This window comes from Pararhodobacter zhoushanensis, assembly GCF_003990445.1.
Taxonomy (GTDB): domain Bacteria; phylum Pseudomonadota; class Alphaproteobacteria; order Rhodobacterales; family Rhodobacteraceae; genus Pararhodobacter; species Pararhodobacter zhoushanensis.
Genome location: NZ_REEZ01000009.1, coordinates 113,767 through 165,860, shown reverse-complemented (window position 1 = coordinate 165,860; position 52,094 = coordinate 113,767). Strand labels below are relative to the sequence as shown.

Below are 52,094 nucleotides of genomic sequence, written 5' to 3'. Positions count from 1 at the left end.
CATTGCCCCCATCAGTTCGCGAGCATGAATCACGCAGCCAAGCAGTCCGCAAGACGATTAATGGGTCCTGAGCCTAGGCACGTTTTTCAATTCTTGGTCGAGATGACCGTGTAATTGACAGACACATCCTCGTATGAGTGACTGACTTGGGGATTAAAAGGTCAGGTAGCGTAAGAATGTCGTTTGATACGGTTGGGGAAGAGGCGCGTGACCAGCTTGTTCTGGAGCTGTCCGTCGCTCAGAAAGTAAACTTTGCATCGTCCCAGAACGGTGTCTCGGTTCTGAAAAAAGTCGTGCTGCATAACCTTTCAGATGCGTCGCTGGAGAATATCACTCTCGACCTGACATGCAGTCCAAGCCTGATCCGCCCGAAGAACTGGACGGTGGATCGACTGGCGCCGGGGCAACGACAAGAGCTGCGCGACCTGGAAACGCCCCTGGACACGGTGATCCTCGGCGGTCTCAACGAGGCCGAGTGGGGAGAGCTGCAGTTCGTCGTCAAGCAAGGCGAGACAGAGCTGCTGAATGAGAAGCGCCCGATCGAGATGCTGGCCCGAGACGAATGGGGTGGTGTCGGCGACATGGCGCATCTGCTTGCGGCCTTTGTCTCTCCCAATGACACGGTTGTCGCTGGCGTCCTAAAGGAGGCCAGCCGGCTACTGGAGGGTGCCGGGCAGAGCGGTGCCATGGATGGATATCAGTCCCGCGACCCGTCGCGTGCGTGGATGCTGGCCGGGGCTATCTGGTCGGCCGCGACCGGCATGGGGCTTACCTATGCGGTGCCTCCGGCAAGTTTCGAGTTGAACGGCCAGAAGGTGCGCGACCCCGGTCGCATTAAGTCCGAAGGACTTGCCACCTGTCTGGACAGCGCTCTTCTGCTGGCCGCCTGCTTCGAGGCCGCCGGCCTCAACCCCGTCGTGCTCCTCTCCGACGGGCATGCCTGGACCGGGGTCTGGCTAACGCAGCGGGATTTCGGGACCATCAGCGAGCCCGACGTGATGACGGTCCGCAAGGCCATCGATGCGCGCGAGTTCGTGGTCATGGAGACCACCTTGCTGACGAAGAAACCCAGCGTCGGGTTCGAGCAGGCGGTTGATACGGCGCGCGAGCTGACATCCGAGCGCAATGAGCACAGCTTTGTCATGGCAGTCGACATCCGGCGTGCCCGGGCGGCCCGGATTCGCCCGCTTGCCAGTCACCGTTCCGAGCTGGAGGCCGGGGCGGAAGACGTCGCTGCAAGTCCGGCAGCCCTGCCGCGCCCGCTGGATCTGGGCCTGCTGCCGGGCGAACTGATCGAGGATGAAGCCTCGACGCCGGGGGACCGGATCTCTCGCTGGCAACGCAAGCTTCTGGACCTGTCGCTGCGCAACCGGCTGCTGAACTTCAAGGACAGCAAGCAGACGCTCCCCTTCCTGTGCCCGGATGTCTCGGCACTGGAGGATCAGCTGGCAGATGGGAAGAAGTTCCGCGCGCTGGCTTTGAAGGACGAGGATCCTGTCGGCACGCGCGACCTTCTGGTGAAGGAGGAACCCAAGTTACTTGAGGAGGTCGCGAAGGATGCCTTCGCGAAGGGCCAGATCGCGGTCCCGCTGACCCGTAAGGAAAGCGAGCGTCGGCTGCTCGAACTGCACCGCCGCGCCAAGAGTGACATGCAGGAAGGCGGCACGAACACCCTGTTCCTGGCAGCTGGTTTCCTGCGTTGGAAAAAGTCCGAAGGGGACACGCGCAGCTACCGCGCGCCGCTGCTGCTGGTGCCGGTGAAAATATCGCGTAAGTCTGCGCAGTCGGAGTTCGTGATCGAGCATCACGAGGACGACGTGCGTTTTAACACGACGCTGCTGGAGTTTCTCAAGCGCGATTTTGACTTGAAAGTGCCCGAGTTGGAGGGCGATCTTCCCCGGGACGATAGCGGTTTCGACTTGCCGCGCATCTTCGAGATCATGCGCCGCAAGGTGCGCGATGTTGCTGGTTTCGAGGTGGTCGAGGAGCTGGCGCTATCGACCTTCTCCTTCGCCAAGTTCCTGATGTGGAAGGACCTGGTGGAGCGGACCGACAGCTTACGCGAGAGCGCGCTGGTGAAGCATCTGGTGGACAACCCGACCGAGCCCTTCCTGGCCGAAGGGACGCCGGGTCTACCGGTCGCGGTCGATGTTGACCGCAGGCTGGCGCCGCGCGACCTGTTCACGCCGCTGCCCGCTGACTCCTCCCAGCTCGCGGCCGTTCTGGCTGCGCAGGAGGGGCACGACTTTGTCCTTATCGGGCCGCCCGGCACGGGCAAGAGCCAGACCATCGCCAATATCATCTCGCAATGCCTCGCCATGCAGAAGACCGTCCTTTTCGTAGCCGAGAAGTCGGCGGCGCTGGACGTGGTGCAGCGGCGGCTTGCGTCGCACGGGCTGGGCGATGCCGTGCTGGAACTGCATTCCAACAAGGCTGACCGGAAAACGGTACTGTCTCAGCTGGGCCGCAGCTGGGCGCGAGCGGCCAGCGCGTCGGACACCGATTGGATCACGGTGACAGATGACCTGACGGTCACCCGCGAACAGCTGAACACTTATGTCACGGCGTTGCACAAGAAGGGCACGCAAGGCTTCAGCGTCTTCCAGGCGATCGGCAAGGCTGCCGGTCAGGAACAGCCGTTCCGCCTGGGCTTCGCCAACAAGGACGCGCATGATGCGGAAAGCTACCTGCATCTGCGGAAGCTGGCCGAAGCGCTTGGCCGGTGCCAGGAGATCATCGCGGGCCGAAAGCCGCTGCCGCTGGTGCAGGCGGAGGAGTGGTCCTTTGGCTGGCAGGCGGAACTTCTGGAACGAGGCGCGAAGCTGGGCACGGCCACCCGTGAACTGGCTGAGGCCGCCAAGGCGCTCGCGCGCCATGCCGGGCTGACCTGGGCGGGCACGGGCGAGGCTTCCGAGGTCGCGCCGCTGCTGCTCCTGTTGTCGATCCCCGAGAGTGGCGAGGATGTAAGCTGGTCGCTGACGCCGGATGTCGTCGAGATGCAGGCGCAGGCAGCGATGCTGACGGACAAACTTGCCGCCTATACCGCTGCAGCCGCTCGAACCTCTGCCAGCTATCCGATGGCGCGGCTGGAAAGCATTCCGCTGGATCAACTCGATGCCAACTGGCGACTTGCACAGACGAAGATGTGGCCGTTCTCGATCTTTGCCAAATCCTCGATGCGCAAGCTCTTGCAGACTTATGCAGAGGGCGGAAAGGCCGATCCCCGATCCGATATAGCCGCGCTGGCGGACGCCAAGCGCACCCGAGCCGAGGTTGAGGCAACTCCGCTCACCGGGTGTCCGGTGGTCAAGGGGGTGGAAACGGATCCAGCTCGCCTCGCTGACTGGATGGACCAGGCGCGGGCGATGAGGACGGTACTCGCCGAGATCGCGCCCATGGTCGCCGATCCCGCCCGTTGGGATCTGACCTGCCAGAGTCTTGCCCAACGGAACGGCGGTGACCTGCGGAACGCGATCACGCTCTTCCAGCGCAAGCACGAAAGCTGGCAGGAGCTTGCCGGGGCCTTCGCGCAGACGGCGCATACCTCGCCCGAGGGGATGGCCCTGTCGGAGTTGCTCGCATCTCTGCAGGCCATCCAGGACAACAAGGAGCACCTTCAGGATTGGACCCGGTGGGTCGAAGTCCGTACACAAGCCAGCGGCGCAGGGCTTGAGGCCCTCGTGCTCGCAGTCGAAGAAGGCCAGATCGAGGGCGATGTCGATGCAGCCTTCGCCTCGGCCTATGCGGCCTGGTGGCTGCCGCAGGCCATGGATGCGCAGCCTGAATTGCGGGGGTTCTCCCACTGGTCGCACGAGGACGCAATCAAGCGCTTCCGGGAGTTGGATGATCGTGCAACGGGCATGGCGGCGGGGCAGGTCTTGTCCCGCATCCAGCATGGCTTGCCAGCCCAGGATGCCGTCGCGCGCCGCTCTGAACTTGGCACGCTGCGGCATCAGCTTGGGCTGCAGCGGCCCAGCATGCCGATCCGCTCGCTGATCTCGGAAATGCCTGACGCCTTCACCAAGCTGGCCCCCTGCGTGCTGATGTCCCCGCTTTCGGTGGCGCAGTACCTCCCTGCGGGGCAAGCGGCCTTCGACGTGGTGATTTTTGATGAGGCCTCCCAGATCACCACCTGGGACGCGATTGGTGCGATCGCGCGGGGCAAGCAGGCGATCATCGTCGGCGACCCGAAGCAGATGCCCCCCTCCAACAGGTTCGGGCGCAGTGAAGCTGATGAGGACGATCTGCCGGACGCCGAGCGCGATCTGGCGTCCATCCTGGACGAGGTCGCCGCGGCAGGCATTCCGACGCAGCGCCTCGACTGGCATTATCGCAGCCGCGACGAGGCGCTCATCGCTTTCTCCAACTGGCATTACTACGGCGGCCGTCTGGTGACTTTCCCGTCTCCGGCAACGGCCTCCGAAGCGGTGAGCCTGCACCAGGTCGATGGCGTCTATGCGCGGGGCCAAGGCCGGACCAACGAGGCCGAAGCCCGCGCGATCGCGCGCATGACGGTTCGCCGCCTGAATGAATGGCTTACCTTGCCAGAGGAAGATCGGCAGACATTGGGTGTCATCACCTTCAATGCCGAGCAGCAGGGGCTCATCCTCGACCTGCTGGACGAGGAGCGGCGGAAGAACCCGGATCTGGAATGGTTTTTCGAGGATGCACGGGAAGAGCCGGTCATCGTAAAGAACCTTGAGAACATCCAGGGGGACGAGCGGGACGTGATGCTGTTCTCGATCACGTTCGGGCCTGACCCCGCTGGTAAGCTCTCGATGGTCTTTGGTGACTTAAACCGCGAAGGCGGCGAAAAGCGCCTGAACGTGGCCGTGACACGCGCGCGCGCGGAAATGCACATCTTTGCCTCGGTCCGGGCCGATCAGATCGACCTGACACGCACCAAGGCCGTGGGCGTGAGGCACCTGAAGGGCTTTCTCGATTTTGCAGCGCGTGGTCCTGTGGCGCTTCCAGCGCAGGACGATGGGTCTCTTGGGCCGGTCGAGAATTTCTTCGAGGCCGCGATCAAGGCGGCCATCGAGGCGAAGGGTTGGGAGCTGCGTCCACAGATCGGCGTCTCGGGCTTCCGCATCGACCTGGGTGTCGTGCATCCGGACCATGCGGGGGTCTATCTTGCCGGGCTCGAGTGTGACGGGGCGACCTATCACGGTTCTGCCACGGCTCGGGACCGGGACAAGGTGCGGCAAGCGGTGCTGGAAAACCTTGGCTGGACGATCTTCCGGATCTGGTCGACCGACTGGTTCCGCAATCCTGCGGCCGTGGTCGAACGCATCCACACCGCGCTGACGGAGCACCTCGAGGCGGATCGCGCCAAGCGGGCCGAAGAAGACGCGGCGCGCGAATCCGTCCTCGCGGAAGATGCCGATGAGATCGAGGTCTCACATGAGGCCGAGGAAGCAGAGGCTGCTGAGGTCGAACTGCCGATCGTGGAGGTGGGCGTTGAAGGAGACATCGCACCGTCAGAGCCTGTCCGGCAGGAGGCACAGTTTGCCCGTGCAGCGCCGTCAGCTGCCAGGCCGGAGGTGGGCAGAGCTGGTTCGAGCGAAACCAGCCCCGATCCCGAAAGGTTTTACGATGCGGACTACATTCCCGTCCTTGAGCGCCTGATCGCGGGCGTGGTCGAGCGCGAAGGGCCCATGCCGGTTGCCTTGCTGGGCAAGCGGGTCTCTGGGATGCATGGGTGGCAAAGGACGGGAAGGCGGATCTCCGAGCAGGTGTCCAGGGCGCTTGGTCGGGTTGAGCTGCATCCCGAGAATGGTGTCGATTTCCTTTGGGCGGTGGGCACGAAAGCCGACAGGGTCGGTTTCCGGTCGGGACTGGATCGCTCCATCCGGGATATTTCCCGCACGGAGATCGCGGAGCTTTATGATCGCCATGCGGCTGAGCTGAGCAAGAGCGAGGACCCCGTTCTCGATCTGGCGCGCCACGCCTGTATTGCCAGATTGTCGGCCGACGCGCGTTCTTACCTGTCGGAGTGCTTGGGATGGCGATCTACTGCCCGTGAGTGAAGAGGAGCGATCGGGCAGGGGCATCACTGCCCGTCGCATCAGGCACGTCATTGCGTTCGGACCCTACCACGAAATCAATAGGGCTTTTTTCGGCGCATACTCGTCGTTACTCATAAGTTCATGGAAATGCGTCACAACCAATTAATGTCCCGGTGCCTGTCAATCGATCTTGAAGTCGATCCTTCCAAGGCAAAAATCTTTGGTCTGGCGGCGGTGCGCAGGGATGAACGGCCGGCGCTGAAGACGATGGGAGGAATTTCCGAAGGATTTCTTGATCGGCTCGAAGCGCAGATCGGCGACGTGGCGTATCCGATTGGTCACAATTTCCTCAAGCACGATCTGGAGCATCTTATCGCGAGGCGACCCGGTCTCAGCAGGATTATTCAGGCACCCATCGACACGCTGTGGCTGAATCCACTGGCCTTCCCGCGAAACCCGTACCACCACCTCGTGAAGCACTATCATGACGGACGTCTGGCCACAGGGCATGTGAATGATCCCGAGCTGGACGCACGCCTCGTGTTCGAGGTGCTCGCCAATCAGCTGGATGCCTTTGCTAAACTGGTGGAAGAGGAACCCGACGCGGTGACTGCCTACCACTATCTGACGACGCGGATGGAACGCGCCGGTGGTTTCGACGCCGTGTTTTCCTATCTGCGCGGTCGGAACTGCCCTAGCTATGAAGAGGCGGGTGCCGCGATCACGCGGTTGCTCGAAGGCCGTGCCTGCGGATTGCGTGTCGAACAAACACTGCGACGCCTGAGCAGCCCTCAGAACGGCTGGCCGATGGCCTATGCCCTTTCATGGATTACTGTGGCAGGCGGCGATTCCGTCATGCCACCCTGGGTTCGGGCGCAGTTTCGTGAGGCATCGCTGATTGTCAGGCATGTACGCGACACCTCCTGCAAGGATCCGCGCTGCACCTGGTGCGCTGAGCAGAACGACCCGGTGCGCGCCTTGGAAAGGTGGTTCGGGTTTCCCGGCTTCCGCCCAAAGCCAGTGGATCCCGAGGGACGCCCGCTGCAGGAGCGCATCGTCGACGAAGCCATGTCTGGCAACAGCCTGCTGGGGATCTTGCCGACAGGGACGGGCAAGTCGCTCTGCTATCAGGTGCCGGCGCTGTCACGCTTTGACAAGATCGGCGCGCTGACAGTGGTGATTTCTCCCCTGGTCGCTTTGATGGCGGATCAGGTTCAGGGGATGGAGCGAGCCGGTATCTCCTGCTCCGTCACGATAAACGGCATGATGTCCATGCCGGAACGTCAGGATGCGCTCGACAAGGTTCGAATGGGCGACGCCGGGATCCTCATCATCTCTCCCGAGCAACTTCGCAGTACCTCGATTCGCAGCGTCCTGGCACAGCGCGAGGTGGGTCTCTGGGCGATTGACGAGGCACACTGCGTGTCGAAATGGGGGCATGATTTCCGGCCCGACTATCGCTACCTCGGTCGCTTCATCAGGGAGTTCTCTGGGGATCAGACACCCGCGCCTGTACTCTGCCTCACCGCAACCGCAAAGCCCGAGGTGGTTGCGGATATCATCGAACATTTCAAGACCAAGGCTGGGGTCGAGCTGCTGCCGCTTGACGGGGGTGCTTCACGGACAAACCTGGCGTTCGACGTGCGGCCGACAAACAAGGCCTCCAAACTGTCGGATGTGATGCGCGTCCTCGACGAACTGTTACCGGCCGAGGGGCGCTCCGGAGCCGTCGTCTATTGCTCGTCTCGCAGGGAAACCGAGAGGGTGGCCGAGTTTCTTAAATCTCGACACGTGGAAGCGGCGCATTTCCACGCCGGGATGAGCGCGGATGACAAGCAGGCCGTGCAGGAACGATTCCGTGTGGGTGACTTGCGAGTGATCGCCGCCACAAATGCCTTCGGTATGGGGATCGATAAGCCCGACATCCGGCTGGTCGTCCACGCCGATATTCCGGGGTCGCTGGAAAACTACCTTCAGGAGGCCGGACGCGCGGGACGGGACCGGGAGGACGCCCATTGCGTCTTGCTGTTCTCCGCCGAAGACGTGGAACGCCAGTTCCGTCTGACGGCCAGTTCGCGCCTTGCGCGGCATGAAATCGGGGCAATCCTCAAGGCGCTGCGTCGGATCGACGAGCGGACGAAAAAGACCGGTAAGGTCGTTGCGACATCGGGTGAGATCGTCCGGTCCGAGAGAGATCATGAGTTCGAGCGCGACAGCGCCACGGACGACACCCGGGTCAAGACTGCCGTGTCCTGGCTGGAGGAGGCGCATCTTGTATCGCGGGAAGAGAACCGGGTTCAGGTGTTCCCGTCCTCCCTGCGGGTGCGATCTGTGGATGAGGCGAAGCAGCGGTTGGCCGGGGCAGACCTGACGCTAGCGCATCGCAATGAGCTTCTGGCCATCGTGGCGCATCTGGTGTCGGCCCCGGCTGACGAGGGCGTGTCGACCGATGAGCTTTGCGGGGTGGCAGGGATTCCACCGGGTGCGCTGCCAAAGGCCATGGCGACGCTGGAAACTCTCGGCATCGTTCGCAACGACGTGGCGATGACGGTCTTTGCGCATGTCGGGGTCGCCCATTCCTCGGCGCAGAGACTGTCTCAGGCTTCGGCACTGGAGGGCGATCTGATCGAACTGATGCAGGAGCTGGCGCCGGACCTCGACGACCGAACCCCTGTTCCACTGAATCTTTCTGAAACCTGTCAGCGCTTGCGCGACAAGAACCACGCGGATGTCAGGCCCGATGCGGTCGACAGGCTTGTGCGGGGGATTGCCCTTGATGGCCGAAGCCATGACGGCGGTCGCGGGAACATCTCTTTGCGAAAGGTCGGTCGTAACACGCTGATGGTCACTCTGGTGCGGCCCTGGAAAACAGTTCGGGCAACGGCAAACTTGCGGTGGCAAGCGGCCGAACTGCTCCTGAACTATCTGACAGGCCGACTCGACAAGGGCGTGCGGGGCAAGGATCTTCAGGTCGATACGACAATCGGCGACCTGCTGGCACAGCTGAATCAGGATGCCATCCTGAAGACCAGTGGCATTGCTGACATGACCAAGCTCATGGAGCGGGCGCTTATGTGGCTGCATGAACAGGGCGTGGTGACGCTCGGAAAGGGGCTTACGGTCTTCCGCTCTGCCATGACGGTCTATCTCGATCCGGCAGGGGGGCAGTTCACCCAGACGCATTTCGCACCGCTGGAAGAGCACTACGGCGAGCAGACACTCCAGACCCATGTCATGGTGACCTATGCCGAAACCGGGCTGCGGGCGATGAGCGATGCGTCACGCCTGTCGGAGGATTACTTCCTGCTCAACAAGGAGCAGTTCATGAAGCGGTGGATGCCAGGCATGGGCCGCGAGGTTCGGCGGCAGACCACCACTGCCTCCTGGGCTGCGATCGTCGAGAAGCTGGGCAACAAGATCCAGCAGGAGATCGTGACAGATGACCGGGACCGCACGAACGTTCTTGTCCTGGCGGGGCCGGGATCAGGCAAGACGCGGGTGCTGGTCCACCGGATTGCCTATCTGCTGCGCATGAAGCGCGAAGATCCGCGAGGCATTCTGGTTCTCGCCTACAACCGGCACGCAGCAGCCGAAATTCGCGTGCGGTTGCGTGCTCTGGTCGGGGACGATGCCATTGGCGTCAGCGTCTCGACTTGTCATGCGCTGGCGATGAAGCTGGTGGGGGCCAGTTTCGTAGGTCAGCGGGCAGACACTGAAGATTTCGATGACATCGTCATGGAAGCGGTGCGGCAGTTGGAGGGCGAAGGGCTGTCGAAATCCGAAGCCGAAGCGCAGAGGGACACACTGATCCAAGGCTATCGCTGGATCCTTGTCGACGAATATCAGGACATCGGGCCGGAAGAGTATCAGCTCATCTCGGCAGTCGCTGGCAGATCTCTTGAGGATGCCGACCTGAAACTCAGCCTGTTCGCTGTCGGGGACGACGACCAGAATATCTATGCCTTCAACGGCGCCTCAGTCGGGTTCATCCGCAAGTTCGAAGAGGACTACAAGGCGCGGCCGGCGTTCCTGGTCGAGAACTATCGTTCAACCAACCACATCATTGCGGCGGCCAACGCGGTGATTTCGGCGGCGCCGGATCGGATGAAAGTAGATCACGAGATAAGGATCAACGGAGATCGCAGGAACGATCCCGAGGGCGGAGTACTCAAAAAAGAGGATCAGGTCGGACAGGGCAGGGTCCAGGTGCTGACTGTGCCGGCAGGCGATGCAATTCAGGCAATCGCAGCTGTTGACGAGATGGTTCGGCTGTCGAAGCTGGATCCGGATTGGTCCTGGGCCCGTACCGCCATCATTTCTCGTGACTGGAAGAGGCTTGGCGCTGTCCGGGCCTATGCAGAACAGCTCGGTATCAAGGTCGAATTGGCCAACCAAGACCTGCCAAACATCTGGCGACTGCGCGAGACGCAGGCGCTGGTGTCAGGACTGCGCCGGAGGCAGGGAGAACTGCTGGGCATCGCCGACATCATTGACCTCCTCAACGAGCAATCTGGCAACAAGTGGGTCGACCTGTTGGCTGAAGGCATCGCCGAACTGGCGAGAGAGTTGAAGACCAAGACGATGCCGGTGCCCGATATCGTCGAATGGATCGCCGAATGGTCCCGTGAGACACGGGGCGAGCAGCGCGGGCTGCTCCTGCTAACAGCCCACCGGGCCAAAGGGCTTGAGTTCGATCATGTCGCTATTTTGGATGGCGGTTGGGACCGGGCATCGAAGAACGAAGACCGTGATGCACCGCGCCGACTTTTCTACGTCGCGATGACCCGCGCCAAGAAGGGCCTGATCGTCATGGCCTCGGGAAAGCATGCGTTCCTGAAATCTGGCAATCGCTCAGTCGTTGAGAGACAGGTCGTGCTGCATTTTCCGGCTGAAGGACTCCCTTCGAGGGTCTACTATCTGCCAAACCTCAGACATTCGGACCTGTCGTATGCCGGTCGCCAGGGTGATTTGCACGAGGTTCACCGCGCGATCCAGGAATGCCGGGTGGGCGACCCGCTGCATCTGGAGTACCGAGCCCCTACCTGGGTGTTGCTGGACCGACATGGCCGCCTGTTGGGGCGCATGTCGAAGTCATGGGAGCATCCGCCGGGGCAGGTCCTGCTCACTGGTTCAGTTGGAGCTGTTGTCCAGTGGCGCAAGTCCGATGGGGACGAGCAATTTGCGCACTACGCGCGTCGAGATGCCTGGGAGACTGTCCTGCCTGAGCTGGTCTTTGCTCCTCAGCGACCTGTGGGCTCTGCCGAGACGGTGCCCGCCACAGCAGCCAAGAGTGTTTTTGTTCTGTCTAACCCACAGTCTAACCCAGCCAGCTGTTCTGGGGTCCCTACCGCGCAGCTTGCGAGAGCGGTCAACTCCGATGATCCGGATGCGCTCGCCGCGCTTGCGCAGCGCATCCACCATGAAAGCCGGTCGTGGGACGAATTGATCAACAACTTTAAAGACCGGGGCCTTGATGTGGTGCCCAAGGGTGGCGGCCTCGTTCTTAAGGACGGGACCGATGGGCGCGAGCTTTGCAAGATGTCTGCATTGGGCCTCAGCTACAGGGAGATGGTGCAGGGCTTTAAGGCAGGGTTTCCCGGCCATCCGTCTCCCGCCATGGCGGACTACGCGCTGGGCAAGAAGAGAGCAGGTGCGCCGACGCGACAAAGGCGCAGCAAGCCTTCGGACGAAGAAGATGACTTCGACATCATCGATGAGTGAAATCGCGAGCGCGCTCATCGCCGGGCTGGCCGCGCCTGTTGATGCTACGCAGTGGCCCTCTGCACAGGCTGATGGTCCGGTATTTCCCTAAAGGGTTTGACGATTTAAAGAACCGATGGAAGCCGCCGATGGACATTCGCGCAAGGCTTGCACACACTGGCAGCCGCCGTGAGCCGGCAGGCTCGCCCCCTTCAGCAGGAGACCCCATGCGTATCATGCGCGCCGGAACCGCCCCGTCGAAAACGGGGCCAGAGGGTTATTTCACCGGCGCTGTGCGCCTTGATCCCCTGAATACTGCCGACGCTCCGGGTACGGTGATCAGCGTCCGGGTGACGTTCGAGCCGGGCGCGCGCACGGCGTGGCACACCCATCCGGCGGGCCAAACGCTGATCGTCACCGAAGGCTGTGGCCGTGCCCAGCGCGAGGGTGGCCCGATCGAAGAAATCCGACCCGGTGATGTGGTGTGGTTTGCGGCGGGCGAACGCCATTGGCACGGGGCAGGGCCGGACACGGCGATGACCCATATCGCGTTTCAGGAGGCCATCGACGGCGTCAGCGTCGACTGGCAAGAGCACGTCTCGGACGCGGACTATACCGGGTAACCCCCGCGCTGCGTTTCTGAATTGGTTAACCTTTCGGCATCTCCGCATAATTGCGCGGCCTGGGCGGGGCAATGCGCGTCGCATGCTTGACCGCTCGATGTGCCGCAGTGCAGCATCGAGCAGTGGCACAAGGCGGGAGTGACAAGGCATGGCGCACGGTTTTTCGGCTCTGGTTGCGCGCGGACCCGGCGATGCCGTGGCCGCCGCAAAACTGGGTCTCACCCTGCTCGACGCGGGCGATTTCGTGGTCGTGGCGCTGAACCCCGATCTGGCACGTGCCAGCGCGCGAAAGCTGGAGGTCGAGGATCGACAGTTGTCTGACATGGCCCCCGACAAACCCGTCACCCTGCGCTTTGCGTCGGAACTGGGGCTGGACCCGGTCGCCTTGATCCACACCGAGGATCTGGACAACGACAGCGTCCAATGGGCGACGGTATATCACGGTTGCGAACGCACCATGCCGGTGAGCGCAGGGCACGCCAGTGTCAATGCCGCGCTCGAGCGGGTCGGCGTGCGCCCGGATGCCGGGTGGGACGCCTTCGACACCATCGGCCTGACAAGACTGCTGCCGCAAGGCCTGCCTGTCGCTGTGTGAGCGTGGCGCTTCTGCCCCGGTCCGGCACGAAAATACCGGGCCGCTGGGGGCGGCCCGGTGATACTCGGTACAGGACATTCACTCGTGATCAATCACTCGTTACGCAAGCAAACCGCTGCTGACCTGGCGGCGGTAATCCTTATTCGGCGGTGATCACCGTCATCACCAGATTGCCGTCAATGCGCAGCGGGCCATCCTCGGACGCGCCAAGGGTGTATTCAAAGATACCGGTCGACATGCCGCCTGCTTCGCCATGGACCATGAGCATCAGCATATCGCCGGGGGCGACGGCTTCGGTCAGGATCGCCGCGACATCCGTGGTCTCGCCTTCGCGGATCGGGGCATAGGCAACCACCGGGCCGGGGCGCATTTCGGCGTCAGTGCGATGGACGACCATCCAGCCATTCGCGGGAGCGACGATCTTGGTCGCGCTCACGACGCCATTGGCCACGCTCTGGTTCGAGGCTTCAACCATCGGCGCCATGTGATCGTCGGCCAGCAGGGGGGTCGCAGCAAGGGTCGTGGCGAGGGTGGCAAGGGTGAAGAGTTTCATCGGTGCTTCCTTTGTTTGGACCATTTTGCGATCGTGTGAGGAAGGTACGTAAGGTTTTCAGCACAAGTTTCAGGGACGAAAACTTTTTTCACCAATTTTTTGCGGCGGTCTTCTGGTACGGGGTTCTGGCTTGTCTGAGGCTTTCGACGCTCTACCCTTTGAATGCGGGCGACGTGCGCGGCCCGCGTTTGCAATGGTCCTCGTCATGCGTTTCCTTGTGTCTTTCTTCCTGCTTGTGCTGGCATTGCCTGCACAGGCATTCACCTTCACCGCCATTGACGGCGCGACCTACGATCTGGACGACTGGCGCGGCCAGCCTGTGCTGGTGGTCAACACCGCCTCGCTGTGCGGCTTCACGCCGCAATACGCCGATCTGCAGGCGCTCTTTGAGACTTACGCCCCGCGCGGGTTGGTGGTGTTGGCGGTGCCGTCGGATGATTTTCGTCAGGAACTGGACGATGACCATGCGGTCGAGCAATACTGCCGGATCGAACTGGGCGTGGATGTGCCGCTGACGCGCATCACCCCGGTGACCGGGCCAGAGGCGCATCCGTTTTACCGCTGGCTGGCGCAGGAACACGGGGTTGAACCGACGTGGAATTTCAACAAGGCGCTGATCGGGCCGGACGGATCTCTGCTGGGCTTCTGGGGCTCGACGACGCGCCCGACCAGCGACCGCATCACCCGGCTGATCGAGGCCAATCTGCCGGACTGAGGCGTCCGCGCTTCATCGGGTCCGAGATTTACCGCGCCGAACCCTTTGGCGGGCATCATCCGCTGGCAATCCCGCGGGTTTCGACAGTGATGGATCTGGCGCGGGTGTTGGGGTGGTTGCCGGGGGCGGTCTATATCACCAGCCCGCGTGCGCGCCCTGCGGCGCTGATGGGGTTTCACACGCCGGACTATTTGCAAGCACTGCTGACGGCCGAGGCCGAGGGCGTGGTGGATGAGCCGACGCGCCTGACCTACGGGCTGGGTACGCTGTCGAACCCCGTGCATCCGCTGATGTACCGCCGCCCGGCGACCAGCGCGGGGGGCGCTATGCTGGCGGCCGAGATGGTGCGGGGCGGCGGCGTGGTCCATGTGCCGGGGGCCGGGACGCATCACGCGATGGCCGGGCGGGCGAACGGGTTTTGCTACCTCAATGACGTGGTGCTGGCGCTGCTGCACCTGCGCAGGCTGGGGCTGCGGCGGCTGGCTTATGTCGACATCGACGCGCATCACTGCGACGGGGTGCAGGCGGGGTTGGGCGGGGATCGCGACATGCTGCTGATCTCGGTGCACGAGGATGGGCGCTGGCCGTTCACCGGCGCGCTCGAGGATGACGGCGGCGGCAATGCGCTGAACCTGCCGGTGCCGCGCGGGTTCAACGACAGCGAAATGGCGCATGTGCGCGACCGGTTGATCCTGCCGGCGCTGGAGGCATTCCGGCCCGAGGCCATCGTGCTGCAATGCGGGGCGGATGCGGTGCTGGAAGACCCGCTGTCACGGCTGGCGCTGTCAAATGGCGCGCATCTGGCGGTGGTGAAGGCGGTGCAGGGGATGACCGACCGGCTGATCGTGACCGGGGGCGGGGGCTATAACCCGTGGTCGGTGGCGCGCTGCTGGACCGGGGTCTGGGCCACGCTCAACGGGTTCGACGTGCCAGAGCGGCTGCCACCCGAAGCGGTCGCCCTGATGGACGCGCTGGTCTGGCCACGCCGTGCAGCCGGTCGCAACCCGCCAAAAGCGTGGTTCGAAACGCTGCTGGACGCCCCGCGCGCGGGCGTGGTGCGTCCAGAGGTTGAGACGGGCGTTGCGGTACTGCGCGACCGGATCGCCGGGATGGTGTAAGCGACGGTGCGCTGAAGCGCACCCTACACCGTTTGCAACGCCACGCCCAAGGTGCCGGTAGGGTGCGCTTGAGCGCACCGTCGCGGGTTGGTCTAGGCCGGGTGAATGATCAGCGACGTGATGGCGTAGATCATGAATAGGGCGATGCACGCCAGGAAGATGGTGAGTCCGGGGTATTTGAACATGCTGTCCTCGCAAGGGAATGAGTGTGGCTCTGGCGAAGGACAGGCAAGGGTGGCGCACGGGCAAAGGCGCGCGCGTAGGGGTAGTCGAGGACAGGATCTGCAAGGCACGGCTGCAGGCTCAGACGCGCGCTGAGGGCAGGGTGGGGTGCAGTTGTCGCGACCGGCACAAGCGCGGGTAGCGGCGGAGTTGAGGGTGTCGGGTGTTTGTCGGAGGCATCGGCAACCGTGATCGCCGTCAGCGGCGCGATGAGCGCCTGCGCCTCGGACCCCGGCGCAAAGCGTCCGGGCGCTGCCATCAGCAGCACCAGCAGAGCCAGCGGGACAAGACGCAGCAGTTGCGCCATCATGGGGACACCGGTTGAGTCGAACAGTCAGAAACCCAGCGCCTTTTTCGCGCGCTTCGCAAGACCCCGTCGCTGGTTTCACGAGGGCGTGAAAGATGCCGCATCAGAACCGTGTCGATCCTTTGGGCCAGTGTCACGCCGTGCCACAGCGCGGGGTGTGGTTCGGGAACCGGGGGTGCCTGCATGACGCGGGCGGCAAGATCCGGCGCTGGTATCCGGTCAAGCGGTGGATCACCTGCGTGACCGACTTCAAGGGCCGCAAGCGGGCATTGTTGCAGCCCGGGCGTTATACCGAGTTGTTTTTCCTTGATGAAGCCACCGCCTATGCGGCGGGCCACCGGCCCTGTGCCGAGTGTCGCCATGCCGATTGGCTGCGGTTTCGGGCGCTGTGGGAAGGCGAGTATGGCGAGCGCCGGGCTGATGAGATCGACGCGCGGCTTGATGCCGCCCGGCGCAACGGGCGCGAGCGGCGGCTGGTCGAGGTGGCAAGCAAGAGTGTGCCTGAGGGAGCGATGATCCTCAACGAAGAGGTGCCGGTGTTGCGCACCGAGTCGGGCTGGTGGCACTGGTCCTTCGACGGGTACACCCCCGCACCAGCACCCGGTGCGCGCGTTTCGCTGTTGACGCCTGAGCCGCTTGCACGGCTCATGACGCTTGGATTGCCGGTACAAATCGCGCTGTCTGAATGATTGCTTTGTTCAGTAATATGTGGTTGTGTCCCGGCAACACGGGGACAGGAGGAGACGACGGATGAGCGATCAAAAGCCACGGCTCGATTGGGACGAATTCACCCGGCTGGGGGCCGAGATTGCGCAATGGGGGGCCGATTACCACCGCGGTCTGGCCGAGCGCCCGGTGCGCGCGCCGCTGACCCCCGGCGCTGTCGCGGCGCGCTTCCCCAAGAGCCCGCCAGAACAGGGTGAGGGGCTGGACGGTATTCTGGCCGAGCTCGATGAGAAGATCGTTCCCGGTTTGACGCATTGGCAGCACCCGCGCTTCTTTGCCTATTTCCCGTCGAACGCCACGCCGCCCTCGATGCTGGCCGATTTCGTCGCCTCGATCGTCGCGCAGCAATGCATGCTCTGGCAGACCTCGCCCGCCGGGACCGAGGTGGAAACGCTGATGTTGGACTGGCTGCGGCAGGGGCTGGGCCTGCCCGAGGGGTTTCATGGGGTGATCCAGGACTCGGCCTCGTCGGCCACCTTGGCGGCGGTGCTGACCATGCGCGAGCGGGCGCTGAACTGGGCGGGCAACCGTGAGGGGTTGCCGGGGCAGGCGCGGGTGCGGGTCTATGCGTCGAATGAGGTGCATACCTCGGTCGACCGGGCGATCTGGGTGGCGGGGATCGGGGCCGAGAATCTGGTGCGCATTCCCACGCAAGGGCCGCTGCGGGCGATGGACCCCGGCGCGCTGAAAGCGGCCATCGCGGCGGACCGCGCGGCGGGGTATCTGCCTGCGGGCGTCGTTGCCTGTACCGGCGGCACCGGGACCGGGGCGTGTGACGATCTGCGCGATGTGTTGGCGGTGGCGCGGGACGAGGGGCTGTATAGCCATGTGGACGCCGCATGGGCAGGGGCGGCGATGATCTGCCCCGAGTTCCGCACGCTGTGGGAGGGTGTGGAACTGGCGGATTCGGTGGTGCTGAATCCGCATAAATGGATGGGGGTGCAGTTCGACTTCTCGGCCCATTATCTGCGCGACCCCGAACCTTTGGTGAAAACACTGGCGATCCAGCCCGAGTATCTGAAGACCCATGGCAAGGACGGGTTCGTCAACTATTCCGAATGGTCGGTGCCGCTGGGTCGTCGGTTCCGGGCGCTCAAGCTGTGGTTCGTGCTCAAAGCCTATGGGCTGGAGGGGCTGCGGGCGGTGCTGCGCGATCATGTGACGTGGTCGCAGGCGCTGGCCGAGGTGCTGCGCGAGGATGCGCGGTTCGAGATCGTGACAGAGCCGGTGCTGTCGCTGTTCACCTTCGCGCTGAAGGGGGCGGATGATGCGGCGATGATCGATTTCGTCAACCGGGTGAATGAGGACGGGCGGATCTATGTGACGCAGGGCAAGACCGCCGGGCGGATTGTGGTGCGCTTTACGGTTGGCAGTTTTGCCTGCACCGAGGCGGATGTGGTGCTGGCGGGCGATGTGCTCAAAGAGCTAGCCGGGTAGGGCGGCGCTCGGGGGCATCGAGCCCCCTCGCGCCGCGCAGGGGGCGCTGCCCCCTACGGCCTGACGGCCTACCCCCGGGATATTTTTGGACAGAAAAAAGGGACGCGGGATGGAGACGAACAAGTTCAAAGCGGCATTGGCGGCGGGGGAGACCCAGATCGGCTGTTGGGTCGGGCTGGCGGATGCCTATGCGGCAGAGATCGCCGGGGAGGCGGGGTTCGACTGGTTGCTGATCGACGGCGAGCATGCGCCCAACGATATCCGGTCGATCTCGGCGCAGATTGCGGCGCTGGGGCGTTCGGGCTCGCATCCTGTGGTGCGTTTGCCGGTGGGCGAGACCTGGCTGATCAAGCAGGCGATGGATATCGGCGCGCAGACGCTGCTGATCCCGATGGTGGAGAGTGGCGCGCAGGCGGCGGAGCTGGCGCGGGCCATGCGCTATCCGCCCGAGGGGATTCGCGGCATGGGGGCGGCGCTGGCGCGGGCCTCGCGGTTTGGTGGCATCGCGGGCTATGCGACGAAGGCGAATGCCGAGGCCTGTCTGCTGGTGCAGGTCGAGACGGTCGCCGGGCTGGAGGCGCTGGACGCTATTCTGGCGGTCGAGGGCGTGGACGGGGTGTTCATTGGTCCGGCGGATCTGTCGGCGGATATGGGCTTTCCGGGGCAGCTGGATGCGCCCGAGGTGCTGGCGGCGATCAAGGACGCCTTGGGCCGTATCCGCGCGGCGGGGAAGGCGGCGGGCATCCTGTCGGGCAATGAGGCACAGGTGCGCGACTGGATGGCGCAGGGGGCGAATTTTGCCGCTGTGGGCATCGATGTGGTGCTGCTGGCGCAGGGGTTGCGCACCCTTGCGGCCAAGTTCCGCTGAACGCGCATGCGGGTTCTGAGCTTCAACGTGCAGAACCTGCGCCTTCGCACGCCCGGCGGGGCCGAACGGCTGGACGGGGCGCGCGACGGGGGCGCTCCGCAAGACCCGCTGGACTTTGCCGACCGTCGCCTCACGGCGGCGGTATTGGCGCAGGCGGATGCGGATTTCTGTCTGTTGCAGGAGGTGTTCGACCGCACCTCGCTGGACTATTTCCACGATCATCTGTTGCGCGGGGCGGGGGCTGCGCTCTGGCCCTGGCGTGCCTGTCTGCCCGGCAATGACGGGGCCGGGCGCGATCTGGCGGTGCTGGCGCGGCGGCCCTTTGCAGCGCAGAGCCATGCGCGGTTGTTGCCCGCCGATCTGGTCTTGCAGGGCCAGGCGGGGACGCGGGCGGATCTGCCGGTGTTCAGCCGCGATTGTCTGGCCGTGGCGCTGGGTGGCGTGGCGCTGTACGGCGTGCATTTCAAGGCGCCGGTGGCGGATCTCGACGCTGCGTGGACCCGGCGGCGGGCCGAGGCGCTGGGCGTGCGGCGGTTGATCGAGCAGCGGTTTGACGACCCGGCCACGGCCTTGTGGCTGGTGATGGGCGATCTGAACGATCCGCGCACCGACCCTGAGCGGGCGGTGGCGCCGCTGCTGGCGCCGTTTGGTGTCGACCTGACCGAGAGGATGCCCGAGACCGAGCGCTGGACATGGTGGCAAGCGCCGCGCGCGCGCGGCTGCCCGGATGCGATGATCGCCTCGCCAGCCCTGGCCGCGCGCTGGCCGCGAGCCGTCCCGCAGGCGATCCGCATCGGGATGAGCCGGGACGCGGGCGGTACTCAGCCGCGACTGGCGGATGTCGGCGAGGCGCGGCCGCATGCCAGCGACCATGCAGCGCTGGTGCTGGATTTGCCCGGATTGTGAGCCTTCGTGTGACGGCGCGTCATGGTTCTGTTACAACCCGCTGCGACAACCCAGCAACACCCGCCGATGACCATGATCCCCAGCCCTGACAGCAGATCGACGCGCACCGCCATGACCGCAGACCTTGCCCCTTGCAGCGCGCTGCTTGACGCGATGCCCGACCCCGCGCTGCTGGTCGGGCCGGACCGGCGCATCCTGATGGCCAACCCGGCGGCGCGCGAGCTGTTTGCGGCGCCGCTGGTCGGGGCCTCGGCGCTCAGCTACATCCGCCAGCCCGAGCCCGCTGCCGCGCTCGAGCGCGGCTGGGCGCAGATGGGGGCGGGACAGCCGCCCGCCGACCGTCCCACCGCGCCGATCGAGGCGCGGATGATCCAGACCACGCCCACCGGCGAGACGGTGCTACGTGTCACCGTTGCGCCGCTGATTGCCGCCGGGGTCCTGCCAGCGATTCTGGTCACCCTGCGCGACATCAGTCAGGTCGAAGAGGCCGAGCAGCAGCGCCGCGATTTCGTGGCCAATGTCAGCCATGAGATGCGCTCGCCGCTGACTGTGCTGGCCGGGTTCATCGAGACGCTGAAAGGCCCGGCCAAGGGCGATCTGGCGGCGACCGAGACGTTTCTGGACATCATGGAGCGCGAGGCGCAGCGGATGACTCGGCTGGTGAGCGATCTGTTGTCGCTCTCGCGCGTCGAATCGGAAGAGCGGGTGCGGCCCCGGACGCAGGTTTCGCTGTCCGAGGTGCTGCGCGCGACGCTGGCGGCGCTGCGCCCGCAGGTCGAGGATGCGGGGCTTTCCGTCGATTTTCAGGACCTTCCCGACGCGCCGACCATCCCCGGCGACCGCGATCAGCTGGTGCAGGTGTTCCACAACCTGATTGAGAACGCGTTGAAATACGGCGCTTCGGGCGACAGGATCGAGATCAGCCTGAACCGGGTCGAGTCGCTGCCCGGTCTGCCCGGTCCGGTGCTCAAGGTCTGCATCCGCGATTTCGGCGATGGCATCGACGCGATCCACCTGCCGCGCCTGACCGAGCGGTTCTACCGCGTCGACGGTCACCGCAGCCGCGCGATGGGGGGGACCGGTCTGGGCCTCGCCATCTGCAAGCATATCGTCAACCGCCACCGCGGACGCCTGTCGATCCGCTCGACCCGCGGCGAGGGCAGCACCTTTGTTGTCTCGCTGCCGATCAGCTGAGGCCCGCCACGCTGGACCTCTGTCACCGAACCGTCACAGAATGCCGTTAGGCTTCGCGCAAACAACCGAGAATGCCCATGACCCGCCTTCATATCGACTCAGCCTTTGATGATGACCTTGAACGCATCCGCGACCTGATGCTCGCCATGGGCGGACGGGTCGAGGAAGCGATCACGCTCTCGGCCCGTGCGCTGGACGAGCGCGACGAGGATCTGGCCCAGCAAGTGGTCGCCGGTGATCGCGCCATCGACAAGCTGGAAGAAGAGATCGACAGCCAGGTGGTGCGCCTGCTGGCGCTGCGTCAGCCGCAGGCGGGCGATCTGCGCGCGGTGATCGCGGTGATGAAGATGGCCGCCGACATCGAGCGGCTGGGCGATTATGCCAAGAACATGGCCAAGCGCGTGCCGGTGCTGTCCGCCGATCCCCGGATCGAGGGTGCAGGCTCGGCGATCCGGCGTCAGGCGCGTCAGGTCGGGCAGATGCTCAAGGACATGCTCGACGCCTTTGCCCGTCTCGACGTGGCGCTGGCCGAGGATGTGATCCACCGTGACGTGGAAGTCGATCACATGACCAACGCGCTGTTTCGGGAATTCATCACCCATATGATGGAAGATCCGCGCAACATCTCGGCCTGCCTGCATTACACCTTCATTGCCAAGAACGTGGAACGCATGGGCGATCTGGTGACCGGGGCCGCCGAACAGGTGATCTTCCTGGCGACCGGCGAGCGTCCGGGCGACCGTCCCAAGGGCGATTCGACCGCCACCATTCACGTACAGCCCGACTAAGGAAATCCCATGAGCCGCAGCGATACCCCGCTGGTGTTGGTCGTCGATGACGAACCCGCACAGCGCGCGCTTCTGTCGTACAACCTCGAAGCCGCAGGGTTCCGCGTTGCCACAGCCTCGGATGGCGAGGAGGCCCTGCTGGTCGTCTCGGAGGAGGCACCCGATGTGATCCTGCTCGACTGGATGCTGCCCCGCGTCTCGGGAATCGAGGTCTGCCGCCAGCTCAAGGCGCAGCGCGGCGGGGCGGATGCGGCGATCATCATGGTCTCGGCCCGGTCAGATGAAAGCGACCGGGTGCGCGGGCTGGAGACGGGGGCGGATGATTATATCACCAAGCCCTATTCGGTGAACGAGCTGCTGGCCCGCGTACGCGCCAACCTGCGCCGGGTGCGCCCGGCACGCGCGGGGCAGGTGCTCGACGTCGGCGATCTGACGCTGGATCCCGAGGCACACCGCGTCCACCGTTCGGGCGCCGAGCTGCATCTGGGGCCGACCGAGTTCCGCCTGCTGTCGGCGCTGATGGAGAAACCGGGGCGCGTGTGGACCCGCGAGGCGCTGCTCGACCGCGTCTGGGGGCGCGACATCTATGTCGATACCCGCACGGTCGACGTGCATATCGGGCGTCTGCGCAAGGCGCTGATGGCGCAGGGCGGCGATGATCCGATCCGCACGGTGCGCGGCGCGGGCTATTCGCTGGATTGACATTCCGCTGCTGCCCGGCTCGGATCGGGCAGCTTTGAGGAATGCCATGACCGACACAACCACCACCGCCGCCCAAGGGTACGTCCCCGATCCCCGCAATGATGCCGTGCTCGTCTGGGTGAACGGTGACCTTGTGCCCAAGGCGCAGGCCGTGGTCAGCGTGTTCGACGCGGGCTTCGGCTTTGGCGATGGCGTATGGGAGGGGCTGCGACTGGTGCGTGGCCGTATCCTGCAACGCGAGGCGCATCTCGACCGGCTGTTCGAGGGCGCGCGCGCGATTGCGCTGGAGATCCCGCAGGGGCGCGAGGGGATCAACGCGGCCATTGACGGTGTGCTGGCCGCGAACGGCATGACCGACGGCGCGCATCTGCGGCTGATGGTGACGAGGGGGATCAAGGCGACGGCCAATCAGGACCCGCGCTTTATCCTGTCGGGGCCCACGGTGGTGATCACCGCCGAATACAAGACGCCCCGGCCCGAGAGCAAATCAAAGGGCCTGACGCTCTTCACCTCGACCTTCCGCACCTCGCAGCCCGATGTCTTCGACCTTCACCTCAATTCGCATTCCCGGCTGAACCTGATCCAGGCGCTGATTCAGGCGATCAACGCCGGCGCGGATGAGGCGCTGATGCTCGACCCGCGCGGGTTTGTGGCCTCGTGCAACTCGACCAACTTCTTCATTGTGCGCAAAGGGGAGCTGTGGACCTCGACCGGCAGCTACTCGTTCAAGGGCATCACCCAGCAAGCCGTCATCGACGCCGCGCGCGCCGCTGGGATTACCGTGCGTGAATGCGACTACACGCTGGCGCAGGTTTACGCGGCGGATGAGGCGTTTGTCACCGGCACGCTGGGTGGCGTCACGCCGGTCACGCGGATTGATGGCCGGGTGATTGGTACGGGCGCGCCGGGTGCCATGGCCGACCGCATCCGCGCGCTGTACGAGGCGGCGGTGTACCCGGCCTGAGACCGGGCAGGGGGGCCAGCCCCCCGTCGCCAGGGCGACTCCCCCCGGAGTATTTGCGACAAGATGATGCGCAAGGTTAACGGATCGTCAACGCCGCCCCAACTTTATGCTTCAAATATCCTCGGGGGTGAATTTGCGCAGCAAAGAGGGGGCAGAAGGCCCCCTTGCCCGGCCCCCCCCCCCCGCGCGCCGGTGTCGCAGGTGCCGCACGCCTTCGTGCTTTGCGAGACCTTCCGGGCAGGCTATAGCTGAGCCATGATCGTAGAACTCGGACACTTCGCCCTCCTCCTGGCCTTTGGCCTGTCATTATTGCAAACCGTGGTGCCGCTGGTCGGCGCACAGCGGGGCTGGGCCGATTGGATGGCTGCCGCCAGTCCCATCGCCAGCACGCAATTCGTGCTGATTGCGCTCAGTTTCGGCGCGCTGACCTATGCCTTCGTGACCTCGGATTTCTCGGTTGTGCTGGTGGTCGACAACTCGCACACGCTTAAACCCCTGATCTACAAGATCTCGGGCGTTTGGGGCAATCACGAGGGATCTCTGCTGCTCTGGGTGCTGATTCTGGCGCTGTTTGGCGCTTGTGCTGCGTGGTTCGGCGGCAATCTTCCCGCGACCCTGCAAGCGCGGGTGCTGGCAGTTCAGGGCTCGATCGGGGCGGCCTTCATGGCGTTCATGATCTTCACCTCGAACCCCTTCCTGCGCACGCCCTTCCCGCCCTTTGACGGCCACGATCTGAACCCGCTGCTGCAGGACCCGGGCCTCGCCTTTCACCCGCCGTTTCTGTACCTCGGCTACGTCGGCCTGAGCATGGCGTTTTCCTTCGCTGTTGCCGCGCTGATCGAGGGCAAGGTTGACGCTGCCTGGGGCCGCTGGGTGCGCCCCTGGACGCTGGCTGCCTGGATCTGCCTGACCATCGGCATCGCGCTGGGATCGTGGTGGGCGTATTACGAGCTGGGCTGGGGCGGTTTCTGGTTCTGGGATCCGGTCGAGAATGCCAGCTTCATGCCGTGGCTTTTCGCCACAGCGCTGCTGCATTCGGCCATCGTGGTTGAAAAGCGCGAGACGCTCAAGGCCTGGACGGTGCTGCTGGCGATCCTCGGCTTCGGCTTCTCGCTCATGGGCACGTTCATCGTCCGCTCGGGCCTGATCACCTCGGTCCACGCTTTCGCCAGCGACCCCGAGCGCGGGATCGTCATCCTGCTGATCTTCGCCGTCTTCGTCGGCGGCTCGCTGACGCTTTTCGCGATCCGCAGCTCGGCGCTCGAGGCCAAGGGCGTCTTCGGGCTGGTCAGCCGCGAATCCGCGCTGGTGCTCAACAACGTGCTGCTGGCTGTGGCGTCCTTCGTCGTTTTCGTCGGCACCATGTGGCCGCTGATCTCGGAGATGGCCTTCGACCGCGTGCTCTCGGTCGGTGCGCCGTTCTTCGATGCGGCCTTCACGCCCTTCATGGTCGCGCTGGCCATTGCGCTGCCCATCGGGGCGGTTCTGCCTTGGAAACGCGGCAAACTGGCGCGGGCGGCGCGCAGCATGGTCGGGCCTGCGGTGCTGGCCATTGCGCTGGGTGCGCTCGCCTTCACGCTGCAAACCGGGCGCAGCGTTCTGGCGCCCATCGGCCTGACGCTGGGTGTCTGGCTGGTCACCGGCTCGCTGGTTGATCTGTGGATGCGCAGCGGGCGGCAGGGCTTTGGCGACCGCGTGCGCCGCGTGCTGCGCCTGCCGCGCGCCGACTGGGGCAAGGCGATTTCGCATTCAGGGCTGGGGATCACCATCTTCGCGGTTTCTGCGGTGCTGGGCTGGTCGAGCGAGGATATCCGCGTGGCCCATGTCGGCGAGAGCTTTGAGCATGGCGGCTATACGATCACGCTGACCGGCGTCGAGCGTGTGGCGGGACCGAACTATATCTCGACCACCGGTCATGTCGAAGTCCGTGACGGCGAGCGGTTGGTGACAATGCTCGACCCCGAAAAGCGCGTCTATCCGGCAGCGGGCATGCCCACGACCGAGGCGGCGATCGACGTGTCCCTGACTCGTGATCTGTATATCGCGCTGGGGGATCCACAGGAGAACGGGGGTTGGGCGCTGCGCACCTATGTGAAGCCCTTCGCCTTATGGCTCTGGGCCGGGGCGATCATCATGGGGCTGGGCGGGCTGGTGTCGCTGTCGGACCGCCGGTTCCGCATCGCGGCAGGGGCGCGCAAGGCGCCGCTGGCTGCGGCACCGGCGGAGTAACGGCGATGCGCGCGTTTGTCCTGTCCGTGATGCTTTCACTGGCTGCCCCGCTGATGGCGGGGCCGGCGCTGGCGGTGCAGCCCGATGAAGTTCTCTCGGACCCGGCGCTTGAGGCGCGGGCGCGGGAGATCACCTCGGAATTGCGCTGCGTGGTGTGTCGCAATGAGAGCGTCGACGATTCCACCGCCGACATCGCCCGCGACGTCCGGCTGATGGTGCGCGAGCGGCTGGTGGCGGGCGATACCAACCCAGAGGCCATCCAATACATGGTCGACCGGTTTGGCGAGTATATCCTGCTGAACCCGCGCGCCAGCGGGACGAATCTGATCCTGTGGATCTCGGGGCCGGTGCTGTTGCTGGCCGGGCTCGGCATCGCCTTTGTCGCGATCCGGCGGCGCAAACCGGCGACAGAAGTGCTCAGCGCCGAGGAAGAAGCGCGGCTGAAAGACCTGCTGCGCGACTGACGCAAGGTTGCGGCTAGGCGCGGGGGGCGCGCTGCGGCTAGTCTGCGCGCACATGCCCAAGGGAGGCCGGCTATGATCTACAAGACCCTGAGTGTCAGCGACGAGGGCGGTATCGGCATCATCACGATGAACCGCCCGACGCTGATGAACGCGCTCAACGCGCAGATGCGCGCCGAGATCACCCATGCGGTGCGCGATCTGGGCGCGCGGATGCGGGTGCTGGTGCTGACCGGCGAGGGGCGGGCTTTCTGCTCGGGGCAGGATCTGGGGGACGGGGCCTCGGTCAATGACCTCGATCTGGGGCGTATCCTGCGTGAGGAATACGAGCCGATGCTGCGCGCAATCCAGGAGTGCCCGGTGCCGGTGATCTCGGCGGTCAATGGGGCAGCGGCAGGGGCAGGGGCCAATCTGGCGCTGGCTGCGGATGTGGTGATCGCCACGCAATCGGCGGTGTTTTTGCAGGCGTTCACGCGGATCGGTCTGATCCCGGATGCGGGCGGTACCTATTGGCTGCCCCGGCTGGTGGGCTTTGCACGGGCGATGGGGCAGGCGCTGTTCGCCGAGCCGGTGAGCGCGGACAAGGCGGCAGAGATGGGTCTGATCTGGGCATCGATCCCCGACGATCAGTTCGCCGCCGAGTGGAAGAAGCGCGCGGCCCAGCTGGCCAATGGCCCGACGCTGGCCTACGGCGCGGTGAAACGCGCGCTGCGTGAGAGCCTGGGGAACGATCTGGACGCCCAGCTCGATACCGAGGCGCGGCTGCAGGGCGAGATGGGCGCGACGCGGGACTTCCGCGAAGGGGTCATGGCGTTTCTGGAAAAGCGCCCGGCGAAGTTCGAGGGGCGTTGAGCGCGGACGGGGGCGCTGCCCCCGCCGGGCCGTTCCGGCCCGCCCCCGGGATATTTAACAGAGCAAAGAGGGCGCATTAGCCTTTTGTTAACCATGCCTTCTTTGCTCTTGAAATATCCTCAGGGGGTGAATGCGCGTCAGCGCAGAGGGGGGGCGAGCCCCCCCTTGCTTCATTGCCGCAAGCCTCAACGCTGGCCGTAGTAGAGCCCGACGGTGTGCTCGGCTTCGGCAAAGAACAGCCAGCGGGCGGTGAGCAGGCCAAGGATGTGGCTGATCACCGCGAGGGTCAGAGCGGGCCAGCCCGGCAGGGTCCAGAGCAGCAGCGCGGGCAGGATGCAGGCCAGAACCAGCGCGATCGCCCGCAGTTTCAGCGCGTGCCGGCGGGCCACGACATAGACCATTTCCTTGAGCAGATAGTTGCTGCCGGTATGCGGCGGCTCGAGCAGGCGTGTGCTGCCGAGCGCGCCCAGTCCGGTTGCCGTGCCCAAGGTCGACCCGCGTCGGGCAAACTGGCGGTCACCGAGCATCCAGTGCAGGGCGAAAGCCACCGCCAGCCATGGCAGCAGCATCTGTGCCAACAGGGTCTGGGTGCTGAGCAGCGCGCCGCCGGTCAGCGCGGCGGTCAGGAAGACCAGCGGCGTGGTCCAGTGGTTCCAGCGCGGCACGGTGCGCAGTTGCGCGTAGATCATCGCGGTGGCCAGCACGGTCAGCAGGCACAACACCGCCGCTACGACGCCGACGCCCGGCAGCGCGTGGCCCCAGAACACCAGCCCTACGGCATAGGGTGCCATGACCAGCAAGGCGGCGGCCGAGAGCACCGCTTCGCGCGACAGCCAGCTGGTGGACCATTGGGTGAAGGCCCGGAGCGCGCGCTCGGGGTGGCCGAGGTGCAGGGCCGAGGCGGCGAGACCGGCCAATGTCAGGCCATAGCCCAGCCCGAACCAGAGAAACGCCAGCAGCCCGCGTGGCACGACAACGCCGAAGCCGAGGAACGCCAGCAGCCCGAGGCCGAGGCCTGACAGCGTGGTAAACGCGATGATCGAGGGGGCGGGATGCATCAGAACCTCGACAGGGTGCGGTCGACCCAGCCCAGAAAGCCGGTCAGTGCTTGCGGTGTCGGCTCGCAGAGCGCGGCCAGATTGGCGGGCGGTTCCTGCAGGGTATCGCGGGGCCGGGGCGGCAGGTATTTGTTGACCGGGCGCGTGCCCAGTTCCGGCATCAGGTCCATTCCGCCGCGCGCCAACACCAGCTGCGAGACATCGCTGTCGGGGTCGCCCAGATCGCCAAAATGGCGCGCACCGGCTGGGCAGGTGCGCACGCAGGCGGGTTCGCGGTCTTCCTCAGGCAGGTTGTCATTATAGATCCGGTCGACGCAGAGCGTGCATTTCTTCATCACCCCCGCCATCGCATCCAGTTCGCGCGCGCCGTAGGGGCAGGCCCAGGCGCAGAGCCCGCAGCCGATGCAGGCGTCTTCGTTGACCAGCACGATGCCGTCCTCGGCCCGTTTGTAGCTGGCACCTGTGGGGCAGACGGGGACGCAGGGCGCATCCTCGCAGTGCAGGCAGGATTTGGGGAAATGCACGGTAACCGGCGCGCCCAGATCCGGCGTGACTTCGTAGGAATGCACGCGGTTCAGGAAGGTGCCCGACGGGTCCGCGCCGTAAGCATCGGTATCCGACAGCGGCGCGCCGTAATTCTCGGTGTTCCAGCCTTTGCAAGACACCACGCAGGCGTGGCAGCCGACGCAGGTGTCGAGGTCGATGACCAGACCCAGCTTCACGGCTGAGGGCGGGGGCAGGGCGGTCATGCTTTCACTCCGGTCTGGCGGCACACAGTGGCCGGGCCCTCGCCCACCGGTGAGGTTTGCGGCGGCAGGGCGGGTTCCGAGGGGCCGTGCGCCGGGGCCTTCTCAATCCGCACGCGCAGGTCGAACCATGCGGCCTGTCCGGTGACCGGGTCCGAGTTGCTCCAACGCTGGCCGTCGCCTTTTTCCGGCAGCAGCTCGCTGATCAGGTGGTTGAGCAGGAAGCCCTTTTCCGCCTCGGGCGCCTTGGGGTCCAGCGCCCAGGCGCCGCGCCGCTTGCCGATGGCGTTCCACGTCCACACGGTGTGCGGGTTGAGCGCATCCATCCGCGCCACGGGCAGCTTGATGCGGCCATGCGGCGAGGTGAGCCAGGCCCAGTCGCCCTCGGCAAAGCCGTGCTCCTCCCACAGCTTGCGCGGTACGAACAGCGGGTTCATGCCGTGGATCTGCCTCAGCCACGCGTTCTGCGAACCCCAGGAATGATACATCGCCGCCGGGCGCTGGGTGAGCGCGTGCAGCGGGTATTCGGCGGGGTCGCTCAGCGTGTCCCCAAAGGGCGGATACCATAGCGGCAGCGGGTCGAGGGTTTGCTTGATCCGGTCGCGCAGGTGCTCGGGCGGTTGACGCTCGCCATGGCCTTCGGCGGCCAACTGGAAGCGGCGCAGGGGTTCGACGTAGAGGTTGAACAGATAGGGCATCGGCGCATCGACCAGCCCGCGCGCGACGATCCATTCCTGATAGGCGGCGTTCCACGGTTTGAAAAACTGCGCGCCGTGCGGGACATGGGACGTGAAGAAGCCGCCGTTGTAGATATAGCGCTGGATCTGGTCAGGGTTGGGCGCGCCGCGCCCTTCGCCGGTGCCATCGCCGCGCCAGCCGGCCAGCGGGCCGACACCGGGGCGGCGTTCGTGGTTGGTCATGTAATCGGCGTAGTCGCGGTAGCGCGCGCTCCCATCCTCACGCACCATCCCCGGCAGGCCCAGCCGCACGCCAAGGTCCAGTAGCACCGACTGAAAGCCGCGCACATCGCGGTCCGGTTCGACCACCGGCCAGCGGATCGCGTCGGCCATGGCATCGGGTTCGCAGATCGGACGGTCGAGCAGGCTGATGCAGTCGTGGCGCTCAAGATAGGTCGTGTCGGGCAGCACCAGATCGGAAAAGGCCACCATTTCAGACGAGTAGCTGTCGGAATAAATGATATGCGGGATCACGTAACCGCCGCTGTCATTGGTGTCGGTGAGCATCTGCATCACCTGCGCCGTGTTCATCGACGAGTTCCACGCCATGTTCGCCATGTAGAGAAACAGCGTGTCGATCTTGTAGGGATCACCGGCATGGGCGTTCGAGATGACCATGTGCATCAGCCCATGCGCGCTCAGCGGGTTTTCCCAGGTGAACGCCTTGTCGATGCGTTTGGCCGAGCCGTCATCATTGATCAGCAGGTGTTCCGGCCCCAGCGGATAGCCCAGATGCGGGCCGTCCAGCGGTTGGCCGGGGGTGACGCCGGCGTGGGGTCGGGGGTGAGCCTCGGGTGGTTTGGGATAGGGCGGCTTGAAGCGGTAGCCGCCGGGGGTCTCGACGCTGCCCAGCAGGATCTGCAGCATGTGCAGGGCCCGGCAGGTCTGGAACCCGTTGGAATGCGCGCTGATACCGCGCATGGCGTGGAAGCTGACCGGGCGACCGACCATGGTTTCATGCCGCTGGCCGCGAAAATCGGTCCAGGGCTGGTTGAGGGTGATTTCCTCCTCGAACGCGACGCGGGCGATCTCGGCGGCGACGGCGCGGATGCGTCCGGCGGGGATGCCGCAGCGCTCGGCGACAGCCTCGGGCGCGTGGGCGGGGTCGAGGTAGCGCGCGGCCATCAGGCGCAGGACGGTGCTGTGGCCCTGCCACTCGGCGGCGGGGTCGGGCTGCACGCCGGGGGCGTTCCACGGAGCCGGTTTGCCGGTGCGGCGGTCCAGCACCAGCGGCGTGCCCGTACCGTCGCGCAGGAACAGGCCCTTTTCGGCCCCCTCGGCGGCATTCACCAGAAACGGCGCGTTGGTGTAGCGGATGAGATAGTCGAGGTCGATCTTGCCCAGCCGGAACAACTCGTGAACCAGCGCCAGAATGAGCAGCCCGTCGGTGCCGGGCGTCACCGCCAACCAGTCGTCGGCGATGGCGTTATAGCCGGTGCGCACCGGGTTGACCGCGATCACCCGCGCGCCGCGTTCCTTGAGCTTGCCCAGACCCATCTTGATCGGGTTGGAATCGTGATCCTCGGCCACCCCAAAGATCATGAACAGCTTGGTGCGCTCCCAGTCGGGCTGGCCGAACTCCCAGAACGCGCCGCCCATGGTATAGATGCCCGCCGCCGCCATATTGACGCTGCAGAACCCGCCGTGCGCGGCGTAGTTCGGCGTGCCATAGCTCTGCGCCCACCACGAGGTGAAGCTTTGCGACTGATCGCGCCCGGTGAAGAAGGCCAGCTTTTCGGGCGCCGTATCGCGCAGCGGCTTGAGCCACGAGGTTGCCAGCGTCAGCGCCTCCTCCCACTCGATTTCCGTGAACTCACCCGATCCGCGCGGCCCGACGCGCTTGAGCGGCTTGCGCAATCGGGCAGGGCTGAGGTGCTGCATGATCCCCGCTGAGCCCTTGGCGCAGAGCACACCCTTGTTAACCGGATGGTCACGGTTTCCCTCGATATAAGCGACCTGACCTTGCTTGAGATGCACGTTGATGCCGCAACGGCAGGCGCACATATAACAGGTGGTTTTGCGGATCTCGTCCGAGACGGGAGGCGACAGATCGACGATGGGCTGGCGATTCATGGCGGGCTTTCTCGGGGGCTGGCCAAAGCGGTGTTTGGCCAAAAACCTGTGTCGCCAACGTTGTGGCATGGAATTCCATGCCGTTCTAGCCCGCTGAACCGGCGGCCCGGTAGTGCCAGTTTGGTCTGGCGGGTCAGTCCAAGGCGCGGGCAAAGCCCGTGACGGCTTGCCCGGGGCACGGCGGTGAAAACGCGGGTGACGAAAAAGCGCCGGAGCCTGCCCTTGCGGGGGTCTGTTCGGAAGGCTAAGTCTTGGGCAAGATTTGACCCCTAATGTGGCACCAGACGCCAGCAGCGAGGCCCGAGCGATGCGCGATCCGATTGAAACCTACATGAACCTCGTTCCCATGGTCGTGGAACAGACCAGCCGGGGCGAGCGGGCCTATGACATCTTCTCGCGCCTTCTCAAAGAGCGGGTGATCTTTGTCACCGGACCCGTCCATGACTCGATGGCAACCCTGATCGTGGCGCAGCTGCTCCACCTTGAGGCTGAAAACCCGTCGAAAGAAATCTCGATGTACATCAACTCGCCCGGTGGCGTGGTGACCTCGGGTCTGTCGATCTACGACACGATGCAATACATCAAGCCCAAGGTTTCGACGCTGGTGATCGGTCAGGCGGCCTCGATGGGGTCGCTGCTGCTGGCGGCGGGTCAGAAGGACATGCGCTTCTCGCTGCCCAACAGCCGGATCATGGTGCACCAGCCCTCGGGCGGGTTCCAGGGTCAGGCTTCGGACATCTCGATCCACGCGCGTGAGATCCTCGAACTGCGCGAGCGTCTGAATCAGATTTATGTGAAACACTGCGGCCAGACCCTGAAAAAGGTCGAAGCGGCGCTTGAGCGTGACAATTTCATGACGCCTGAAGCCGCCAAGGACTGGGGTCTGATCGACAACATTCTCGAAAGCCGCGACGCAACTGCCGCTGCTTCCTAAGCCTGAAGGGCGGGCGGGACGGTGCACTTTGGCATTGTTCCCGCCCGCTGGCTGGCCTAACCTTGCGATAAAGGCCCGTCAGAAGGTCAGAACCGATTACGAGCACGAGGTGTCGAATGGCTCATTCCTCCGGCAATGACAGCAAAAATACGCTGTATTGTTCCTTTTGCGGCAAAAGCCAGCACGAGGTACGCAAGCTGATCGCGGGCCCGACCGTTTTCATCTGTGATGAATGCGTCGAGTTGTGCATGGACATCATCCGCGAGGAGACCAAGGGCAGCGGGTTCAAGACCACCGACGGCGTTCCGACGCCGCGTGAGATCTGCCAGGTTCTGGATGACTATGTTATCGGGCAGGAGCGCGCCAAGCGTGTCCTCTCGGTCGCGGTTCATAACCACTACAAACGTCTGGGTTATTCGGGCAAAGCCGGCAAGGCCGGCGAGATCGAATTGTCCAAATCCAACATCCTGCTGATTGGCCCGACCGGCTGCGGCAAGACGCTGCTGGCGCAGACGCTGGCGCGCATTCTGGATGTGCCCTTCACGATGGCGGATGCGACCACGCTGACCGAAGCCGGTTACGTGGGTGAGGATGTGGAAAACATCATCCTCAAGCTGCTGCAATCGTCGGAATACAACGTCGAGCGGGCGCAGCGCGGCATCGTCTATATCGACGAAGTCGACAAGATCACCCGCAAGTCGGACAATCCCTCGATCACCCGCGACGTGTCGGGTGAGGGCGTTCAGCAAGCACTGCTGAAGCTGATGGAAGGCACCGTTGCCTCGGTGCCGCCGCAGGGCGGGCGCAAGCATCCGCAGCAGGAATTCCTGCAGGTGGATACGACCAACATCCTGTTCATCTGCGGCGGGGCTTTTGCCGGGCTGGAGCGGATCATCGCGCAGCGCAGCAAGGGCACGGGCATCGGCTTTGGCGCTGACGTCAAGGATGAGAGCCAGACCACCGTCGGTGAGGCGCTGGTCAAGCTGGAGCCGGAAGATCTGCTCAAGTTCGGTCTGATCCCGGAATTCGTCGGCCGTCTGCCGGTGATCGCCACGCTGACCGATCTGGACGAAGACGCGCTGGTCACCATCCTGACCGAGCCCAAGAACGCTCTGGTCAAGCAATACCAGCGTCTGTTCGAGATTGAAGGCGCGGATCTGACCTTTACCGACGATGCTCTGCGCTCGATCTCGCGCCGTGCCATCGCGCGCAAAACCGGCGCACGCGGGCTTCGCTCGATCATGGAAGACATCCTGCTCGACACGATGTTCGAACTGCCGGGCATGGAGAATGTCGAAGAGGTTGTGGTCAACGACGAGGCAGTCACCGCCGGTGCCCGCCCGCTGCTGATCTATACCGATGCCAAGGCCCAAGCCGCGACGTCGTCGGCGGGCTGATCCACTGCCGGATGGAATGAAAAGGCGCCCCGAGAGATGTCTCGGGGCGCTTTTCTTTGAGCGGCGTGACGGGCGCAGGGCGGTAAGTAATTGTCTGACATTTAAATATCAGGCATTTTGTGAAGATCGCAAGTCTCAGAAATCCTTGACGTTCTTGCGCGTAATCTCGATCAGCCGCGGACCTTTTCCACTGGCAGCCAGCGCAGGCAGATCGGCATCCGTTCCGCGGGCAAAGGGCAGGCCCATCGCCTTGGCCAAGGCCTCCATGTCCGGGGCAGACGGCGTGCAGCCGATCACCTCGGCCCCCGCTTCTTTCATCGCCAGCGCGATCTCTCCATAGCCCTCATTGTTGAACACCACGAAAGTCACATCCAACTCTTCGTCGCGCGCCGTGCGCAGCTCGCCGGGGTGAAACATCAACCCGCCGTCGCCAGTCAGGCAGAGCACCCGCGTGCCGGGCGCGGCCAGTGCAGCACCGACGGCAGCGCCGATGCCGTAGCCCAAAGCGCCATAGCCGGTGGCGGCGTTGAACCAGCCGCCGACGCGATCATGGCTGTAGTAGAGGTTTCCAGCATAGGCGATCTGCGTGGAATCACCGACGAAGATCGCGTCCGGCACCGCGTCGCGGAGGGCCTGAAGCAGCCGGGTTTCGTCCTGATAGTCGGGTTCGAGCGCCGCGAAAGCGGCCTGCCGGGCGGCGGCAGCGCGCTCGGCACCGTCAGGCGCGGCGGCAAGTGGGTGCAGCCGGGGCAAGATCGTGGCTGCATCACCCTGCAGGGTCAGCGCGGCGAAATGCCGGGCCAGTTGCGCGCCGTCGATGTCGATGCGGATCATGCCAGACAGGTCAGGCATCTGGCCGGTCGCATACATGTCGTAATCGGTGGGCCCCAGTTCCGAGCCAACGACCAGAATTTGATCGGCACCCCTGATCAGGTCGCGGATGGGCCCCAAGCTGGGCGATGCCGGGACAGCCAGCGGGTGCGCGTGCATCAGCCCGCGCGCGTTGGCGGTCAGCACGACGGGCGCGCCAAGAGCTTCGGCCAGCGCCTGCAGCTGCGGTCCTGCCTTGGCGCAGCCACCCCCGGCAAGGATCAGCGGGCGCTTGGACTGGCGCAGGCGCGCGCGGGCCTTGGCGGGGTCGGAGGGCGTCACGACGGGCATCGCCAGCGCCGTCGCGGGGGGAGATTTCGCCGCCATCAGATCCAGCGGGATCTCCAGATGGACCGGTCCGCCGCGTCCGGTGGTCAGCGCGCGGCCTGCGTGGGCCAGCAGACCGGGCAGGGCGTGGGGGTCTTCGAGATGCAGCGCGGGCCCCAGCACACGGGTCACGGCGCGCTGGTCCGGCAGTTCGTGCAGATAGCCCAGCCCCTTGCCCAGCGTGTCACGCCGGTTGACGCCCGAGATGACAAGGATCGGCACACTGTCCGCACGCGCCTGCGCCATGGGCGTCAGGATATTGGTCACGCCCGGTCCGGTGATCACCAGCGCCACGCCAAAGCGACCGGAAACGCGGGCATAGCCGTCTGCCATGAAGCCCGCGCTGGCCTCATGCCGGGGCGTCACATGGCGGATACCGGACCCGGCGAGGGCGCGATACAACTCGATCGTATGAACGCCGGGGATACCAAAGATCACCTCGACGCCCTCGAGTTTCAGCCAGTCTACAAGGGTTTGCGCGACGCTCTTCATGCGGCCTTCTGTTGGGCATAGAGGGCAAGACGCTTGCAGGCCTCGCGCGTGTCGGCGTCCGAAGCGTTCAGCGCAACGCGCAGCCAGCCTTCAAGCGCCACGCCGAACGAGGCGCCGGGCATCATCGCCACACCCGTGTTGTCCAGCAGGTCCAGCGCAAAAGCAAGCGAATCGCGCGACAGGGCGCGAATGTCTATCAGGGCGAACATCCCGGCCTCGGGCCGGTGAACGTGCAGACCTGCGGTGCCGTCGAGTTCATCAAAGATGATCTGCGCCCGGTTCGCCATGCGCGCAGCCATGCCCTGCGCCAGCGTCGAGGGTGCGCTGACCGCCTGCGCGGTCATGTCGGCGATGAAGGGCTGCGAGCCAAAGAGCATCGTCTCGGACAGCGGCAGGGCGCGGGCGGTGAAAGCGGCGGGACCAACGGCCCAGCCCGAGCGGAAACCCGGCGAGGCGTGGCTTTTCGAGATCGAGGCGGTAATCACCGTGCGCTCTTCAAAGGCGGGATCGGTGAGCGCCGAGGTGAAGGGGCGGCCGTTATGGGTGAGTTCGCCGTAAACCTCGTCCGAGATGATCCACAGGTCGTGCTTTTGTGCCAGCTCCCCCAGGGCGCGGAGGTCGCTTGGTTGCAAGATCGCGCCTGTCGGGTTGTGGGGTGTGTTGAGGAAGATCGCCCGCGAGTTGGGCGTGATTTTTTCTGCAACGTCAGCAGCTTGCAGGCGGAAATTATCTTCCGGTCGCAAGAGAACGGGCACAGGAACGGCACCCGAGGCGCGGATCAGCCCTTCATACGTGGCATACATCGGATCGCCGATAATCACTTCACTGCCCGCGTCGCACAGGCTGCGCAACACCAGATAGAGCGAGGTCTGAGTGCCGGGCAGGCAGAGGAAACGATCTTTGCCAAAAGGCCGCTTGAGGTCTTCGCTGTAACGCTTTGAAAGCGCTTCCAAAAGGACGTCCTCGCCACGGCCGTTGGAATAGCCGGTCCGTCCCGCGCGCATCGAGGCGCAGGCGGTTTCGATCAGGGCGACGGGTGTCGGCACGTCCGGCTCGCCGATGGTCAGGTTGATGACCGTGTGCCCGGCCTTCGCGCGCGCATGGGCGGCAGCGTTCAGGGTCCATTTGTCCGAGCCCAGCCCGGCGAGTTCTTGGGTGACGGTGGCGTATTTCATCTCAACCCTCAGGCAGTTCAAGTTCAAGAAGACGCGAGAAGGCATTGATCGCAATGGATTTCAGCTCTCCTGGCGCGAAGTGGCCGGGCAGGGCGCCAGCCTCGATCCACAGACCGTCGAGCAGCGCATTTCCCGCGATGGCCAGCGCACGGCTGCTTTGGGTCGGGCGCCCAGCCGCGTGCAGTGCCTCGCAGATCATGTCCTCAAGCCGTCCGCGAAAGCCCAGATAGGTGGCTTCGTGAACCGCGCGCATCGCCGAGTCGCGCGGCACCAACTGCATCGACGCCGCCCAGAGCGCCACGCCGCGCGGATCGGTGACCGGGGGCGAAACCGCGTTGCCGACAAAGCCAGCCAGCCGGGCCAGCGGGTCGTCGGGAAGTTCGTCAAGTTGCGCTGCGCTGGCCTCGGTCAGGCCGTTCATCAGTGTTTCATGCGCGGCGGCGACGAGGTCTTCTTTGGTGTCGAAGTAATGCCGGATCAGTCCCGGGGTGACGCCTGCCCGCAACGCAATGGCGCGGACGGTGGCGGCTTGCGGCCCCCCCTCGGCGATCAGGTCGAGCGTGGCGTCGATCAGCGCGGCGCGGCGGGTTTCTTCGCCCGCGCGAACGAATGAGCGGCGCTCGGTCATTGCCGCAGGACCGGGCGGGTCAGGCAGGTCGGCCCCCCCTCGCACGCGATACAGAGTGCGTCGCCTTCGAAGGTTTGCACGCGGCAGCCCGCGTCCTCCATCAGTTTGAGGGTTTTGGGAAAGCCCGCGACCATCACAACGTCTTGCGGGCAGAGCATCAGCACATTCAGGCTAAGCCCGTTTGACGCTGCGAATTCATCAGCAGGCGCGTGCAGCAGTGTCCAGCCACGCGCGGTCAGATCGGCCCAGAGCGCGTAGGGCAGAAGCGGCGCGTGGATCAGTGCCAGCTTGGGGCCGAGCGGCGAGATCAGCGACATCAGGTGCAGGCAGGCCTCGGGCCCGGTCCAGTAGGGCAGGTCATAGGCGACGACGGACATCCCGTGCGGGGCAAGGATGGCGGCGACCGCGTCGATGCCCGCCTGGGTCGAGCGGGCACCCCGACCAATCGCCAGCGTATCGGGGTCGATCCAGACGCAATCGCCCGATTCGACCGTCGCGTCGCCGCTCAACTGGCCAATGACCGGCACGCCGAGCGCCTCATAGGTGGCCACGTGCAGAGCGGGTTCGCCGCGGCGCAGGGCCTTGCCCATGTTGAGCACGACAGCGCCCGCGCGGGTGACAAATGACGGGTCCTGCACGAAGACGGCATCCGACATCCCGTCGTCGTTGGACGGAATCCAGTGGATTTCTGCGCCCGAAGCGGCGACGATACGGGCAAGCCCGGCGTGCTGGGACTCGGCGCGCTGCGGATTGAAGCCGGGGCCATAGTGCCACTGTTCAGCCTCGGCGGCGGCCATGGCCGGACCGGGCGCACGCATCAGGACGCGGGCGAGCGGTTTCGTGCGGTCTTCGGCGCCATAGGTCATGCGAGAGCCCTCCGTGCAGTAATTATACACTTGCACAATTACCAAAGTTTTGGCCTTCTACAAGAACAAACACAGGCGCGACCAACAGTGCCGCAACAGAAGAGGTAACCATGAAATCCATTCTCCTGACCGCGTCCGCTCTGGCTTTGCTTGCCGGTGCCGCCGCCGCTGACCCCGTCCGCATTGGCATCGCCTCTGAACCCTATCCGCCTTTTGCCGCCCCCGATGCGGCGGGCAACTGGGTGGGCTGGGAAGTCGATATCATCAACGCCGTCTGCGAAGCCGCCGCGATGGAGTGCGAGATCACCCCGACCGCCTGGGACGGGATCATTCCGGCGCTGGTCTCGAACCGGATCGACGCGATCATGGCCTCGATGTCGATCACCGATGACCGGCTGCAGACCATTGATTTCTCGGACCCTTACTACAACACGCCAACCGTGATCGTCGGTCAGCGCGACATGGAAATGGACGCGTCGCCCGAAGGCATGGCGGGCATGGTGCTGGGCGTTCAGGTGTCGACTGTGCACCAGACCTATGCGCAGCAGTATTTTGAGGGCGAGACCGAGATCCGCACCTATCAGACGCAGGATGAGGCCAATCAGGATCTCGCCTCGGGCCGGATCGACGCGACGCAGGCCGACAGTCTGGCACTGGACGAATTCCTCAGCTCGGACGCCGGGGCGTGCTGCGAGCTGAAAGGGGCCGTGGCGCATGACGAGGCGATCCTGGGCTCGGGCGTTGGCGTGGGGCTGCGCAAGGGCGACGACGCTCTGCGCGAGCAGTTCAACGCCGGGATCGCTGCCATCGTGGCGAATGGCGTTTATGACGAGATCACCGCGCGGTACTTCGCAACGTCGATCTACGGCCAGTAAGCGTTGCTTGACTGGCTTTATTCGGTGTGGCCGGGGCTTGAATCCTCGGTCACGCTCTTGTCGCTCGAGCCTCCGGGCTGGGGCGGCAATCTTTTGCGTGGGGCAGCAAATTCGCTGATCATCGCGCTGGGGGCCTTTGCGGTCGGGTGCTTCATCGGCACGCTGGGGGCCTTGGGCAAGCTGGGCGGCGGGCCGGTGACGCGTGATCTGCTGGCGGTCTATACGACCGTGGTGCGCGCGGTGCCCGAACTCATTCTGATCCTGCTGCTTTATTATGCAGGCACGGATCTTCTGAATCAGTTTCTGCAACTTCTGGGCCAGCGGCCGATCGAGATTTCCGGCCTTGCTGCCGGGATCGGCGTTCTTGGCATCGTGCAGGGTGCCTATGCCACCGAAGTGCTGCGCGGCGCGATCCAGTCGGTGCCACGCGGTCAGCTGGAGGCGGCGCGCGCCTATGGCATGGGGCCGGTGCAGACGTTCCGGCGCGTGACCTTTCCGGCCATGCTGCCGCTGGCGCTGCCGGGCCTGTCGAACCTGTGGCTGATTGCGACCAAGGATACGGCGTTGCTGGCCATCGTCGGCTTTAGCGAGCTGACGCTGGAGACGCGGCAGGCTGCCGGGTCAACCCGCGCGTATTTCACGTTTTTCCTTGCCGCCGGGGCTTTGTACCTTCTGATGACGCTGTTGTCCGGACGGCTGTTCGGGTGGCTTGAGACGCGGTTCCGGCGTGGACAGGCGGGGGCGCGGGCATGAGGCGTGACCGGCTGCAACCGCACCGTGTGGGGCTGATCGCCGTTGCGCTGGGGGTGATGGTCTGGGCCGGGCTGACGATGCGCTGGGACTGGATTCCACGCTATGCCGAACTGGGCGCGCAGGGCCTTTGGCGGACACTCTGGCTGCTGGCCTTGTCGCTGCTCATCGGGTTCAGCATGGCCCTGCCGCTGGGGTTGGCGCAGGCGGCGGGGCCGTTCTGGCTGGCCGCGCCCGCGCGCTGGTTCTGCACGCTGATCCGGGGCACGCCGCTGCTGTTGCAGATCTGGTTGATCTACTACGGTCTGGGCAGCCTGTTCCCGCAATATCCGTGGATCCGCCAGTCCGAGCTATGGCCCTATCTGCGGCAGGCCTGGCCCTATGCGCTGCTGGCGCTGTCGCTCAGCTATGCAGGGTATGAGGGCGAGGTGATGCGCGGCGCGTTCAAATCGGTGCCGCATGGTCAGCTTGAGGCCGCGCGGGCCTATGGCTTGTCGCGCTTCGCGGTGTTCCGCCGTATCTGGCTGCCGCAGGCGCTGGCCCGCGCGTTGCCGACCTTGGGCGGCGAGACGGTGCTGCAGCTGAAAGCGACACCGCTGGTGGCGACGATCACGGTAATCGACATTTACGCGGTCGCCAGCCGGGTGCGGCAAGACACATTCGTGATCTACGAGCCGCTCCTGTTGCTGGCGCTGATCTACCTGATCATCGCCGGGCTGATCGCGCTGGGGTTCCGCTGGCTTGAGCGGCGGTTCACGCGCGGGCTGGCCTAAAGCGCTGCCCGAAAATGAGGCACTTCGCGAACGGCTGAGGTGTAGGATGCGCTGTTGCATGGCCAAGCCCGGGCAGCGGCCCTAGGTTGGTCCTGTAAAGACAGGAGCAATCATGCGGCTGATGATCGTGAGTGATCTCGACGGGACATTGCTCGACCACGCAACCTATTCCTACGCCTCTGCGCAACCGATGCTGGACTGGCTGGCGGCGCGCGACGTGCCGGTGGTGCTGGCGTCCTCGAAGACCGGGGCCGAGATTACCGTGTGGCAAGAACGGCTGGGCCTGCAACGCTGGCCGGCGATTGTCGAAAATGGCGCGGCGGTGTTTGACGGGCGGTTCGACGACACGGCCTATCGGCGGTTACGCGCGGCATTGGCCGAGATTAACGCGCCGTTTCAGGGCTTTGGCGATATGAGCGTCGCTGAGCTGTCCGCTGTCACCGGCCTGTCACAAGCCGAGGCCAGCCTTGCCCGCACCCGCGCCTATTCCGAGCCGGGACTGTGGCTGGGGGAAGACCCAGGGCTGGCCGAGTTCCTGACCGCGCTCGAAACACGCGGCATCAGCGCCCGACGCGGCGGGCGGTTCCTGACGCTGTCCTTTGGCGGCACAAAGGCCGGGCGGTTGGCCGACCTCAAAGCGCAGCTGCGCCCGGATCTGACCATCGCTTTGGGCGACGCGCCCAACGACGCCGAACTGCTCACCGCCGCCGACCATGGCATCGTTGTGCGCAACACCCACGGACCGGGCCTGCCGCCGCTGCCCGGCGAAGACACGGGACGTATCCTGCGCACGCAGGGCGAGGGGCCCGCAGGCTGGCGCGAAGGGCTGGAGGCCGTGCTGCGCGGCCTTGGCGTGATGGAACAAGGAGACCGGCTCGATGGCTGACTTTCACCAGAACGGCAATATCGCCCAGTTTCACAACCTGCGCACCCGCTCGCTGGAAGAGCTGGAATACCGGCTGGAAACCTTCGCCCAGACCCGCAAGATCAGCCTGATCCTGCCCTCGCTGTTTTCCGAACTGGAAGGCGACGCGCTGCAAAACATCCTCGATGAGCTGTCGAAGGTGAAGTACCTGCACCGCATCATCATCGGTCTGGACGCCGCCACGCACGCGCAATACCTGCACGCCCGCCGCTTCTTTGCCCGGCTGCCGCAGAACCATGTGGTGATCTGGAACGACGGCCCGCGCATGAAGGCGCTGATGGAGCGGCTGGAACCGCACGGGCTGGGGCCGATCGAGCCGGGCAAGGGCCGCAATGTCTGGGGCTGTCTGGGCTACCTGATCGGCTGCGCCGACAGCGCGGTGATGGCGATCCATGATTGTGACATCGTGACCTATCACCGTGAGATGCTCTCGCGGCTGGTCTATCCGGTCGCGCACCCGGCTTTCCCTTATCATCTGTCCAAAGGGTTTTACGCCCGCGTCGGCAATGACAAGCTGGGCGGCAGGGTGACGCGCAATCTGGTCAGCCCCTTGCTGATCTCATTGCGCAAGGTGTTGGGGGCGAGCGATTACATCGATTACCTGCGCGCCTTTCGCTACCCCCTGTCGGGCGAATTCGCCATGCGCACTGCGACGCTGCCCGATCTGCGCATGCCCTCGGACTGGGGGCTGGAAATCGGCGTGCTCTCCGAGGCCTGGCGCAATCTGGGGCCGCGCGCGGTCTGTCAGGTCGAGATTGCCGATCTCTATGACCACAAGCATCAGGAGCTGTCGGCAGAGGATGCTTTGGGCGGTCTTAACCGGATGTCGATGGACATCTGCAAGGCGATCTTCCGCAAGATGGCCGCCGATGGCGTGGTGCTATCCCCCAACATCTTCCGCACACTCAAAGCGACGTACTATCGCCGGGCGCTGGATATGCTTGAGGTCTACTCGCACGAGGCCCAGATGAACGGGCTAAAATTCGACCGGCCGGCCGAGGAACGCTCGATCACGCTCTTTGCCGAGAACATCATTCAGGCGGGCCAGGTCTTTCTGGAAAACCCGCAAGAGCTGCCGTTCATCCCGAATTGGAACCTCGTCCACGCCGCGGACCCGAGTTTCCTGAGTGATTTCAAAGCGGCGGTCTCTGCCGACATGGCCGACAGCACGCCGGCATAACGCCTCAACCGGTGTTGGTGATCCAGCGGCACTGATAGGGCGCCATCGGGATCACCCCGTCGGCGATGATCGCCTCATTGGTCAGCAGATCGCGCCAGTCTTCGTCGTCGATCAGGTTGAGATCATAGGCGTCCAGCTCGATGCTCTCGGCCGAGACATTGTGCAGCGCAAAGATCGACTGATGGCGGTCCAGCGACTGACGCCAGACGCCCAGCAACCGGTCGTCGATCTGCAACGTCAATTGCGTGGCGTTGGGATGGAATGCCGCCTGCCGCGCGCGGATCTTGAGCCGGCGCTGCATTTCGCCCAGCACCTGCGCCTGATCGCTGGCGGGGTCGGCCAATGCCTCGCGCAGATCGGGATAGTGCCAGCGGTGGCGGTTGATCGCCCGGTTCATGCCGCGCCTTGTGACGGCCTCGTGGTCATTGGGCGTGGCGATCAGGGAATGCAGGTAGAAAGCCGGGATGCCCTCAAGCGACATCACCACGGTCTGCGAGCACAGGAAACGCGGGATCTTGAGCGCTTCGTCGCCCGCAAAGGTGCGGCTCATCGCGTCGAAATAGGTGCAGTTGATCTCGTAAGGCGCTTGTGCGCCGCCGGGCAGTGAGCGCATCGACACCAAGCCGCCTGCATCCTGCACGGCGGTGATCATCTGGCCGATCTCGTCCTGCGGCAGGATACCTTCGACCGGGCGCATGCCGATGCCGTCATGGCTGGCGGAAAAGTTGAAATAGGCGCAGCCCAGCGGGGCAGGCGGCATGGTGCGCAACCAGCGGCGCAGGTATTTCACGTTCCCGGCCAGCACCGCGTGCAGCACCAGCGGCGGCAGCGGGAAGTTATAGACCATATGCGCCTCGTCCCGGCGGCCGAAATAGCTGAGGTTCTCGGCTTTGGGGACGTTGGTTTCAGTCAGCAGGATGACCTTTTCCGTCGCGAAATCCGCCAGCACCCGCATCAGTTTGACGATCGCATGGGTCTGCGGCAGATGGATCGAGGGCGAGCCGGGTATCTTCCACACGAAAGCCACGGCATCCAGCCGGATGATGCGCACGCCCTGATCGATGTGAAAGCGCAGGATACGCAGGATCTCCAACAAGACGGCGGGGTTGCGGAAATCGAGATCGACCTGATCATGGCTGAAGGTGCACCAGACATGGCGTGGACCCATGGTGGTGTCGACCTCCCGCAACAACGGGGTGGTGCGCGGGCGGACGACGGCGCTCAGGTCATCCTCGGGCGAGGCTTCCATGAAGAACCGGTCGAAGGGGGCTTTGCCCTGCCGGTAATCGTTGAACCATGTGCCCTGCGACGAGACATGGTTGAGCACCATATCGGACATCAACATGAACTCGGAGCCGATCCGCGCGATGTCGGGCCAGTCGCCAAGCGTCGGATCGACCTTGTAGTAATCGGTGACGGCAAAGCCATCGTCCGAGGTATAGGGGAAGAACGGCAGGATATGCACGCCGTTCACCGCGCCCTTCAGATTGCCCTCGACGAAATCAAGCAGCAGATCCAGCGGCTTGTGCTGGCCGTCGATGATCGAGTTGCCATAGGTGATGACCAGCGCGTCGCGCTCGGACCACAGGTTGTTGGACGGGCGGCGCGGACGCTGGCGGCGCGGGCGGGCATCGGGCCAGAAGGCGGCGATGACCTCGCCGGTCAGGGCCAGCGGATCGAGCTCGGGATAGAGCCCGCGCAACAGGGTTGAGAGACGGGTGCGAAGGCTGGGGGAGTCGGTGGGGGCGGCGATGGGTTTGCTCCTCGGGTTCTCCACAGGAGTCTATCGCCTGGGCTGCATCCGTAAAGCGCCGCGGCCTGACTTGGTACTTGTGCGTCCCGTGAGTGCCTGTGTGATGGGCGCCTAACCCCCCGCGTGGTGAAAAAAACGCAGGTCGAGGGGGGCGCTGCCCCCCGCCGGGCCGTTCCGTCCCGCCCCCCGGGATATTTGAAGAGCAAAGAGGCGCGGTTAACAAAGCGTTAATGCCGCTCTTTGCTCTATAAATATCCTCGGGGGTGAATTCGGCGTCAGCCGAAGAGGGGGCTGAAAGCCCCCTGAAACGCACGTAAAGACCTGCGCGCGGGCGTTCCCGCGCGCACCGCTGAAATCCTCAGATCCATTTGGCCAGCGGCGGCAGGCTCATCAACACGGCGTTGGCGTCATGGCCGGTTTCCAGACCGAATTTGGTGCCCCGGTCATAGACGAGGTTATACTCGGCATAGAGCCCGCGGTGGATCAGTTGTGCCTCGCGGTCGGCGTCGGTCCAGGGCGTCGTGCGGCGCTTTTCGCACAAGGGGGCGAAGGCGGGCAGGAAGGCTTCGCCCACCGCGCGGGTAAAGGCGAAGTCGGCGTCCCAGCTGTCGTGATCGCTGCCGCCCGAATTCAGGTCGTCGTAGAAGATCCCGCCGACCCCGCGCGCGCGGCCTCTATGGGGGATGAAGAAATACTCATCCGCCCAGGCTTTGAACCTTGGGTAATAGGCCGGGTTATGCGCGTCGCAGGCGCGTTGCATTTCGGCGTGGAAATGGGCGGTATCTTCGGCGACTTCCAGACACGGGTTCAGGTCGGCCCCGCCGCCGAACCACCACGCCCCCGGCGTCCAGAACATCCGCGTGTTCATATGCACCGCCGGACAGTGCGGGTTGCGCATATGGGCGACCAAACTGATGCCCGAGGCCCAGAAACGTGGTTCCTCCGCCATGCCGGGCACGCCGCGCGCCGCCATGGCTTTTTGCGCGCGCTCACCCAGTGTGCCGTGCACGGCGGACCAGTTCACGCCGACTTTCTCGAACAGCCGCCCGCCGCGCATCACCGACATGATGCCGCCACCGCCGCGGCCTTCGTCGCGGGTTGTTGGCGTCACCTCGAACCGGCCCGGCGGCAGGTCGCTGTCGGTTGAATCCTCAAGCGCCTCGAAGCGCGCGGTGATCGTGTCGCGCAGGCTGCGGAACCAGTCGGCGGCCTGGGTTTTGCGGGTGTCAAAATCGGTCATGAGGCTCTCCCTGTCGGGGATGGTTTAGGTCGCGCAGGCGTCCGGCGGGAAGCGGCGGGATGTCGCGGCTGAAAGGCGTATTGAGGGCAAGATGAAACTCAGGGCGCGCGCCAGTCGACCCAGCGGCCGTGGAAGTCGGCGCGCCCGAGGTCGAGGGTCTGATCGCCGGGCCAGAGTCGCAGGGTGAGGCCGGCGCCGGGGGACTTCCCGTCGGCCTCGTAGCTGAGCCAGGCGAGCGGGGCGTCGGTGGTGGCGCTGGCCCCCGCGGCCTCGATCAGCGCTGTGCCGCGTGCTTGCACGGCGGCGGGGAAATATTGCCAGGCGATGGTGCTCCAGATCAGGTGCAGCTGGCCGGGGCGCGGGGTCAGGCGGGGCTCCAGCCAGTCGATGGCGTCCGCTTTGGCCGGGCGCGGCGGGGTGGCAGCGATGGCCGCTTCGGTCAGCGCCTTGCGGTGCGGCTGGTCGGGCCAGAGATAGGCCAGCAGGCGGAGGCGCTGCGCGGGGTCGGAGAGGTCGATGGGGTTGAGATCGACGCCGGCGCGCTCGGTGACGCGCACGGTTGACGAGGCAGGGTGCGGGCCACGCCAGTCGGGCGTCAGGGTCAGCACCGGATCGGCGGGGCCGAGCGTCGTGGTGCCCAGACCCAGTGCGAAGCGGTCCCAGTTCAGGTTGAGCCCGGCGCTGGCCCCCAGCTCGCTGAACACAAGCGGCAACGGATAGCGCGCAGCGAGCCAGTGACCGGTGGCGATCAACACGGCCGAGCGGCGGACTTCGTTGGTTTGGGGGGCGCTGTCGATAAAGCGGTCGATGAACGCCGCGTCTGTGTCAAGCGCCGCGTGCACGGCTCGCCAGAGGCTGTCATCATCGCAGGTGTTGGGCGGGTAAACCGCCGCCAGCCCTGCGTGCCCTTGCAGCACCAGCGCGTGCAGAGCACCGGCCAACCTTAGCGAGACCGAGGCGGCGTTCGAGGTCAGATCCCCAGGCCAGTCGAACAGTCGCCGGGTGAGGGGTGTATCGGGCTGGAGCCGATCGGCCAGCAGGGTGCAGAGCTGTGCCATGAAGGGCGAGCCGAGGCCCGCGCAGGCGTCCGCCTGCTGGCGTAGGGCGTGGCGTAACCGGTCACTCATCTGAAGCGATCCGCGAGGCGTTGCAGGGGCGAGCGGGTATCCTCGACGGGTGGTTCGGGCGCAGGCGGGGTTTTCGCCACCGGCGCAGGCCGCCCGGCGTTGCGCGGCGGCGCAGTGCGCTGCGCCACAGCGTTCTGGAACTTGGCCCCGTCGCCCGCAGCCAGATGGTGCGCCCCGTCCGAGATCCCCCGCATCAGGTCGTCCAGCCAGTCCTCATCCGCCTTGGCGAAGTCGTGCAGCACATAGCCCGCCACCGCGTCCTTGTGGCCGGGGTGGCCGATGCCCAGCCGCACGCGTCCGTAAGCCTCGCCGATATGCTGATGGATCGAGCGCAGCCCGTTGTGCCCGGCATGCCCGCCGCCCTGTTTCAGGCGCAGTTTGCCGGGCGCGAGATCCAGCTCGTCATGCAGCACGATCACATCCTCGGGCGTCAGTTTGAGATAGCGCATCGCCTCGCCGACGGACTGGCCCGACAGGTTCATGAAAGTCTGCGGCTTGAGCAGCACCGCCTTGTCACCGCCCAACCGCCCCTCGGCGATCTGGCCCTGAAAGCGCGATTTCCACGGGGTAAAGCCGTGGTCCTCGGCGATGCGGTCGAGCGCCATGAAGCCGATGTTGTGACGGTTGCGCGCGTATTGCGCGCCGGGATTGCCAAGGCCGATGATAAGTTTCATGCGCGCGGTTCTAGCGCGCCGCCGCAGGGCTGTCCATTCGGGCGCGCCGAGTCATCGCATTTGGTCGATCAGGTTGAGCCGTTCCAGCGCGCCATGGACGATGAAGCAGGCCATCATGTCATGGGTTTCGCCGCGCTGGGGCATGTGGACGCGGGCCATGACGCGCCGCAGAGCCAGCTGTTGACCCGAGTCGAGCAAGCCGATCCGCGACTGCACGAAGGGCACAAGATCCTCGCATTCGGGTTGGACGCCGAGGGTCCGGCGCGGGGCCAGATCGCCGATATCAAAACCTTCACGCGCCATGGACTGCACCGTGGCGACGCACGCGTCGGGGGCTGGGACGGTGTAAAGGCCCGGAACCGTTATCGCGTCGATCATCGCGTCCAGACGCTGGCTCTGATCCGGCGCGAGGTCGGAACGATGACGCTCGATCCAGTTGAACAGGCTGGCGCAGGTCAAAGCCTCCGGGCCGTCGACCCGAACACCGGGGCTGGTTCCGGTGTTGGGAAAGACCATGGGGCCGGGATCGGGTTTGTCTTGCGCGCGTGCGGGCAGGCAGAGGCAAAGCGCTGCCGCACAGGTTACGGTTGGCAAGACAGCGGCCAGACGGAGGATTGAGGCCATTTGCAGATCTCCGACACTCAGGGGGCGCCTGACGGCAAGGGCGCAAACCGGTTAACACCACGGTTGCAAAGTTGCCGGACGGAGGCAAATGAAATTTAAGCGTTGAGAGCAACAGCTTGAGCCGTAACGAAAAACCCCGCCCAAAAGGGCGGGGTTTCAAGAACGTGCCACGGGCGAGGATCAGGCCTCGGCGGCGTCTTCTTCTGCGTCACCGTCTTCAGCATCGGCCGAACGCAGACCCGAGGGTGCCGCGATGTTGGCGATGACGAAGTTCCGCGCGATGGTCGCTTTCGCGCCTTCGGGCAGGGTGATGTCTTCGATGTGGATAACGTCACCGATGTTCTTGCCGGTCAGATCGACCACCAGCTTCTCAGGGATGTCACCAGCCAGAACGTTCAGTTCGACCTCGGGACGGACCACAACCATCGTGCCGCCACGCTTCAGGCCGGGGGCCTCAGCGTGGTTTTCGAATTCGACGTGCACGAACAGGTTGATCCGCGAGGTGCGGCGAAGGCGCATCAGGTCGACGTGCGTCGGCAGATCCTTCACGACGTCCCGCTGAACGGCGCGCGCGATGACGCGCACGTCTTCCTGGCCCTCGACTTTGAGGTTCCAGAGCTTGGACAGGAAGCGGCCCTCTTTGAGGCGCTTCAGAAGGTAGTTATAGTTGAAGTCGATCGAGATCGGCTCTGCGCCGCCCCCATAGACCACACCCGGAACTTTGCCGTCACGACGAGATTGACGAGCGGCCCCCTTGCCTGTCCCCGTCCGGACCTCGGCGATCAGATCAGGGATCTCACCAGCCATATCGGTTCTCCTAAATATCTGTTTCACTCGCCACGCCCCTCCAAGGGTGGATGCGCAGCCGCGCCGCCATAGCCCATGCCCCGCTCAAAGGAAAGCGCATTCTTGCGCCGCGTCGCGCTGGACCTTGGCGCGCCGGCGTGATCGGGTGCGCGCAGATCAAACCGCGAGACCCCCATGCCCTCCTTTGCCCAGCTCTCTGCCTCGCGCGGTCCTGCCGCCTGCTTCGTCGCCATGGGGCTGGTCTGGGGCGCGTTTATGGCGGCGATGCCGGACATCAAGGCGGGGCTGGGCGTGGACGATGGCACACTGGGTCTGTTGCTGATCTGGGGCTCGGTCGCGGCGATCACCATGATGACCCTCGCGCCGCGCATCGGCACCGCGCTGGGGCGGTTGGCGCTGCCGGGTTTCGTTGCGTTGATGGGGCTGTCGGTGGCGCTGATGGGGGCGATAAGCACGCCCTTGGGCTTTGTGCTGGCGCTGATGACCATGGGCATCGCCAGCGGCGCGCTGGACGTGTTCATGAACGCGCGGCTCTCTGCCATCGAAGCGGCGCGCGGCCAAAGCCTGATGAACCTCAACCACGCGCTCTATTCGCTGGCCTTCGCCGCGGCCGCCGCGCTCACCGGCGTGGCCCGCGCCGCCGGGGCAGGGGCGGTCACCACGCTGAGCGTCACCGCCGGGCTGGTGCTGCTGTTATCGCTCATCGCCATCGAGCGTGACGGTCCGATCGAGGGCCTTGGCGGCCGTTCCAGCCCCGCCGGGCGCGCGTTGCTCGGGCTGGTGCCCTATCTCGGCGGCGCGCTGATCCTCGCCGGCCTGATGAGCGAAAACGCGGTCGAGGCCTGGTCGGCGCTCTATATCGAACGCGATCTCGGCGGCGCGGTGGGGTCAGGCTCGCTCGCCCCGGCGCTGATGGCGCTGACCATGGGGCTGGGACGGCTGGCCGGGCAAGGCCTGTCGATGCGTCTGCCTGAGCGGCGGCTGCTCGCGGGCGGGTTGATCGTCTCGGTTTGCGGCGTGTTGATCGTCGTCGCGGCAAATGGCCCGCTGATGGCTTATGCGGGCTTTGTCGTCATGGGGCTGGGCGGCTCGGTCGTGGTGCCGACAGCGCTGGCGATGACCGGTCGCCTGTCGGACCCGCTATCGCGCAGCCGTGCCATCGCCCGCGCCACGGTGATCGGCTATGGCGGTTACTTTATCGGCCCGCCCGCCCTCGGTCTCGCCGCCGAACTTGCCGGGCTGCGCGCCTCTTTCGCACTGATCGCCGGCGTCCTGGCGCTGGCTCTGCTCGCCGCACGCGCCCTGTCGATCCGCGCCGCCGCCCACCAGGGCTGAGACATTTTCTGTCTAAAAATATCCTCGGGGGGTGAATGCGGCGTCAGCCGCAGAGGGGGGCTGACAGCCCCCCTTTCTTGCGCGCCGCGTCAGCGGCGCGCCGGGTCGCGTGAGGGCTAGGCGGCGTCAGCCGTCTCGGCCGAAGGCGAAACCCGCCACCCTTATAGACCCACAGCCCTCAAAACAGGATCGACGCGCCCTCGGTGGCATCCGTCGCCCCGCCGCGCAGCCGGGCAAACAGATCGCGGCCACAGCCCCAGTCGTTGGCGCTCAGGTCGGCGCTGACCGCTTCGCGCGCCGCAAACCCGTCTTCCAGCACCTCCAGCGCGCCGGTTACCGCGTCGAGCCGTACCAGATCCCCGTCACGCAGCTTGGCGATCGGGCCGCCCGCTGCCGCTTCGGGCGCGACATGGATCGCTGCGGGAACCTTGCCCGAGGCTCCCGACATCCGCCCATCCGTCACCAGCGCCATCTTCAACCCGCGGTCCTGCAACACCGCCAGCACCGGCGTCAGCGAGTGCAGCTCGGGCATGCCATTGGCACGCGGGCCCTGAAAGCGCACGACAACAATCGTGTCCTCGGTAAATTCCCCGGCCTGAAACGCCGTCTTGACCTGCGCCTGATCGGAAAACACCCGCGCTTTCGCCTCGATCACGTGGCGTGACGGGTCCACCGCCGAAATCTTGATCACCCCGCGCCCCAGATTGCCGTTAAGCTGCTTGAGCCCGCCGGTCGCCTGAAACGGATCGCGGGTCGAGCGCAGGATGCGGTCGTTCAGGCTCTCACCCGGTCCGTCGACCCAGGTCAGCGCGCCGTCGATCAGCTTGGGCTCCTGCGCATAGCGCGCAAGGCCGGTGCCGGCGACTGTCTCGACATCTTCATGGAGCAGACCCGCGTCCAGCAGATCGCCGACCATATAGCCAAGCCCGCCCGCCGCGTGGAAATGGTTCACATCGGCCAGCCCGTTGGGATAGACCTTGGCCATCAGCGGCACGGCTTGCGCGACTTCGTCGAAATCTTCCAGCTCCAGCCGGATCCCCGCCGCGCGCGCCATGGCGGGCAGGTGCAGGATCAGGTTGGTCGAGCCGCCCGTGGCCATCAGCCCGACCATGCCGTTCACAAAGGCCTTCTCGTCCAGCACATGCCCGGCAGGTCGCCAGTCATTGCCCAGATGGGTGATCGCCGCTGCGCGGGCGACGGCCGCCTTGGTCAGGGCCTCGCGCAACCCGGTGCCCGGATTGACGAAAGCCGCACCCGGCAGCATCAACCCCATGATCTCCATCAGCATCTGGTTGGTGTTGGCCGTGCCGTAAAAGGTGCAGGTGCCCGGCCCGTGATAGCTGGCCATCTCGGCCGCCATCAGTTCTTCGCGTGTTGCTTTGCCTTGTGCAAAGGCCTGACGCACCTTGGCTTTCTCATCATTCGGCAGGCCCGAGACCATCGGGCCGGCGGGCACGAACACCGCCGGCACATGCCCGAAGCTGGCCGCCGCCATCACCAGACCCGGCACGATCTTGTCGCAGACCCCCAGCCAGAGCGCGGCGTCAAAGCAGTCGTGGCTCATCGCCACGCCCGCCGCAAGCGCGATGGTGTCGCGCGACATCAACGACAGTTCCATGCCCGCGCGGCCCTGCGTGACCCCGTCGCACATCGCCGGGACGCCGCCCGCGACCTGCGCGGTGGCCCCGGCGTCGCGCGCGGCGTCGCGGATCAGTTGCGGGTACATCTCGAAGGGCTGGTGCGCGCTGAGCATGTCATTA

General features: G+C 65.1%; 40 protein-coding genes (1 of these 40 running past the window's edge). 25 read left to right on the top strand and 15 right to left on the bottom strand.

Annotation, left to right across the window (positions count from 1 at the left end; genetic code table 11):
* Window positions 1-176 precede the first annotated feature (176 nt).
* The 4 genes from EAE28_RS17915 to EAE28_RS17900 all read left to right on the top strand — a co-directional run bounded on the left by EAE28_RS17915 (window position 177) and on the right by EAE28_RS17900 (window position 12,926).
* The gene (locus tag EAE28_RS17915; protein ID WP_127108818.1) at window positions 177-6,029 is read left to right on the top strand and encodes a DUF3320 domain-containing protein; all 5,853 of its coding nucleotides are present in this window, start codon (window positions 177-179) and stop codon (window positions 6,027-6,029) included.
* A gap of 120 nt (window positions 6,030-6,149) precedes the next feature.
* Window positions 6,150-11,729, top strand: a complete 5,580-nt coding sequence (locus EAE28_RS17910) for a RecQ family ATP-dependent DNA helicase (protein WP_127108816.1) — start codon at window positions 6,150-6,152, stop codon at window positions 11,727-11,729.
* Window positions 11,730-11,935: 206 nt separating this feature from the next.
* Complete coding sequence (locus EAE28_RS17905) at window positions 11,936-12,331, top strand: (R)-mandelonitrile lyase (RefSeq protein ID WP_127108814.1); 396 nt, start codon at window positions 11,936-11,938, stop codon at window positions 12,329-12,331.
* Window positions 12,332-12,479: 148 nt separating this feature from the next.
* Window positions 12,480-12,926 (top strand): hypothetical protein, encoded by a 447-nt coding sequence (locus EAE28_RS17900; RefSeq protein ID WP_127108812.1) that lies wholly within the window; start codon window positions 12,480-12,482, stop codon window positions 12,924-12,926.
* A 139-nt stretch (window positions 12,927-13,065) separates the two neighbouring features.
* Here EAE28_RS17900 and EAE28_RS17895 read toward each other — a convergent pair whose 3' ends face one another.
* Window positions 13,066-13,479, bottom strand: a complete 414-nt coding sequence (locus tag EAE28_RS17895) for a DUF7282 domain-containing protein (RefSeq protein WP_127108810.1) — start codon at window positions 13,477-13,479, stop codon at window positions 13,066-13,068.
* Window positions 13,480-13,684: 205 nt separating this feature from the next.
* On the opposite strand from EAE28_RS17895, the gene EAE28_RS17890 reads away from it, so the two are divergent.
* From EAE28_RS17890 to EAE28_RS17830, 13 genes are all read left to right on the top strand, one after another.
* On the top strand, window positions 13,685-14,194 hold the full coding sequence (locus tag EAE28_RS17890) for a glutathione peroxidase (protein WP_127108808.1): 510 nt from the start codon (window positions 13,685-13,687) through the stop codon (window positions 14,192-14,194).
* Window positions 14,191-15,312 carry an acetoin utilization protein AcuC gene (locus tag EAE28_RS17885; protein WP_246022437.1) on the top strand — a complete coding sequence of 374 codons (1,122 nt, stop codon included), beginning with the start codon at window positions 14,191-14,193 and terminating at the stop codon, window positions 15,310-15,312. The genes EAE28_RS17890 and EAE28_RS17885 overlap by 4 nt, the downstream gene beginning before the upstream one ends.
* Window positions 15,313-15,936: 624 nt before the next feature.
* Window positions 15,937-16,530, top strand: coding sequence for a hypothetical protein (locus tag EAE28_RS17880; protein WP_127108804.1), 594 nt, complete (start codon window positions 15,937-15,939; stop codon window positions 16,528-16,530).
* Between the two features lie 61 nt (window positions 16,531-16,591).
* A complete protein-coding gene (locus tag EAE28_RS17875) occupies window positions 16,592-18,004 on the top strand; it encodes a pyridoxal phosphate-dependent decarboxylase family protein (protein ID WP_127108802.1) in 1,413 nt (470 codons plus the stop codon).
* A gap of 109 nt (window positions 18,005-18,113) precedes the next feature.
* Window positions 18,114-18,872 (top strand): aldolase/citrate lyase family protein, encoded by a 759-nt coding sequence (locus EAE28_RS17870; RefSeq protein WP_127108800.1) that lies wholly within the window; start codon window positions 18,114-18,116, stop codon window positions 18,870-18,872.
* Window positions 18,873-18,878: 6 nt separating this feature from the next.
* On the top strand, window positions 18,879-19,778 hold the full coding sequence (locus tag EAE28_RS17865) for an endonuclease/exonuclease/phosphatase family protein (RefSeq protein ID WP_127108798.1): 900 nt from the start codon (window positions 18,879-18,881) through the stop codon (window positions 19,776-19,778).
* 111 nt (window positions 19,779-19,889) lie between these two features.
* On the top strand, window positions 19,890-20,972 hold the full coding sequence (locus EAE28_RS17860; RefSeq protein ID WP_127108839.1) for a sensor histidine kinase: 1,083 nt from the start codon (window positions 19,890-19,892) through the stop codon (window positions 20,970-20,972).
* A 77-nt stretch (window positions 20,973-21,049) separates the two neighbouring features.
* On the top strand, window positions 21,050-21,760 hold the full coding sequence (gene phoU, locus EAE28_RS17855; protein WP_127108796.1) for a phosphate signaling complex protein PhoU: 711 nt from the start codon (window positions 21,050-21,052) through the stop codon (window positions 21,758-21,760).
* Window positions 21,761-21,769: 9 nt separating this feature from the next.
* Window positions 21,770-22,462 (top strand): phosphate regulon transcriptional regulator PhoB, encoded by a 693-nt coding sequence (gene phoB, locus EAE28_RS17850; protein WP_127108794.1) that lies wholly within the window; start codon window positions 21,770-21,772, stop codon window positions 22,460-22,462.
* Between the two features lie 46 nt (window positions 22,463-22,508).
* Window positions 22,509-23,426, top strand: coding sequence for an aminotransferase class IV (locus EAE28_RS17845; protein ID WP_127108792.1), 918 nt, complete (start codon window positions 22,509-22,511; stop codon window positions 23,424-23,426).
* A 255-nt stretch (window positions 23,427-23,681) separates the two neighbouring features.
* The gene (locus tag EAE28_RS17840; protein ID WP_127108790.1) at window positions 23,682-25,655 is read left to right on the top strand and encodes a heme lyase CcmF/NrfE family subunit; all 1,974 of its coding nucleotides are present in this window, start codon (window positions 23,682-23,684) and stop codon (window positions 25,653-25,655) included.
* A gap of 5 nt (window positions 25,656-25,660) precedes the next feature.
* Entirely contained in the window at window positions 25,661-26,119 is a 459-nt protein-coding gene (locus EAE28_RS17835; RefSeq protein WP_127108788.1) for a cytochrome c-type biogenesis protein, read from the top strand.
* Between the two features lie 72 nt (window positions 26,120-26,191).
* Window positions 26,192-26,968, top strand: a complete 777-nt coding sequence (locus EAE28_RS17830) for an enoyl-CoA hydratase-related protein (protein WP_127108786.1) — start codon at window positions 26,192-26,194, stop codon at window positions 26,966-26,968.
* A 185-nt stretch (window positions 26,969-27,153) separates the two neighbouring features.
* Here the strand turns inward: EAE28_RS17830 and EAE28_RS17825 are convergent, their stop codons facing one another.
* From EAE28_RS17825 to EAE28_RS17815, 3 genes are read right to left on the bottom strand one after another with little or no spacing between them, the layout of a single operon-like run.
* On the bottom strand, window positions 27,154-28,026 hold the full coding sequence (locus EAE28_RS17825; RefSeq protein ID WP_127108784.1) for a dimethyl sulfoxide reductase anchor subunit family protein: 873 nt from the start codon (window positions 28,024-28,026) through the stop codon (window positions 27,154-27,156).
* On the bottom strand, window positions 28,026-28,775 hold the full coding sequence (locus tag EAE28_RS17820) for a 4Fe-4S dicluster domain-containing protein (RefSeq protein WP_127108782.1): 750 nt from the start codon (window positions 28,773-28,775) through the stop codon (window positions 28,026-28,028). The genes EAE28_RS17825 and EAE28_RS17820 overlap by 1 nt, the downstream gene beginning before the upstream one ends.
* Window positions 28,772-31,582 carry a molybdopterin oxidoreductase family protein gene (locus tag EAE28_RS17815; protein WP_127108780.1) on the bottom strand — a complete coding sequence of 937 codons (2,811 nt, stop codon included), beginning with the start codon at window positions 31,580-31,582 and terminating at the stop codon, window positions 28,772-28,774. Before EAE28_RS17815 ends, EAE28_RS17820 begins: the two co-directional genes overlap by 4 nt.
* 307 nt (window positions 31,583-31,889) lie before the next feature.
* Here EAE28_RS17815 and EAE28_RS17810 point away from each other — a divergent pair, with 307 nt between their 5' ends.
* Both EAE28_RS17810 and clpX read left to right on the top strand, forming a co-directional pair.
* Window positions 31,890-32,516 (top strand): ATP-dependent Clp protease proteolytic subunit, encoded by a 627-nt coding sequence (locus EAE28_RS17810; RefSeq protein WP_127108778.1) that lies wholly within the window; start codon window positions 31,890-31,892, stop codon window positions 32,514-32,516.
* A 116-nt stretch (window positions 32,517-32,632) separates the two neighbouring features.
* Entirely contained in the window at window positions 32,633-33,913 is a 1,281-nt protein-coding gene (gene clpX / locus EAE28_RS17805) for an ATP-dependent Clp protease ATP-binding subunit ClpX (protein WP_127108776.1), read from the top strand.
* Between the two features lie 135 nt (window positions 33,914-34,048).
* On the opposite strand, the gene EAE28_RS17800 is transcribed toward clpX, so the two are convergent.
* From EAE28_RS17800 to EAE28_RS17785, 4 genes are read right to left on the bottom strand one after another with little or no spacing between them, the layout of a single operon-like run.
* Entirely contained in the window at window positions 34,049-35,602 is a 1,554-nt protein-coding gene (locus EAE28_RS17800) for a 5-guanidino-2-oxopentanoate decarboxylase (protein WP_127108774.1), read from the bottom strand.
* Window positions 35,599-36,777 carry a pyridoxal phosphate-dependent aminotransferase gene (locus tag EAE28_RS17795; protein WP_127108772.1) on the bottom strand — a complete coding sequence of 393 codons (1,179 nt, stop codon included), beginning with the start codon at window positions 36,775-36,777 and terminating at the stop codon, window positions 35,599-35,601. Before EAE28_RS17795 ends, EAE28_RS17800 begins: the two co-directional genes overlap by 4 nt.
* 1 nt (window position 36,778) lies before the next feature.
* Entirely contained in the window at window positions 36,779-37,405 is a 627-nt protein-coding gene (locus EAE28_RS17790) for a TetR/AcrR family transcriptional regulator (RefSeq protein ID WP_127108770.1), read from the bottom strand.
* Window positions 37,402-38,271, bottom strand: a complete 870-nt coding sequence (locus tag EAE28_RS17785) for a dimethylarginine dimethylaminohydrolase family protein (RefSeq protein WP_127108768.1) — start codon at window positions 38,269-38,271, stop codon at window positions 37,402-37,404. The genes EAE28_RS17790 and EAE28_RS17785 overlap by 4 nt, the downstream gene beginning before the upstream one ends.
* A 110-nt stretch (window positions 38,272-38,381) precedes the next feature.
* Between EAE28_RS17785 and EAE28_RS17780 the strand changes: the two genes are divergently transcribed.
* From EAE28_RS17780 to EAE28_RS17760, 5 genes are all read left to right on the top strand, one after another.
* Window positions 38,382-39,146 carry a transporter substrate-binding domain-containing protein gene (locus EAE28_RS17780; protein WP_127108766.1) on the top strand — a complete coding sequence of 255 codons (765 nt, stop codon included), beginning with the start codon at window positions 38,382-38,384 and terminating at the stop codon, window positions 39,144-39,146.
* A 3-nt stretch (window positions 39,147-39,149) separates the two neighbouring features.
* Complete coding sequence (locus EAE28_RS17775) at window positions 39,150-39,899, top strand: ABC transporter permease (protein WP_246022435.1); 750 nt, start codon at window positions 39,150-39,152, stop codon at window positions 39,897-39,899.
* Window positions 39,896-40,669 (top strand): ABC transporter permease, encoded by a 774-nt coding sequence (locus EAE28_RS17770; protein ID WP_127108764.1) that lies wholly within the window; start codon window positions 39,896-39,898, stop codon window positions 40,667-40,669. Before EAE28_RS17775 ends, EAE28_RS17770 begins: the two co-directional genes overlap by 4 nt.
* 112 nt (window positions 40,670-40,781) lie before the next feature.
* Window positions 40,782-41,555, top strand: coding sequence for an HAD-IIB family hydrolase (locus tag EAE28_RS17765; RefSeq protein ID WP_127108762.1), 774 nt, complete (start codon window positions 40,782-40,784; stop codon window positions 41,553-41,555).
* Entirely contained in the window at window positions 41,548-42,774 is a 1,227-nt protein-coding gene (locus EAE28_RS17760) for a glycosyltransferase family protein (protein WP_127108760.1), read from the top strand. The genes EAE28_RS17765 and EAE28_RS17760 overlap by 8 nt, the downstream gene beginning before the upstream one ends.
* Before the next feature lie 4 nt (window positions 42,775-42,778).
* Here EAE28_RS17760 and EAE28_RS17755 read toward each other — a convergent pair whose 3' ends face one another.
* The 6 genes from EAE28_RS17755 to EAE28_RS17730 form a co-directional block, all read right to left on the bottom strand.
* Complete coding sequence (locus EAE28_RS17755; protein ID WP_246022433.1) at window positions 42,779-44,551, bottom strand: sugar phosphorylase; 1,773 nt, start codon at window positions 44,549-44,551, stop codon at window positions 42,779-42,781.
* Between the two features lie 334 nt (window positions 44,552-44,885).
* The gene (gene hemF / locus EAE28_RS17750) at window positions 44,886-45,767 is read right to left on the bottom strand and encodes an oxygen-dependent coproporphyrinogen oxidase (protein ID WP_127108758.1); all 882 of its coding nucleotides are present in this window, start codon (window positions 45,765-45,767) and stop codon (window positions 44,886-44,888) included.
* Between the two features lie 98 nt (window positions 45,768-45,865).
* Window positions 45,866-46,894 (bottom strand): DUF2332 domain-containing protein, encoded by a 1,029-nt coding sequence (locus EAE28_RS17745; protein WP_127108756.1) that lies wholly within the window; start codon window positions 46,892-46,894, stop codon window positions 45,866-45,868.
* Window positions 46,891-47,568, bottom strand: coding sequence for an aminoacyl-tRNA hydrolase (gene pth / locus EAE28_RS17740; protein WP_127108754.1), 678 nt, complete (start codon window positions 47,566-47,568; stop codon window positions 46,891-46,893). Before pth ends, EAE28_RS17745 begins: the two co-directional genes overlap by 4 nt.
* Before the next feature lie 51 nt (window positions 47,569-47,619).
* Complete coding sequence (locus EAE28_RS17735) at window positions 47,620-48,192, bottom strand: hypothetical protein (RefSeq protein WP_127108752.1); 573 nt, start codon at window positions 48,190-48,192, stop codon at window positions 47,620-47,622.
* 180 nt (window positions 48,193-48,372) lie between these two features.
* Window positions 48,373-48,999, bottom strand: a complete 627-nt coding sequence (locus tag EAE28_RS17730) for a 50S ribosomal protein L25/general stress protein Ctc (protein ID WP_127108750.1) — start codon at window positions 48,997-48,999, stop codon at window positions 48,373-48,375.
* A 174-nt stretch (window positions 49,000-49,173) separates the two neighbouring features.
* Here EAE28_RS17730 and EAE28_RS17725 point away from each other — a divergent pair, with 174 nt between their 5' ends.
* Complete coding sequence (locus tag EAE28_RS17725) at window positions 49,174-50,334, top strand: MFS transporter (protein ID WP_127108748.1); 1,161 nt, start codon at window positions 49,174-49,176, stop codon at window positions 50,332-50,334.
* 178 nt (window positions 50,335-50,512) lie between these two features.
* Here the strand turns inward: EAE28_RS17725 and edd are convergent, their stop codons facing one another.
* Window positions 50,513-52,094: the 3' portion of a phosphogluconate dehydratase gene (gene edd, locus EAE28_RS17720; protein WP_127108746.1), read on the bottom strand. Its footprint extends 224 nt past the window's final position; 1,582 of the gene's 1,806 nt are visible here — the last part of the coding sequence; its start codon lies beyond the right edge, outside the window; it ends in the stop codon at window positions 50,513-50,515.

Bases quoted from the DNA above. Each gene is read 5' to 3' on its own strand.
- EAE28_RS17800 (WP_127108774.1), bottom strand. From the start codon at position 35,602: ATGAAGAGCGTCGCGCAAACCCTTGTAGACTGGCTGAAACTCGAGGGC.
- EAE28_RS17860 (WP_127108839.1), top strand. From the start codon at position 19,890: ATGACCGCAGACCTTGCCCCTTGCAGCGCGCTGCTTGACGCGATGCCC.
- EAE28_RS17785 (WP_127108768.1), bottom strand. From the start codon at position 38,271: ATGACCTATGGCGCCGAAGACCGCACGAAACCGCTCGCCCGCGTCCTG.
- EAE28_RS17865 (WP_127108798.1), top strand. From the start codon at position 18,879: ATGCGGGTTCTGAGCTTCAACGTGCAGAACCTGCGCCTTCGCACGCCC.
- EAE28_RS17780 (WP_127108766.1), top strand. From the start codon at position 38,382: ATGAAATCCATTCTCCTGACCGCGTCCGCTCTGGCTTTGCTTGCCGGT.
- EAE28_RS17725 (WP_127108748.1), top strand. From the start codon at position 49,174: ATGCCCTCCTTTGCCCAGCTCTCTGCCTCGCGCGGTCCTGCCGCCTGC.
- hemF (WP_127108758.1), bottom strand. From the start codon at position 45,767: ATGACCGATTTTGACACCCGCAAAACCCAGGCCGCCGACTGGTTCCGC.
- EAE28_RS17815 (WP_127108780.1), bottom strand. From the start codon at position 31,582: ATGAATCGCCAGCCCATCGTCGATCTGTCGCCTCCCGTCTCGGACGAG.
- EAE28_RS17845 (WP_127108792.1), top strand. From the start codon at position 22,509: ATGACCGACACAACCACCACCGCCGCCCAAGGGTACGTCCCCGATCCC.
- EAE28_RS17735 (WP_127108752.1), bottom strand. From the start codon at position 48,192: ATGGCCTCAATCCTCCGTCTGGCCGCTGTCTTGCCAACCGTAACCTGT.
- EAE28_RS17830 (WP_127108786.1), top strand. From the start codon at position 26,192: ATGATCTACAAGACCCTGAGTGTCAGCGACGAGGGCGGTATCGGCATC.
- EAE28_RS17870 (WP_127108800.1), top strand. From the start codon at position 18,114: ATGGAGACGAACAAGTTCAAAGCGGCATTGGCGGCGGGGGAGACCCAG.
- EAE28_RS17895 (WP_127108810.1), bottom strand. From the start codon at position 13,479: ATGAAACTCTTCACCCTTGCCACCCTCGCCACGACCCTTGCTGCGACC.
- pth (WP_127108754.1), bottom strand. From the start codon at position 47,568: ATGAAACTTATCATCGGCCTTGGCAATCCCGGCGCGCAATACGCGCGC.
- EAE28_RS17770 (WP_127108764.1), top strand. From the start codon at position 39,896: ATGAGGCGTGACCGGCTGCAACCGCACCGTGTGGGGCTGATCGCCGTT.
- clpX (WP_127108776.1), top strand. From the start codon at position 32,633: ATGGCTCATTCCTCCGGCAATGACAGCAAAAATACGCTGTATTGTTCC.
- EAE28_RS17905 (WP_127108814.1), top strand. From the start codon at position 11,936: ATGCGTATCATGCGCGCCGGAACCGCCCCGTCGAAAACGGGGCCAGAG.
- phoU (WP_127108796.1), top strand. From the start codon at position 21,050: ATGACCCGCCTTCATATCGACTCAGCCTTTGATGATGACCTTGAACGC.
- EAE28_RS17810 (WP_127108778.1), top strand. From the start codon at position 31,890: ATGCGCGATCCGATTGAAACCTACATGAACCTCGTTCCCATGGTCGTG.
- phoB (WP_127108794.1), top strand. From the start codon at position 21,770: ATGAGCCGCAGCGATACCCCGCTGGTGTTGGTCGTCGATGACGAACCC.
- EAE28_RS17840 (WP_127108790.1), top strand. From the start codon at position 23,682: ATGATCGTAGAACTCGGACACTTCGCCCTCCTCCTGGCCTTTGGCCTG.
- EAE28_RS17790 (WP_127108770.1), bottom strand. From the start codon at position 37,405: ATGACCGAGCGCCGCTCATTCGTTCGCGCGGGCGAAGAAACCCGCCGC.
- EAE28_RS17760 (WP_127108760.1), top strand. From the start codon at position 41,548: ATGGCTGACTTTCACCAGAACGGCAATATCGCCCAGTTTCACAACCTG.
- EAE28_RS17880 (WP_127108804.1), top strand. From the start codon at position 15,937: ATGCCGCATCAGAACCGTGTCGATCCTTTGGGCCAGTGTCACGCCGTG.
- EAE28_RS17745 (WP_127108756.1), bottom strand. From the start codon at position 46,894: ATGAGTGACCGGTTACGCCACGCCCTACGCCAGCAGGCGGACGCCTGC.
- EAE28_RS17910 (WP_127108816.1), top strand. From the start codon at position 6,150: ATGGAAATGCGTCACAACCAATTAATGTCCCGGTGCCTGTCAATCGAT.
- EAE28_RS17765 (WP_127108762.1), top strand. From the start codon at position 40,782: ATGCGGCTGATGATCGTGAGTGATCTCGACGGGACATTGCTCGACCAC.
- EAE28_RS17875 (WP_127108802.1), top strand. From the start codon at position 16,592: ATGAGCGATCAAAAGCCACGGCTCGATTGGGACGAATTCACCCGGCTG.
- EAE28_RS17835 (WP_127108788.1), top strand. From the start codon at position 25,661: ATGCGCGCGTTTGTCCTGTCCGTGATGCTTTCACTGGCTGCCCCGCTG.
- EAE28_RS17900 (WP_127108812.1), top strand. From the start codon at position 12,480: ATGGCGCACGGTTTTTCGGCTCTGGTTGCGCGCGGACCCGGCGATGCC.
- EAE28_RS17730 (WP_127108750.1), bottom strand. From the start codon at position 48,999: ATGGCTGGTGAGATCCCTGATCTGATCGCCGAGGTCCGGACGGGGACA.
- EAE28_RS17825 (WP_127108784.1), bottom strand. From the start codon at position 28,026: ATGCATCCCGCCCCCTCGATCATCGCGTTTACCACGCTGTCAGGCCTC.
- EAE28_RS17890 (WP_127108808.1), top strand. From the start codon at position 13,685: ATGCGTTTCCTTGTGTCTTTCTTCCTGCTTGTGCTGGCATTGCCTGCA.
- EAE28_RS17820 (WP_127108782.1), bottom strand. From the start codon at position 28,775: ATGACCGCCCTGCCCCCGCCCTCAGCCGTGAAGCTGGGTCTGGTCATC.
- EAE28_RS17795 (WP_127108772.1), bottom strand. From the start codon at position 36,777: ATGAAATACGCCACCGTCACCCAAGAACTCGCCGGGCTGGGCTCGGAC.
- EAE28_RS17915 (WP_127108818.1), top strand. From the start codon at position 177: ATGTCGTTTGATACGGTTGGGGAAGAGGCGCGTGACCAGCTTGTTCTG.